Source organism: Ramlibacter sp. (assembly GCF_050250995.1).
GTDB lineage: Bacteria > Pseudomonadota > Gammaproteobacteria > Burkholderiales > Burkholderiaceae_C > Ramlibacter.
On the sequence record NZ_JBFWNP010000017.1, the window covers coordinates 1 to 55103 of the forward strand.

55 protein-coding genes and 1 tRNA gene (1 of these 56 running past the window's edge) are annotated in these 55103 nt (G+C 68.4%); 32 read left to right on the top strand and 24 right to left on the bottom strand.

The window, feature by feature from the left end:
• Positions 1–109 precede the first annotated feature (109 nt).
• Positions 110–880, top strand: coding sequence for a 7TM diverse intracellular signaling domain-containing protein (locus AB7E83_RS13115; protein WP_428570109.1), 771 nt, complete (start codon positions 110–112; stop codon positions 878–880).
• On the opposite strand, the gene serB is transcribed toward AB7E83_RS13115, so the two are convergent.
• Together serB and mfd are read right to left on the bottom strand one after the other, a co-directional pair.
• On the bottom strand, positions 825–1559 hold the full coding sequence (gene serB / locus AB7E83_RS13120; protein ID WP_428570111.1) for a phosphoserine phosphatase SerB: 735 nt from the start codon (positions 1557–1559) through the stop codon (positions 825–827). The two genes, AB7E83_RS13115 and serB, sit on opposite strands and share 56 nt — an antisense overlap.
• 113 nt (positions 1560–1672) lie before the next feature.
• Positions 1673–5110 (bottom strand): transcription-repair coupling factor, encoded by a 3438-nt coding sequence (gene mfd, locus AB7E83_RS13125; protein WP_428570113.1) that lies wholly within the window; start codon positions 5108–5110, stop codon positions 1673–1675.
• A 77-nt stretch (positions 5111–5187) separates the two neighbouring features.
• Here mfd and ispD point away from each other — a divergent pair, with 77 nt between their 5' ends.
• Both ispD and ispF read left to right on the top strand, forming a co-directional pair.
• A complete protein-coding gene (gene ispD, locus AB7E83_RS13130; protein ID WP_428570115.1) occupies positions 5188–5880 on the top strand; it encodes a 2-C-methyl-D-erythritol 4-phosphate cytidylyltransferase in 693 nt (230 codons plus the stop codon).
• A gap of 16 nt (positions 5881–5896) precedes the next feature.
• A complete protein-coding gene (gene ispF / locus AB7E83_RS13135) occupies positions 5897–6373 on the top strand; it encodes a 2-C-methyl-D-erythritol 2,4-cyclodiphosphate synthase (protein ID WP_428570117.1) in 477 nt (158 codons plus the stop codon).
• A 7-nt stretch (positions 6374–6380) separates the two neighbouring features.
• Here ispF and AB7E83_RS13140 read toward each other — a convergent pair whose 3' ends face one another.
• Both AB7E83_RS13140 and ompR read right to left on the bottom strand, forming a co-directional pair.
• Positions 6381–7850, bottom strand: coding sequence for an ATP-binding protein (locus AB7E83_RS13140; RefSeq protein WP_428570119.1), 1470 nt, complete (start codon positions 7848–7850; stop codon positions 6381–6383).
• A 58-nt stretch (positions 7851–7908) separates the two neighbouring features.
• Positions 7909–8640, bottom strand: coding sequence for a two-component system response regulator OmpR (gene ompR / locus AB7E83_RS13145; protein ID WP_428570121.1), 732 nt, complete (start codon positions 8638–8640; stop codon positions 7909–7911).
• 173 nt (positions 8641–8813) lie between these two features.
• Here ompR and AB7E83_RS13150 point away from each other — a divergent pair, with 173 nt between their 5' ends.
• From AB7E83_RS13150 to AB7E83_RS13160, 3 genes are all read left to right on the top strand, one after another.
• Positions 8814–9542: an SIMPL domain-containing protein gene (locus AB7E83_RS13150; protein WP_428570123.1), complete on the top strand. Its 729-nt coding sequence runs from the start codon at positions 8814–8816 to the stop codon at positions 9540–9542.
• 71 nt (positions 9543–9613) lie between these two features.
• Entirely contained in the window at positions 9614–10579 is a 966-nt protein-coding gene (locus tag AB7E83_RS13155) for a diacylglycerol/lipid kinase family protein (protein ID WP_428570125.1), read from the top strand.
• Entirely contained in the window at positions 10576–11391 is an 816-nt protein-coding gene (locus AB7E83_RS13160; RefSeq protein WP_428570127.1) for a metallophosphoesterase family protein, read from the top strand. Before AB7E83_RS13155 ends, AB7E83_RS13160 begins: the two co-directional genes overlap by 4 nt.
• 36 nt (positions 11392–11427) lie before the next feature.
• Here the strand turns inward: AB7E83_RS13160 and AB7E83_RS13165 are convergent, their stop codons facing one another.
• Positions 11428–12198: a 3-hydroxybutyrate dehydrogenase gene (locus AB7E83_RS13165; RefSeq protein ID WP_428570129.1), complete on the bottom strand. Its 771-nt coding sequence runs from the start codon at positions 12196–12198 to the stop codon at positions 11428–11430.
• 73 nt (positions 12199–12271) lie between these two features.
• On the opposite strand from AB7E83_RS13165, the gene AB7E83_RS13170 reads away from it, so the two are divergent.
• From AB7E83_RS13170 to AB7E83_RS13180, 3 genes are all read left to right on the top strand, one after another.
• Entirely contained in the window at positions 12272–13216 is a 945-nt protein-coding gene (locus tag AB7E83_RS13170) for an alpha/beta fold hydrolase (RefSeq protein WP_428570130.1), read from the top strand.
• A complete protein-coding gene (locus AB7E83_RS13175; protein WP_428570131.1) occupies positions 13188–15392 on the top strand; it encodes a RelA/SpoT family protein in 2205 nt (734 codons plus the stop codon). The genes AB7E83_RS13170 and AB7E83_RS13175 overlap by 29 nt, the downstream gene beginning before the upstream one ends.
• A 51-nt stretch (positions 15393–15443) precedes the next feature.
• Positions 15444–15520 (top strand) — tRNA-Val (locus tag AB7E83_RS13180).
• 63 nt (positions 15521–15583) lie between these two features.
• Here the strand turns inward: AB7E83_RS13180 and AB7E83_RS13185 are convergent.
• The gene (locus tag AB7E83_RS13185) at positions 15584–15760 is read right to left on the bottom strand and encodes a hypothetical protein (protein WP_428570133.1); all 177 of its coding nucleotides are present in this window, start codon (positions 15758–15760) and stop codon (positions 15584–15586) included.
• 100 nt (positions 15761–15860) lie between these two features.
• Between AB7E83_RS13185 and phaR the strand changes: the two genes are divergently transcribed.
• The 5 genes from phaR (at position 15861) to AB7E83_RS13210 (ending at position 20799) form a co-directional block, all read left to right on the top strand.
• Positions 15861–16394, top strand: a complete 534-nt coding sequence (phaR, locus tag AB7E83_RS13190; protein WP_428570134.1) for a polyhydroxyalkanoate synthesis repressor PhaR — start codon at positions 15861–15863, stop codon at positions 16392–16394.
• A gap of 141 nt (positions 16395–16535) precedes the next feature.
• Positions 16536–17699, top strand: coding sequence for an ATP phosphoribosyltransferase regulatory subunit (locus AB7E83_RS13195; protein WP_428570136.1), 1164 nt, complete (start codon positions 16536–16538; stop codon positions 17697–17699).
• 37 nt (positions 17700–17736) lie between these two features.
• Entirely contained in the window at positions 17737–19065 is a 1329-nt protein-coding gene (locus AB7E83_RS13200; RefSeq protein ID WP_428570138.1) for an adenylosuccinate synthase, read from the top strand.
• A gap of 11 nt (positions 19066–19076) precedes the next feature.
• Positions 19077–19601, top strand: a complete 525-nt coding sequence (locus AB7E83_RS13205) for a phosphoribosyltransferase (protein WP_428570140.1) — start codon at positions 19077–19079, stop codon at positions 19599–19601.
• A gap of 34 nt (positions 19602–19635) precedes the next feature.
• Entirely contained in the window at positions 19636–20799 is a 1164-nt protein-coding gene (locus AB7E83_RS13210) for a PLP-dependent transferase (RefSeq protein ID WP_428570142.1), read from the top strand.
• A gap of 34 nt (positions 20800–20833) precedes the next feature.
• Here the strand turns inward: AB7E83_RS13210 and mnmH are convergent, their stop codons facing one another.
• Positions 20834–21922, bottom strand: coding sequence for a tRNA 2-selenouridine(34) synthase MnmH (gene mnmH, locus AB7E83_RS13215; protein ID WP_428570143.1), 1089 nt, complete (start codon positions 21920–21922; stop codon positions 20834–20836).
• Positions 21919–22575 (bottom strand): arylesterase, encoded by a 657-nt coding sequence (locus AB7E83_RS13220; RefSeq protein ID WP_428570145.1) that lies wholly within the window; start codon positions 22573–22575, stop codon positions 21919–21921. Before AB7E83_RS13220 ends, mnmH begins: the two co-directional genes overlap by 4 nt.
• Between AB7E83_RS13220 and AB7E83_RS13225 the strand changes: the two genes are divergently transcribed.
• The gene (locus tag AB7E83_RS13225; protein WP_428570147.1) at positions 22562–23233 is read left to right on the top strand and encodes an ABC transporter ATP-binding protein; all 672 of its coding nucleotides are present in this window, start codon (positions 22562–22564) and stop codon (positions 23231–23233) included. The two genes, AB7E83_RS13220 and AB7E83_RS13225, sit on opposite strands and share 14 nt — an antisense overlap.
• A gap of 132 nt (positions 23234–23365) precedes the next feature.
• Here AB7E83_RS13225 and AB7E83_RS13230 read toward each other — a convergent pair whose 3' ends face one another.
• Together AB7E83_RS13230 and AB7E83_RS13235 are read right to left on the bottom strand one after the other, a co-directional pair.
• Positions 23366–25621 (bottom strand): protein kinase domain-containing protein, encoded by a 2256-nt coding sequence (locus AB7E83_RS13230; protein ID WP_428570149.1) that lies wholly within the window; start codon positions 25619–25621, stop codon positions 23366–23368.
• A 16-nt stretch (positions 25622–25637) separates the two neighbouring features.
• Positions 25638–26513, bottom strand: a complete 876-nt coding sequence (locus AB7E83_RS13235) for a c-type heme family protein (protein WP_428570150.1) — start codon at positions 26511–26513, stop codon at positions 25638–25640.
• Between the two features lie 71 nt (positions 26514–26584).
• Between AB7E83_RS13235 and rlmB the strand changes: the two genes are divergently transcribed.
• From rlmB to AB7E83_RS13250, 3 genes are read left to right on the top strand one after another with little or no spacing between them, the layout of a single operon-like run.
• Positions 26585–27319: a 23S rRNA (guanosine(2251)-2'-O)-methyltransferase RlmB gene (rlmB, locus tag AB7E83_RS13240; protein WP_428570152.1), complete on the top strand. Its 735-nt coding sequence runs from the start codon at positions 26585–26587 to the stop codon at positions 27317–27319.
• The gene (locus AB7E83_RS13245; protein WP_428570154.1) at positions 27316–28035 is read left to right on the top strand and encodes an SIR2 family NAD-dependent protein deacylase; all 720 of its coding nucleotides are present in this window, start codon (positions 27316–27318) and stop codon (positions 28033–28035) included. The genes rlmB and AB7E83_RS13245 overlap by 4 nt, the downstream gene beginning before the upstream one ends.
• A gap of 1 nt (position 28036) precedes the next feature.
• The gene (locus AB7E83_RS13250) at positions 28037–28378 is read left to right on the top strand and encodes a hypothetical protein (protein WP_428570156.1); all 342 of its coding nucleotides are present in this window, start codon (positions 28037–28039) and stop codon (positions 28376–28378) included.
• 7 nt (positions 28379–28385) lie between these two features.
• Here AB7E83_RS13250 and chrA read toward each other — a convergent pair whose 3' ends face one another.
• From chrA to AB7E83_RS13275, 5 genes are read right to left on the bottom strand one after another with little or no spacing between them, the layout of a single operon-like run.
• Positions 28386–29621 carry a chromate efflux transporter gene (gene chrA / locus AB7E83_RS13255; RefSeq protein ID WP_428570261.1) on the bottom strand — a complete coding sequence of 412 codons (1236 nt, stop codon included), beginning with the start codon at positions 29619–29621 and terminating at the stop codon, positions 28386–28388.
• Between the two features lie 10 nt (positions 29622–29631).
• Positions 29632–30216, bottom strand: coding sequence for a chromate transporter (locus AB7E83_RS13260; RefSeq protein WP_428570158.1), 585 nt, complete (start codon positions 30214–30216; stop codon positions 29632–29634).
• Complete coding sequence (locus AB7E83_RS13265; RefSeq protein WP_428570160.1) at positions 30213–30791, bottom strand: chromate transporter; 579 nt, start codon at positions 30789–30791, stop codon at positions 30213–30215. The genes AB7E83_RS13260 and AB7E83_RS13265 overlap by 4 nt, the downstream gene beginning before the upstream one ends.
• 8 nt (positions 30792–30799) lie before the next feature.
• Positions 30800–31723 carry a DMT family transporter gene (locus AB7E83_RS13270; protein WP_428570262.1) on the bottom strand — a complete coding sequence of 308 codons (924 nt, stop codon included), beginning with the start codon at positions 31721–31723 and terminating at the stop codon, positions 30800–30802.
• Positions 31705–32640 carry a bifunctional helix-turn-helix transcriptional regulator/GNAT family N-acetyltransferase gene (locus AB7E83_RS13275; protein WP_428570161.1) on the bottom strand — a complete coding sequence of 312 codons (936 nt, stop codon included), beginning with the start codon at positions 32638–32640 and terminating at the stop codon, positions 31705–31707. The genes AB7E83_RS13270 and AB7E83_RS13275 overlap by 19 nt, the downstream gene beginning before the upstream one ends.
• A gap of 142 nt (positions 32641–32782) precedes the next feature.
• Between AB7E83_RS13275 and AB7E83_RS13280 the strand changes: the two genes are divergently transcribed.
• Positions 32783–33244 (top strand): TerB family tellurite resistance protein, encoded by a 462-nt coding sequence (locus tag AB7E83_RS13280; RefSeq protein WP_428570163.1) that lies wholly within the window; start codon positions 32783–32785, stop codon positions 33242–33244.
• Between the two features lie 43 nt (positions 33245–33287).
• On the opposite strand, the gene AB7E83_RS13285 is transcribed toward AB7E83_RS13280, so the two are convergent.
• Together AB7E83_RS13285 and AB7E83_RS13290 are read right to left on the bottom strand one after the other, a co-directional pair.
• Entirely contained in the window at positions 33288–33743 is a 456-nt protein-coding gene (locus tag AB7E83_RS13285) for a J domain-containing protein (RefSeq protein ID WP_428570164.1), read from the bottom strand.
• 126 nt (positions 33744–33869) lie between these two features.
• Positions 33870–34211, bottom strand: coding sequence for a hypothetical protein (locus AB7E83_RS13290; RefSeq protein ID WP_428570166.1), 342 nt, complete (start codon positions 34209–34211; stop codon positions 33870–33872).
• A gap of 230 nt (positions 34212–34441) precedes the next feature.
• On the opposite strand from AB7E83_RS13290, the gene AB7E83_RS13295 reads away from it, so the two are divergent.
• Together AB7E83_RS13295 and AB7E83_RS13300 are read left to right on the top strand one after the other, a co-directional pair.
• Positions 34442–34858, top strand: coding sequence for a hypothetical protein (locus AB7E83_RS13295; RefSeq protein WP_428570167.1), 417 nt, complete (start codon positions 34442–34444; stop codon positions 34856–34858).
• Between the two features lie 278 nt (positions 34859–35136).
• The gene (locus AB7E83_RS13300; protein ID WP_428570168.1) at positions 35137–37278 is read left to right on the top strand and encodes an AAA family ATPase; all 2142 of its coding nucleotides are present in this window, start codon (positions 35137–35139) and stop codon (positions 37276–37278) included.
• 48 nt (positions 37279–37326) lie between these two features.
• Here the strand turns inward: AB7E83_RS13300 and AB7E83_RS13305 are convergent, their stop codons facing one another.
• Positions 37327–37908: a hypothetical protein gene (locus tag AB7E83_RS13305; protein WP_428570169.1), complete on the bottom strand. Its 582-nt coding sequence runs from the start codon at positions 37906–37908 to the stop codon at positions 37327–37329.
• A 151-nt stretch (positions 37909–38059) separates the two neighbouring features.
• Between AB7E83_RS13305 and AB7E83_RS13310 the strand changes: the two genes are divergently transcribed.
• The gene (locus tag AB7E83_RS13310) at positions 38060–38242 is read left to right on the top strand and encodes a DUF3606 domain-containing protein (protein ID WP_428570171.1); all 183 of its coding nucleotides are present in this window, start codon (positions 38060–38062) and stop codon (positions 38240–38242) included.
• Positions 38243–38336: 94 nt separating this feature from the next.
• Positions 38337–39818 carry a serine hydrolase domain-containing protein gene (locus tag AB7E83_RS13315; protein WP_428570173.1) on the top strand — a complete coding sequence of 494 codons (1482 nt, stop codon included), beginning with the start codon at positions 38337–38339 and terminating at the stop codon, positions 39816–39818.
• A 75-nt stretch (positions 39819–39893) separates the two neighbouring features.
• On the opposite strand, the gene AB7E83_RS13320 is transcribed toward AB7E83_RS13315, so the two are convergent.
• From AB7E83_RS13320 to AB7E83_RS13330, 3 genes are all read right to left on the bottom strand, one after another.
• Positions 39894–40205: a hypothetical protein gene (locus AB7E83_RS13320; protein WP_428570174.1), complete on the bottom strand. Its 312-nt coding sequence runs from the start codon at positions 40203–40205 to the stop codon at positions 39894–39896.
• A 120-nt stretch (positions 40206–40325) separates the two neighbouring features.
• Positions 40326–40982, bottom strand: coding sequence for a hypothetical protein (locus AB7E83_RS13325; protein ID WP_428570176.1), 657 nt, complete (start codon positions 40980–40982; stop codon positions 40326–40328).
• On the bottom strand, positions 40979–41980 hold the full coding sequence (locus AB7E83_RS13330) for a Ku protein (RefSeq protein WP_428570178.1): 1002 nt from the start codon (positions 41978–41980) through the stop codon (positions 40979–40981). The genes AB7E83_RS13325 and AB7E83_RS13330 overlap by 4 nt, the downstream gene beginning before the upstream one ends.
• Positions 41981–42161: 181 nt before the next feature.
• On the opposite strand from AB7E83_RS13330, the gene AB7E83_RS13335 reads away from it, so the two are divergent.
• Positions 42162–42545 carry a VOC family protein gene (locus AB7E83_RS13335; RefSeq protein WP_428570180.1) on the top strand — a complete coding sequence of 128 codons (384 nt, stop codon included), beginning with the start codon at positions 42162–42164 and terminating at the stop codon, positions 42543–42545.
• A 139-nt stretch (positions 42546–42684) separates the two neighbouring features.
• Here AB7E83_RS13335 and AB7E83_RS13340 read toward each other — a convergent pair whose 3' ends face one another.
• Positions 42685–42858 carry a hypothetical protein gene (locus AB7E83_RS13340; RefSeq protein WP_428570182.1) on the bottom strand — a complete coding sequence of 58 codons (174 nt, stop codon included), beginning with the start codon at positions 42856–42858 and terminating at the stop codon, positions 42685–42687.
• Positions 42859–43520: 662 nt separating this feature from the next.
• On the opposite strand from AB7E83_RS13340, the gene AB7E83_RS13345 reads away from it, so the two are divergent.
• Both AB7E83_RS13345 and xth read left to right on the top strand, forming a co-directional pair.
• Positions 43521–43796: a hypothetical protein gene (locus AB7E83_RS13345; RefSeq protein ID WP_428570183.1), complete on the top strand. Its 276-nt coding sequence runs from the start codon at positions 43521–43523 to the stop codon at positions 43794–43796.
• Positions 43777–44568 carry an exodeoxyribonuclease III gene (gene xth, locus AB7E83_RS13350; protein WP_428570184.1) on the top strand — a complete coding sequence of 264 codons (792 nt, stop codon included), beginning with the start codon at positions 43777–43779 and terminating at the stop codon, positions 44566–44568. The genes AB7E83_RS13345 and xth overlap by 20 nt, the downstream gene beginning before the upstream one ends.
• 14 nt (positions 44569–44582) lie before the next feature.
• Here the strand turns inward: xth and AB7E83_RS13355 are convergent, their stop codons facing one another.
• Positions 44583–45116, bottom strand: coding sequence for a DUF924 family protein (locus AB7E83_RS13355; protein ID WP_428570186.1), 534 nt, complete (start codon positions 45114–45116; stop codon positions 44583–44585).
• Between the two features lie 158 nt (positions 45117–45274).
• Here AB7E83_RS13355 and AB7E83_RS13360 point away from each other — a divergent pair, with 158 nt between their 5' ends.
• The 6 genes from AB7E83_RS13360 to AB7E83_RS13385 all read left to right on the top strand — a co-directional run bounded on the left by AB7E83_RS13360 (position 45275) and on the right by AB7E83_RS13385 (position 54674).
• A complete protein-coding gene (locus tag AB7E83_RS13360) occupies positions 45275–47464 on the top strand; it encodes a YgiQ family radical SAM protein (protein ID WP_428570188.1) in 2190 nt (729 codons plus the stop codon).
• Positions 47465–47779: 315 nt separating this feature from the next.
• Positions 47780–48589, top strand: a complete 810-nt coding sequence (locus tag AB7E83_RS13365; RefSeq protein ID WP_428570190.1) for a beta/gamma crystallin-related protein — start codon at positions 47780–47782, stop codon at positions 48587–48589.
• A 152-nt stretch (positions 48590–48741) separates the two neighbouring features.
• Positions 48742–49725, top strand: a complete 984-nt coding sequence (locus AB7E83_RS13370; RefSeq protein WP_428570192.1) for a tripartite tricarboxylate transporter substrate-binding protein — start codon at positions 48742–48744, stop codon at positions 49723–49725.
• A 336-nt stretch (positions 49726–50061) separates the two neighbouring features.
• Positions 50062–52245, top strand: coding sequence for an ATP-binding protein (locus AB7E83_RS13375; protein WP_428570193.1), 2184 nt, complete (start codon positions 50062–50064; stop codon positions 52243–52245).
• A gap of 16 nt (positions 52246–52261) precedes the next feature.
• Positions 52262–52720, top strand: a complete 459-nt coding sequence (locus AB7E83_RS13380) for a response regulator (protein ID WP_428570195.1) — start codon at positions 52262–52264, stop codon at positions 52718–52720.
• On the top strand, positions 52713–54674 hold the full coding sequence (locus AB7E83_RS13385) for a response regulator (protein WP_428570197.1): 1962 nt from the start codon (positions 52713–52715) through the stop codon (positions 54672–54674). The genes AB7E83_RS13380 and AB7E83_RS13385 overlap by 8 nt, the downstream gene beginning before the upstream one ends.
• 3 nt (positions 54675–54677) lie before the next feature.
• Here the strand turns inward: AB7E83_RS13385 and pobA are convergent, their stop codons facing one another.
• Positions 54678–55103: the end of a 4-hydroxybenzoate 3-monooxygenase gene (gene pobA / locus AB7E83_RS13390; RefSeq protein ID WP_428570199.1), read on the bottom strand. Its footprint extends 750 nt past the window's final position; 426 of the gene's 1176 nt are visible here — the last part of the coding sequence; its start codon lies off the right edge, out of view — the gene reads right to left on this strand; its stop codon occupies positions 54678–54680.

Here is a 55103-nt window from a genome sequence, read left to right on the forward strand (position 1 = left end):
CCAGCCGGAGAACCAAAGACCACCATCCCACTACACTTATCCACAGCCGGGCAGCAAAATCCCGGCCTTCGATCCCTGGTCAAAATTCAGTTGGCACAGGTGGTCAATTTTGAATTGGCGCCAACACTATGCCGGCTTCGTGCTGAGCATCGGCGTCGGGCAGGCCGCGCTCAACGGGTTCGGTCCGCAATTCGTGTGGCCGCATTCGGCGTGGTGGGCCGATGCGGCGACCCGCATCGCGCTTTCGGCCGCGGGCGTGATGGGGCTCATGTTCGCGCGCGACTTCCTCTCGAGCGCGGTGCGGATGCCGCGCTTCGACAGGTTGCTCCGCGCGCTGCTTGCCGGGTGGGTCGGGTCGTGCGCCATCGCGTTCGTGTGGCATCACATGGCGTACGAGATCTGGCTGCCGATCTTGGCCATCGTGAGCGTGGGCGCGATGATCGCCGCCGGCGTCATCAGCATCCGCCGCGACTTCGCGGGCGCGAAGTACTTCTTCGCGGCCTGGGCCTCGCTGCTCGCGGGCGTGCTGGTCATCGTCCTGCACAACACGGGATTCCTGCCCTCGAACGCGATCACCCGCAATGCCCTGATGGTGGGCTCAGCGCTCGAAATGGTGCTGCTGTCTTTCGCGCTTGCGAACCGCATCAACGTCGCGCGGCGTTTCAAGGAGCAGGCGACGTCGCGCATCGCGGCCGAGAAGGCGCTCGGTCAGGCGCTCGCCGCGTCGCAGGAGCGTGTGCGCGAAGTGCTGGAGGACAGGCTGCGCAAGGCGGAGTCGGAGCGCGACGCGCTGGCCGACATCGTGCGGACGCGGCGTGCGGAGATCAGCGAGCCGGCGGCTTCACCACTTCCAGCAGGCGGTCCAGCCCACCCGAATTGATCTGCACCATCGCCTGCTCGCGGACCTTCGGCTTCGCGTGGTAGGCGACCGAGAGGCCGGCCTCGCCCATCATCGGCAGGTCGTTCGCGCCGTCGCCCACGGCAATGGCCTGCTTCGGCGAGATGCCGAGCTCGGCGCAGGTCTTCACGAGCATCTTTCGTTTCTCTTCGCCGTCGCAGATGTCGCCCCAGTCCTGGTCGACCATGCGGCCCGTGAGCTCGCCGCAATTCGGACCCGAGCGAATCTCGAGGATGTTGGAGCGTGTGAAGTCGATGCCGAGCCGATCGCGGATGCGGTCGGTGAAGAAGGTGAAGCCGCCCGACACCAGCAGCGTCTTCAGTCCGGCATCCTGGCAGGCCTTCACCAGCGCCTCGGCACCGGGGTTGAGCCGCAGGCGCTCGACGTAGACCTGCTCCATGTCGGCGACCGTCACGCCTTCGAGCAGCGCGACGCGGCGGCGCAGGCTTTCCTTGTAGTCGGTGATCTCGCCGCGCATCGCGGCCTCGGTGATGGCCGCGACTTCTTCCTTGCGGCCAACGGCGTCGGCGATTTCGTCGACCGACTCGATGTTGATGAGTGTCGAGTCCATGTCGAACGCGACGAGCTTGAAGTCGGCGAGGTTCAGCGGTGGCGTGAAACGCTGGACGACGAGGCCGGGGGAGAATTCGCGGGGGGTCATGATGTGAGGGATTTTCGCATTGCACCCGCGCGACTCGCGCGCAGTGCGGTAAGCCGGGTTCGGAGCAACTGAAAAGTTTCTCTTTGCAGATAGTTCATCGAACCATCGAACCATCAAGCCGATTCAAGCACCTTCGGCGTCCCCAGCGACTTCAGCACGTCCCGCACCATCTGCGCCCGGTCCTTCGGCTCCTTCAACTCCCGCTCGATGCGCAGCTTGTCGTTGCCGGCCAGCTTGATGTGCTTGTTCTTCTGCACCAGCTGGATGATGGCCAGCGGCTCGATCGGCGGGTTCGGCTTGAAGGTGATGTGGATGACGGTCGGTGCGGCGTCCACCTTCACGACGCCGTAGAGCCGCGCGAGCACGCGCAGGCGGTGCACGTCGATGAGCGTCTGCGCCTGGGGCGGCAGCTTGCCGAAGCGGTCGACGATTTCCTCGAGCAGGCGGTCAATCTGGTCGACGTTCTTCGCCGTCGCGAGCTTCTTGTAGAACGACAGGCGCAGATGCACGTCGCCGCAGTAGCCGTTGGGCAGCAGCGCGGGCGCATGCAGGTTGATCTCGGTCGTCGCCGACAGCGGCGCGAGCAGATCGGGCTCCTTGCCGGCCTTCAGTGAGCGCACGGCCTCGGAAAGCATCTCGTTGTACAGCTGGAAGCCGACCTCCAGCATGTTGCCGCTCTGGTTCTCGCCGAGCACCTCGCCCGCGCCGCGAATCTCCAGGTCGTGCATCGCGAGGTAGAAGCCCGAGCCGAGCTCCTCCATCTGCTGGATGGCTTCGAGCCGCTGCGCCGCCTGTTTCGTGAGGCCCTCGATGTCGGGGACCATGAGATAGGCATACGCCTGGTGGTGCGAACGCCCCACGCGGCCGCGCAGCTGGTGCAATTGCGCGAGGCCGAACTTGTCGGCGCGCGCGATCACGATCGTGTTGGCCGTCGGCACGTCGATGCCGGTCTCGATGATCGTGGAGCACAGCAGCACGTTGAAGCGCTGCTGCACGAACTCGCGCATGACGCGTTCGAGCTCGCGCTCGGGCATCTGGCCGTGGGCCACGGCGATGCGCGCTTCGGGCAGCAGCCGCTCCAGCGCCTCGCGCCGGTTCTGGATCGTCTCGACCTCGTTGTGCAGGAAGTAGACCTGCCCGCCGCGCTTCAGCTCGCGCAGCACGGCCTCGCGGATGACACCCGTCCCTTCGTTGCGAACGAAGGTCTTGATGGCGAGACGCCGCTGCGGCGCGGTCGCGATCACCGAGAGGTCGCGCAAGCCTTCGAGCGCCATGCCCAGCGTGCGCGGAATCGGCGTGGCGGTGAGCGTGAGCACGTCGACCTCGGCGCGCATCGCCTTCACGGCCTCCTTGTGCCGAACGCCGAAGCGGTGCTCCTCGTCGATGATGAGCAGGCCGAGGTTCTTGAACTTGATCGTGTTCGACAGCAGCTTGTGCGTGCCCACGACGATGTCGACGCTGCCGTCCTCGAGCCCCTTCGCCGCCGCGTTGATCTCCTTCGTCGAGCGGAAGCGGCTCATCTCCGCCACCTTCACCGGCCACTTGCTGAACCGGTCCACCAGCGTCTGGTAGTGCTGCTCCGCGAGCAGCGTCGTCGGCGCGAGAAAGGCGACCTGCTTGCCGCCGGTGATTGCGATGAACGCGGCCCGCAGCGCGACCTCGGTCTTGCCGAAGCCGACATCGCCGCACACGAGCCGGTCCATCGGCTGCGGCGAAACCATGTCCTGAATGACGGCGTGGATCGCCGCGTTCTGGTCCGCCGTTTCCTCGAATCCGAAGTCGTTCGCGAAGGTCTCGTAGTCCTGCGGCGAGTAGCGGAAGGCATGACCTTGCCGCGCCGCGCGGCGCGCGTACAGGTTGAGCAACTCCGCGGCCGTGTCGCGCACCTGTTCGGCGGCGCGCCGCTTCGCCTTTTCCCACTGGCCCGAGCCGAGCTTGTGCAGCGGCGCCTCGTCCGCGCCCACGCCCGTGTAGCGGCTGATCAGGTGCAACTGGCTCACGGGGACGTAGAGCGTCGCCTTGTCCGCGTACTCGAGGTGCAGGAACTCGGTGTTGCCCTGGCCGAGGTCGAGGTGGATCAATCCCCTGTAGCGCCCGATGCCATGCGCGGCATGCACGACGGGGTCGCCGACGTTCAGCTCCGACAGGTCCTTGATCAGCGCCTCGACGTCGCTGACCTGTTCCTGCTTCTTGCGCCGGCGCGCGGTCGGCGTCGCCGCGAAAAGCTCCGTCTCGGTGACGAAGTCGATCGCTTCCTCGTTCCAGGCGAAGCCGGCCGCGAGCGCCGCCGTCGCGATGCCGATCTTCTCGTCGGTTGTCCGGAATTCCTCCAGCGAATCGAAAGCGGGCGGCGACACCTGGCTCGCGCGCAGGAAGTCGAGCAGGCTCTCGCGCCGGCCCGCGCTCTCGGCGAGCAGCAGCACGCGATGCGACGTCGTTGCCGCATGCGACTTGAATTTCGCGAGCGGATCGTCCGCGCCGCGGACCGCGGCGATGTCGGGCAGGGCCGCGAACTCCGGCAGGTCCGCCGGCACCGGCTTCAAGGCGAGTTGCGCGTGATCGTTCGCCCGGGTGAAGAACTGCTCGGCGGAGAGGAACAGGGCCTCGGGCGGCAGCACCGGCCGGTCGGGGTCGCCCTGCACGAGGCGATAGCGGTCCTTCGTGTCCTGCCAGAAGCGGTGGAACGCGGGCTCGAGCTCGCCGTGCAGCACCACGGTCGCCTCGGCGCCGAAGTAGTCGAAGACGGTGGCCGTGTCGTCGAAGAAGAGCGGCAGGTAGTACTCGATGCCCGCCGTCGCGACGCCGTTGCCGATGTCCTTGTAGAGGCGGCTTCGGGTCGGGTCGCCTTCGAGCAGTTCGCGCCAGCGGCTGCGGAATTTCGCGCGCGCCTCGTCGTCCATCGGGAACTCGCGGCCCGGGAGCAGCCGCACTTCGGGCACGGGATACAGGCTGCGCTGCGTGTCGGGGTCGAAGGTGCGGATCGAGTCGACCTCGTCGTCGAACAGGTCGACGCGATACGGCACCAGCGAGCCCATCGGAAAGAGATCGATGAGTCCGCCGCGCACCGCGTATTCGCCGGGGCTCACCACCTGCGTGACGTGGTTGTAGCCGGCGAGCGTGAGCTGCGCCTTGAGCCGCGCCTCGTCGAGCTTCTGCCCCTGCTGGAAATGGAAGGTGTAGCGCGCGAGGAAGCTCGGCGGCGCGACGCGGTAGAGCGCGGTCGTCGCGGGAACGATCACCACGTCGGCCTCGCCCTGCAGGATTCGCCACAGCGTCGCCAGGCGCTCGCTGATCAGGTCCTGGTGCGGCGAGAACTGGTCGTAGGGCAGCGTCTCCCAGTCGGGAAAGAGCGCGCAGCGCACGTCGGGCGCGAAGAACGCGATTTCTTCCAGCAGGCGCTGTGCATCGTTGGCGTCCGACGTGACGATGGCGGTGAGCTTGCGCTGCGCCTTCTCGCGCTCCGCCAGGCGGGCGAGCAGCAGCGCATCGGCGGACCCGACGGGGCGGGGCAGGGTGAAGCGTTTGCCGGGGGAGAGCTTGGGAAGATCCATTGAAAAAGAAGGAATGCAAAACACCCCGGCCGGTTGAAGACAGGGGTGTGGCACGATTCTAGAATGAAGCGCTTGCCATGAACGCCTCCCCATCCCCTCGATTTTTCGCCCTTATCCCCTGCGCCGGTCTCGGCAGTCGCGCCGGCACGCAGGGACCCAAGCAGTACGAGCGGGTCGCAGGCCAGCCGCTGGTCTGGCACACGCTCTCGGCGTTCGCGGGCGTCAAGCGCATCTCGCGCACGCTGGTGGTGGTGGCGCCGGGCGACGGGTTCTTCGAACGCAACCCCACGACTTCGGCGCTCGTGGTGCCGGTCGGCGGGACCACGCGCGCGGCCACCGTCTCCAACGGTTTGCGCGAATTGCGGCGCGTGGGCGCCGTGGACAGCGACTGGGTGCTCGTGCATGACGCGGCGCGCTGCCTCATCACGCCGGAGCTGATCGACCGGCTGATCGATGCGTGCGTCGATGACGAGGTGGGCGGGCTGCTTGCCTACCCGTTGCCTGACACGCTCAAGGTCGAGCAGAGCGGTCGCGTGGCCGAGACCCTGACCCGCCAGGACAAGTGGCTCGCGCAGACACCGCAGATGTTCCGCCTGGGCATGCTGCGCCAGGCGATGGAGCATGCCGGCGACCGGATGACGGACGAGTCGAGCGCGATCGAATCGATGGGCCTGAAGCCCTTGCTGGTGCCCGCGGGCGCGCACAACTTCAAGGTCACCTACCCCGACGATTTCGCGATGGCCGAGGCCGTGCTGCGGAGTCGGCGGTGAACAAGGTCTCAACGCTGTGATCCGCATCGGCGAAGGCTGGGACATCCACGCCCTGGTGCCCGGGCGGAAGCTGATCCTCGGCGGCATCGAGATCCCGTTCGATCGCGGCTTGCTCGGCCATTCGGATGCCGATGCCCTGCTGCATGCGATCACCGATGCGCTGCTCGGCGCCGCGGCGATGGGCGATATCGGCCGGCACTTCCCGGATACCGACGAGCGCTTTCGCGGCGCGGATTCGATGGCGCTGCTCGTCGAGGCCGCGCGCCGGGTGCGCGAAAAGGGCTACGAGATCGGCAACGTCGACAGCACCGTCATCGCGCAGGCGCCGAAGCTCGCGCCCCATATCGACGCCATGCGCACGCGGATCGCGCAGGGGCTGGGCGTGGCGGTGGATGCCGTGAACGTGAAGGCGAAGACGGCGGAAAAGATGGGGCCGGTGGGCGAGGGGAAGGCCATCGAGGCGCGGGCGGTCGTGCTGCTCGCCCGGGAATGACGGCTCGTCACACCACCGGCTCTTCCGCCTCCGGGCGCATCCGCGGCCACCGCTCGCTCTCGCTGCCTGCCGCATCCACCGGTTTCGGCTTCTGCAGCTTGATGTGGGCGGCCAGGCCGCCCGAGGTCGTGTTCGCGAGCGCGAAGATGCCGCCCATGCGCTGGACCGTCTTGTCGACGATGGCGAGGCCGAGGCCTGCGCCCGTAGCCGCGGTGCGCGCCGCGTCACCGCGGAAGAAGGGCTTCACCAGATTGGGCAGGGCTTCCGGCGCGACGCCCATGCCGTGGTCCCGCACCTTCAGCAGCACCCACTCGTTGCGCGATTTCGCCGCGATGTCCACCACCGCCACGCCGGTCTCGGGCGTCTTGCCGTAGCGCCGCGCGTTCTCCAGCAGGTTGGAGATCACGCGCGCCAGTTCGACCTCGTCGGCCAGCACGTAGACGTCCTTGTTGATCTCGAGGTTGACGCGGATGTCGGTCTGCTCCTCGACGGCGTACATGCACGCATCGATCACGTCGTTCAGGCACACCGGCTTCAGGTCCACGTGGTCGGGCCGCGCATAGTCGAGGAACTTGTCGATGATGGCGTCGAGCTGGTCGATGTCTGCCGCCATGTGATCCCGGGCGTCGGCGTCGGCCACGCTCATCTCGGTTTCCAGGCGCAGGCGCGCCAGCGGCGTGCGCAGGTCGTGGGAGATGCCCGCGAGCATCACCGCGCGGTCCTGCTCGATCTTGGCGAGCTGCTGCGCCATGCGATTGAAGCCGATGTTGACCTCGCGGATCTCGCTGGTCACCGCCTTCTCGTCGAGCCGGCTCGCGTCGAAATCGCCGTCGCGCACGCGGCTCGCGGCGAAGGAGAGTTGCTTCAGCGGCCTGTTGATGAGCCGGGCGATCACCGCCGCGCCCGCGAGCGAGAGGCCCGCCGCCGTGATGAGCCACACCAGCCAGGTGCGTCCGCCGACGTTCGAGAACCGCGTGCGGTCGAGCAGCATCCAGAAGTTGTCCTGCTCGATGCGGAATCCGATCCACAGGCCTTCCTCGTTGTTCACGCGGCTCGACATGATCGTGCCCGAACCGAGCTTGGCGACCAGCTCGTCGACGATGCGGCGGTCGAGCGCCGTGCCCTGCAGCGGCTCGTACTTGTCTTTCGGTTCGCGCGGCTGGATGCGCACGCCTTCCTGGTCGGCCAGCGTCTTGATGAGCGACACGCGCTGGATCGCATCCGCATGCACCAGCGCGGCGCGGCTGAGGTTCACGAGCGACGCGATCTGCTGCGCGGTCTGCATCGCGCGCGGCTCGAATTCGAGCGCGCGAAAGGTCTGCAGCCACGCGATGATGGAGCCGACGAGCAGCAGCGACAGCAGGAAGAAGGTGCGCCAGAAGAGCGAAAGGCCGACGCGCGGCCGCATCTCCAGCGGCGCGGGGGTCGTCTCGAGCGGCGCGGGCCCGGTGATTTCGACGCTTGCGCTGCCGCGCATCAGGTACTGCCCCTCATCGGTCCGATTCTAGGGCCGGGCTCGCGCCCCGCCAACCGGGTCAACCCGCGCCGTCCGGAACGAACACGTAGCCCACGCCCCAGACCGTCTGGATGTAGCGCGGCGATGCGGGGTCGGCCTCGATGAGCTTGCGCAGCCGGGACACCTGCACGTCGAGGCTTCGGTCGAAGGGCTCGAACTCGCGGCCGCGCGCGAGCTGCGCCAGCTTCTCGCGCGACAGCAGCTGGCGCGGGTGGCGCACCAGCGCCTTGAGCATGGCGAATTCGCCGGTGGTCAGCGGCAGCTCGTCGCCGTTCTTGCGCAGCGTGCGCGCGCCCAGGTCGAACTGGAACGGGCCGAACGCCACGATCTCGTTGTCGGAGGAGGGCGCGCCCGGCGCTTCCTGGGCGGGGCGGCGGCGCAGCACCGCATGCACGCGCGCGAGCAGCTCGCGCGGATTGAACGGCTTGCCCAGGTAGTCGTCCGCGCCGACCTCCAGCCCGACGATGCGGTCGACGTCCTCGCCCTTGGCGGTGAGCATGATGATGGGGGTGCGGTCGTTGGCCGCGCGCAGCCGGCGGCAGATCGAGAGGCCGTCCTCGCCGGGCATCATGAGGTCGAGCACGATCAGGTCGGCCGTCTCGCGAAGCATGAGGCGGTTCAAGGCCTTGCCGTCCTCCGCCAGAATGACTTCGAAGCCCTCCTGGGTCAGGTAGCGGCGCAGCAGGTCGCGAATCCGCGCGTCGTCGTCGACGACCAGGATCTTGTCGGTGCGGGCTGCGGCTTGCGTCATGGGGCTCCCAATCGAATTTGTAACAGAGCCAATTCTGAAGGTCTTGTCAAAGGTCGTGCGGGTTTTCCCCGGTGGACTCACACAATGTTACAAAAGTTGCGGCGCGTCCGAACCCGATGAGCAAGGGCTTGCCGTTGAACATGCGTCACTTCTCTTGAATGGAACCGAAACCCATGTCGACACGATCGATGCTCGCCGCTACGGCCTTTGCCGCACTCGCCGCACTCGCCGCACTTGGCGCCACCGCGCAGTCCGCCGCCGCCCAGACCCTGCCCGCGCCGCAGAACGTGCTGCAACTCTCCGCCACGGGGAGCGTGGAAGTGCTGCAGGACCTGCTGACCCTGACGCTGACGACGGCGAAGGAGGGCCCCGACGCGGGCACCGTGCAGACGCAGTTGAAGGCCGCGGTCGAAGCCGCGCTGGCGGAGGCGAAGAAATCCGCGCAGCCGGGGCAGCTCGACGTGCGCACCGGCAATTTTTCCCTGTACCCGCGCCATTCGCGCGAGGGACGCATCACGGGCTGGACCGGCAATGCCGAACTCGTGCTCGAGGGCCGCGACTTTCCGCGCATTACGCAGACCGCGGGCCGTATCCAGACCATGACCATGGGCGGCGTGCAGTTCGGCCTGAGCCGCGAGCAGCGTGCGCGGGTCGAGGGCGATGCGCAGACGCAGGCCATCGAGCGCTTCAAGTCGAAGGCGGCGGAACTCGCCCGGGGTTTCGGCTTCTCGGGGTACACGCTGCGCGAAGTGGCGGTGAATTCGAACGACCAGGGCTTCGTGCCGCGTCCGCGAATGATGGCGATGGAGGCGAAGGCGGCGTCCGCCGATTCGCCCGTGCCGGTGGAGCCGGGCAAGAGCTCGGTGATCGTGACCGTGACGGGGTCCGTGCAACTGCGTTGAAGATCGGGCGACGGCAAGTCATCGTCGCTGTCCGACAGGGTGGGGTGCGCGGCTCATCTAAGCTCTGCTCGATGTTCGCCGTCCCCGAAAGTCCCGCCACCGCCCCCGAACCCGAGCTATTCATCGTGATGAATCGCTCCTCGGGCGCGCACGCCAAGGACGACGTGCGCGATGCGATCGAGTCCGAACTGAAGTCCGCGGGGCGCAGGTACCGCTTCGTGCCTGTCGAGCCCGGCCAGATCGTCCGTAGCTGCCAGGAAGCGGCACGCGAGGCGGCCGGGTGCGGCGGCGCGATCGTCGCCGTGGGCGGCGACGGCACGCTCAATGCCGCCGCGCGCGCCGCGCTCCTGCACAATTGCGCGATCGGCGTCATCGCGCAGGGCACCTTCAATCTCTTTGCGCGCGAGCATGGCCTGCCGCTCGAGGCCGCTGCGGCCGCCCGCGCGCTGCTGGATGCCGCGCCGGAAGACGTGCAGGTCGGCCTGGTCAACCAGCATGCCTTCCTCGTCAACGCCTCGGTGGGCCTCTATCCCAAGCTGCTGGCGGACCGCGAGGCCGTCAAGCAGAAGCTGGGGCGCCGGCGCTGGATCGCGATGGGCGCCGCGCTCATGAGCGTGTTCGAGTGGCGCCTGCGGCTCGACCTCGAGGCCGAGGTCGACGGCGTGCAGCGGCGCTTTCGCACGCCCAGCATCTTCGTGTGCAACAACCGGCTGCAGGTCGAGCGCGTGGGGCTCGATGCGCCGGTGCAGGAGCGCACGGGGCGGGGCTGGCTCGCCGCGGTGGTGGTGCGCTCCATCGGCGTCGTCGGCAAGATCAAGCTGATGTTCCGCACGGCCGTCGGCACGCTGGGCGATGCGCGCGAGGTCGACGACTTCGCCATGAAGTCCCTCACCGTCACCGCGCGTCATGCGCGCAAACTGCGCGTGGCGACCGATGGCGAGGTGCAGTGGATGGCGCTGCCGCTTCGCTTCACGGTCTCGCCGAAGCCGCTGCGCGTCCTGCTGCCGCCGGTCGACCGGCGCGAGCCGAGGCAATGAGCGTTCTTCTCCACATCTCCGACACGCATTTCGGCACCGAGCAGCCGCCGGTGACGAAAGCGCTGCGCGCGCTGGCGCACTCGCTCGTGCCCGACGTGCTGGTGCTGAGCGGCGACATCACGCAGCGCGCGCGTGCCGCGCAGTTCGAGGCCGCGCGCGCGTTCTGCGACTCGCTGGGCATCGCGCGCGTGCTCACGCTGCCGGGCAACCACGATATTCCGCTCTACAACGTGTTCGCGCGCGGGTTCTCCCCGTATGCCGGCTACATGGCGCACTTCGGCCGCGACCTGGAGCCGCAGCTGGAGATGGACGACCTGCTCGTGGTCTGCGTGAACACCACGCGGCCTTCGCGCCACAAGGACGGCGAGGTCTCGCGCGGGCAGATCGAGCGCGTGTCCGGGCGCCTGTCGGGCGCGAGGCGCGAGCAGCTGCGCGTCGTCGTCACGCACCAGCCCTCGTGCGTGATGCGCGAGGAAGACGAGAAGGACCGCCTGCACGGCGGGCACGATGCGGTGCGGGCGTGGTCGGCGGCGGGCGCCGACCTCGTGCTGGGCGGCCACATTCACCTGCCGTACGTGAGCGACATCCGCACGCACGTGAAGGATGCCGAACGCGCGCTGTACTGCGTCCAGGCCGGCACGGCGACGTCGCATCGCGTGCGGCACGGCACGCCGAACTCGGTCAACGTCGTGCGGTGGCAGCCACCCGCGGCGGGCGAGGCGCGCACCTGCGCCGTCGAGCGCTGGGACTACGACCTGGCCGACGACCGTTTCGAGCTCACGCACCCGCACGAACTGACGCTCGGGGCGTGAGCGGATCGCGGCCTGTCGCGCGGCTTACTGCGCGGCTTATTGCGCCGCCCAGCCCCCGTCCATGTTCCACGCCACGCCGCGCACGTTGTTCCCGGCCTCGGAACAGAAGAACACGGCGAGCTCGCCCAGTTCCTCGGGCGTCGTGAACTGAAGCGAGGGCTCCTTCTCCGCGAGGAGCTGGTTCTTGGCTTCCTCGTTGGAAATGCGGGCCTCGGCCGCCCGCGCATCCACCTGCTTCTGCACCAGCGGCGTCAGCACCCAGCCGGGGCAGATCGCGTTGCAGGTCACGCCGGTGGTCGCGAGTTCGAGCGCCGTCACCTTCGTGAGGCCGATGAGCCCGTGCTTGGCCGCGACGTACGCCGACTTCTGCGGCGAGGCCACGAGCCCGTGGACGGAGGAGATGTTGATGATGCGCCCCCAGCCCGCGGCCTTCATCGCGGGTATCGCGAGGCGCGAGGTGTGGAAGGAACTCGACAGGTTGATGGCGATGATCGCGTCCCAGCGCTCGGGCGGGAAGTCTTCCACCGCCGCGACGTGCTGGATGCCCGCGTTGTTCACGACGATGTCCACGCGGCCGAACTCGCCGGCCGCGTATTTCATCATCGCCTCGATGTCCGCCACCTTGCTCATGTCCGCCCCGTGGTAGCCGGCCTTCACGCCGAGCGCGGCGATCTCGGCGCGGGGGGCTTCGCTGTCGCCGAATCCGTTGAGGACGATGTTGGCGCCATTGCGCGCAAGGGCCTTGGCGATGCCGAGGCCGATGCCGCTGGTGGACCCTGTGACGAGGGCGGTCTTGCCTTTGAGCATGGTGGGAGACTCCGTGGGGATTGGTAGGATGCGCTGAAAAGTATCGGGCAAAACCCATCGGGTCCACCGCGCCATGTCTTCACCTACGCTGAATTACGTACCTTGCGCCGACGCGTCGGGCGGCACCCGCCGCATGGCGTACTGGCTGTGGGGCGACGCGCAGTCGCCCCACACGGTCGTCTGCGTCCACGGACTCACGCGCCAGGGCCGCGACTTCGACGTGCTCGCGCGCGCGCTCGCGGCGCGCTCGACGCAGCCGCTGCGCGTGGTCTGCCCCGACGTCGTGGGCCGCGGCCGGAGCGATGCGCTGGCCGACCCCATGGCCTACCAGATCACGACCTATGCGGCCGACATGCTGCAACTGCTCGGGCACCTGCATGCGCAATCGCCCATCGCAACGCTCGACTGGGTGGGCACGAGCATGGGCGGGCTGATCGGCATGGCCATCGCGGGCGCCAACGTCCCCCTGCCGGTGACCGTGCGGCGTCTCGTGCTCAACGACGTCGGCCCGGTGATCCAGTGGCAGGCGCTGCAGCGCATCGGCGCCTATCTCGGCGCGCCGGCCCGCTTCGAGTCGGTGCAGCAGGCGGCCGATGCGATGTGGGCGGTCTCGCGCGGGTTCGGCCCGCACACGCCGCAGCAGTGGCTGGCGCTGTCCGAGGCCATGGTCAAGCCCTTGCCCGAGGGGGGGTATGCGCTTCATTACGACCCCGCGATCGCGGTGCCCTTCCGCGCCATGAAAGAGGAAGAGGCATTGGAGGGCCAGGCGGCCCTCTGGGCGCTCTTCGACAACATCCGCGCGCGCACCTTGCTGCTGCGCGGCGCCGACTCCGATCTCCTCTCGCGCGAGACCGCGGACGAGATGACGCGGCGCGGCCCCCGGGCCACGCTGGTCGAATTCGCAGGCGTCGGCCACGCGCCCACGCTCGTCGCCGACGACCAGGTCGACGCCGTCGCGTCGTTCCTGCTCGAACCGTCCTCGTCCCCCGATGAAAAGCCAGGCCGCGGAACAGACTGAGCCGGCCGCCGTCCCCGAACTGGTCGCGGCGGCGGAGCAGGCCCTGCCGCGGCAGGCGCATGCGCTCGCGCGCGCCCGCGCGTTCGCCGAGCCCTTCATCGCGGGCGAGACGCTCGACACCGGCGAGAACACGCTCGCGCACGCCGACGCCGTGGCCGCGATCCTCAAGTCGATGGGCGGCTCCGAGGCGATGCAGGCCGCGAGTTATCTCGTGTACGCCTGTCCGCACCTCGCCAAGCCCGAGGAAGTGATCGCCAAGGCATTCGGCGACACCTACGCCGCGCTCGCGCTCGAGACCACGAAGCTCGTGCGCGTGCAGCAGCAGGCGCGCGATGCGGAGGAGACGGCGCACCTGGCGGTCGATCCGCGCGTGCAGACCGAGAACGTGCGCAAGATGCTGCTCGCGTTCTCGCGCGACCTGCGCGTGGTCATGCTGCGGCTGGCCTCGCGGCTGCAGACGCTGCGCTACTACGCCGCGACCCGCCGCGCGTGCCCGCCGAGCGTGGCGCGCGAGGCGCTCGGCGTGTTCGCGCCGCTGTCGAACCGCCTGGGCATCTGGCAGCTGAAGTGGGAGATGGAGGATCTCGCCTTCCGGTTCCTGGAGCCCGATACGTACAAGCAGGTCGCGAAGCTGCTCGACGAGAAGCGCATCGAGCGCGAAGCCTACGTCGAGCACCTGCGGGCGCAGCTCGAGGCCGACCTGCGCCGGCAGGGCATCCGCGCCGAGGTGCATGGACGGCCGAAACACATCTACAGCATCGTGAAGAAAATGCGCGGCAAGTCGCTCGACTTCGACCGCGTGTTCGACATCCGGGCGCTGCGCGTGATCGTGCCGGAGGTGAAGGACTGCTACGCGGCGCTGTCGTGGGTGCATTCGCGCTTCGCGCCGATGGTGGAGGAGTTCGACGACTACATCGCGAAGCCCAAGGCCAACGGCTACCAGTCGCTGCACACCATCGTGCGCGACGAGGCCGACCGCCCCATCGAGATCCAGATCCGCACGCAGCGCATGCACGAGCATGCCGAGCACGGCGTGGCCGCGCACTGGGCGTACAAGGAGGCGGGCCAGAAGGGCTATTCGGGCGTTTCCGCCAGCGGCGAGTACGACACCAAGATCGCGGTGCTGCGGCAGCTGCTGGCCTGGGAGCGCGACCTGGTCGGCGCCTCGCACGGCCTGTTCGAGGACCGCATCTACGTGCTGACGCCGCAGGCCTCGATCGTCGAGCTGCCGCAGGGCGCGACGCCGGTCGACTTCGCGTACACGCTGCACACGAACCTGGGCCACCGCTGCCGCGGCGCGCGCGTCGACGGCGCGATGGTGCCCCTGAACACGCCGCTCGCCAATGGCCAGACGGTGGAGATCGTCGCCGCGAAGGAGGGCGGCCCGTCGCGCGACTGGCTCAACGCGGAGCTCGGTTTCCTCGCGAGCCACCGCGCCAAGGCGAAGGTGCGCGCCTGGTTCAACGAGCAGCAGCGCCACGAGACCGTGGCGCGCGGCCGCGACGCGGTCGAGCGGCTGCTGCAGCGCGAGGGCAAGACCTCGGTCAAGCTCGAGGACCTGGCGATGAAGCTGGGCTTCAAGGCGGCCGAGGACCTGTTCGCGGTGGTCGGCAAGGACGAATATTCGCTGCGCAACATCGAGGCCGTGCTGCACCCGCCGGTGGAGGCGCCGCCGCAGGACGAGTATCCGCAGCTGAAGAAGCCACGCGCGAACGAGAAAAACGCCAAGGGCGGCGTGCTCGTGGTCGGCGTCGACTCGCTCCTCACGCAACTCGCGAAGTGCTGCAAGCCCGCGCCGGGCGATGCCATCGGCGGCTTCGTCACGCGCGGCAAGGGTGTGAGCATCCATCGCCGCGACTGCTCGAATTTCCGCGAGATGGTCGCGCGCGCCGAGGAGCGCGTGATCGAGGTCGAGTGGGCCCGGGCGTCGCCGCAAGGCGGCGCGGTGTACCCGGTGGACGTCGCCGTCGAAGCGGCCGACCGGCAAGGGCTGCTGCGCGACATCTCCGACGTGTTCGCCAAGGAGAAGACCAACGTGATCGGCGTGCAGACGCAGTCGGTCAAGGGCACGGCCTGGATGACCTTCACCGTGGAGGTGAGCGACTCGGCGCGCCTGGCGAAGGTGCTGGGGATGGTGCGCGACGTGAAGGGAGTGCGGTCGGCGCGGCGGCGGTGAGCGAGGAGAGTGCCCTCCGGGCCTCTGCTACAATCTCCCCTCTCAACACCCAGGCGCGTAGCTCAGCTGGTTAGAGCACCACCTTGACATGGTGGGGGTCGTTGGTTCGAGTCCAATCGCGCCTACCAAATTCTTGAAAAAGCAAAAACGGCACCCTCGGGTGCCGTTTTTTTCGTTGGGCCGATGCCGGTTCAGGCCGGTGGCGGCGCGGGCGGAGGCGCATCCTGCGGCTGCGCCTCCTGGTCGGCACCCGACTCCGGCGTGCCCGGCGCGCTGCCTTCCGACTTGCGGCGCTCCTTGTCCTGCTTCTTCTGTTTCTTCGCCAGCTCGCGCTGCCGCTTCTCGTAGGAGTAGTTTGGTTTTGCCATTGGCCCGCAGTCTAGTCCATCGCGCGGTCAGGGTAAACCTTGGCATTGCAGGCGGGGCCGCTCCCTAGAATCTTGTGCAGTGCAAGATGGAGTGACGGCGGTGAGCAGCAAGAAGACGAACGGCGCCACCCGGCCCGCGCAGCGCGTGATCAAGAAGTACCCCAACCGGCGGCTCTACGACACCGACACGTCCACGTACATCACGCTTGCCGAAGTCAAGCAGCTCGTGCTCGACGCCGAACCCTTCGTGGTGCGGGACGCCAAGAGCAACGAGGACCTCACCCGCAGCATCCTGCTGCAGATCATCCTGGAAGAGGAAGCCGGCGGCGCGCCGATGTTCACCGAAGCCGCGCTCGCCAACATCATCCGCTTCTACGGCCATGCCATGCAGGGCTTCATGGGCAGCTACATCGAGAAGAACGTCCAGGCGTTCACCGACGTGCAGGCCAAGCTCGCCGAACAGTCGAAGACGATGACGCCCGAGATGTGGGCGCAGTTCGCGAGCCTGCCCAACCCCATGCTGCAGGGCATGGGCAGCTACGTCGAGCAATCCAAGGAAATGATCGACAAGATGCAGGAGCAGCTGAAGAAGAACGCCGAGCAGATGTTCGGCGTGTTCGGCGGGAAGCGGTAAGACCTCGAGTCCGTCATTCCCGCGAAGGCGGGAATCCAGGGCTCCCGTACCCGCGTCCGCGAACTCCCGGACGCCCTCCTGCGCGGGGACGAGGAACGCCGACCAGTACAATGCCGGTTTTAACAGCACGGCTTTTCCACAATGTCCGCCTGGGTCCTGCCGGATCACATCGCCGATGTGCTGCCTTCCGAGGCCCGCCGCATCGAGGAACTCCGCCGCGAACTGCTGGATACGGCCCGCGGTTACGGCTGCGAACTCGTGATGCCGCCGCTGCTCGAGCACCTCGAGTCGCTCCTCACGGGCACCGGCGAAGCACTCGACCTGCGCACCTTCAAGCTCGTCGACCAGTTGTCCGGCCGCATGATGGGCCTGCGCGCCGACACCACGCCGCAGGTCGCCCGCATCGATGCGCACCTGCTCAACCGCCGCGGCGTCACGCGCCTTTGCTATTGCGGCCCCGTGCTGCACACGCGCCCCGACCGCCCGCATGCCACGCGCGAGCCGCTGCAGTTCGGCGCCGAAATCTACGGCCACGCCGGCCTCGAGGCCGACCTCGAGGCGCTGCTGATCGCACTCGACTGCCTGAAGGCGACGCAGGTCGCGCCGCTCACCGTCGACCTCGCCGACGCACGCATTCCGGCCGCGCTGCTCGAAGGCGTGAAGCTCGATGCGCCCGGCCTCGCGCGGCTGCACGCGGCCCTGGCCACGAAGGACGCGACCGAGCTCGCGGCGCTGACGAAGGATCTTCCGTCGGCGTCGCGCCAGGGCCTGCACGCGCTCATCGGCCTGTATGGCGATCGCAAGGTGCTGGCCGAAGCCGCGAAGGCGCTGCCCGACACGCCCGCGATCCGCCAGGCCCTCGAGCAGCTCGAATGGCTCGCGGCCCATGTCGAGGGCGCGACGACGAGCTTCGATCTCGCCGACCTGCGCGGCTACGCCTACTACAGCGGCATGCGCTTCGGCATCTACACCCCCGGCGCGAGCGATGCGCTCGTGCGCGGCGGCCGCTACGACGAGGTCGGCGCGGTGTTCGGACGCAATCGTCCCGCCGTCGGTTTCAGCCTCGACGTGAAGGAGCTCGTCGGCGTGGCCGCGAAGCGCTCGCTGCGCGCCGCGATCCGCGCGCCGTGGCTCGATGGCGGCGCCGACGCCGCCGAGCTGCGTGCGACGGTGGCCGCGCTGCGCCGCGACGGCGAGACGGTCGTGTGCGTGCTGCCCGGCCACGAGAGCGAGCTCGACGAATTCGATTGCGACCGCGAGCTCGCGCGCGACGGCGGCCGCTGGGTCGTGCGCGCGACCGCCTGATCACCTTTTCAAGTTTTTTCCGAAGAGCGAAGTTGTCATGACGAAGACGAGTGGCCGCAACGTGGTCGTGGTCGGCACCCAGTGGGGTGACGAAGGCAAGGGCAAGCTGGTCGACTGGCTGACCGAGATGGCGCAGGGCGTGGTCCGCTTCCAGGGCGGCCACAACGCGGGCCACACGCTCGTGATCAACGGCGTGAAGACGGCGCTGCACCTCATCCCGAGCGGCATCATGCGCCCCGGCGTGAAGTGCTACATCGGCAACGGCGTCGTGCTGTCGGCGGCGAAGCTGTTCGAGGAGATCGAGGGGCTCGAGAAGGCCGGCGTCGAAGTGCGTTCGCGGCTGCGCATCAGCGAGGCCTGCCCGCTAATCCTGCCGTTCCACGCCGCGCTCGACATCGCGCGCGAGACGCGGCGCGAAGAGGGCGGCACCGAGAAGATCGGCACCACCGGGCGCGGCATCGGCCCGGCCTACGAGGACAAGATCGGCCGCCGCGCGCTGCGCGTGCAGGACCTGAAGCACCCGGAGCGATTCGCGGCGAAGCTGAAGGAACTGCTCGAGGTGCACAACTTCACCCTGACGAAGTTCCTGAACGCGCAGCCGATCGACTTCCAGGCGGTGTTCGACGAGTCGATGAAGCACGCCGAGCTGCTGCGTCCCATGATGGCGGACGTGTCCCGCGAGCTGAACGAAGCGCACATCCACGGCGACAACCTGCTGTTCGAGGGCGCGCAGGGCACGCTGCTCGACGTGGACCACGGCACCTATCCCTACGTGACCTCGAGCAACTGCGTCGCGGGCAATGCGGCGGCGGGCGCGGGCGTCGGGCCGGGCATGCTGCACTACATCCTGGGCATCACCAAGGCGTACTGCACGCGCGTGGGCGGCGGGCCGTTCCCGACCGAACTCGACTGGCAGACCCCGGGCACGGTGGGCCACCACCTCTCGACGGTCGGCGCCGAGAAGGGCGTGACCACGGGCCGCTCGCGCCGCTGCGGCTGGTTCGACGCCGCGCTGCTCAAGCGCAGCGCGCAGGTCAACGGCCTCACCGGGCTTTGCATCACGAAGCTCGACGTGCTCGACGGCATCAAGGAGCTGAAGCTGTGTACCGGCTACATGCTCGATGGCGAGTACACCGACATCCTGCCGATGGGCGCCGACGAGATCGCCGCGTGCGAGCCGGTGTACGAAACCATGGAAGGCTGGACCGACAGCACGGTGGGGGTCACCGACTACGATCGGCTGCCTGTCAATGCGCGGCTGTACCTGCAGCGCATCGAGCAGGTGACGGGCGTGCCGGTCGATATCATCTCGACCAGCCCGGACCGCGACCACACGATCATGAAGCGCCACCCTTACCTCGCCTAGGAGTGCAACGGATGTTGACCGAAGACGGCAAGCACCTGTACGTGAGTTACGACGAGTACCACAACCTGATCGAGAAACTCGCGATCAAGGTGCATCAGTCGGGCTGGCACTTCGACACCATCCTGTGCCTCGCGCGGGGCGGCATGCGCCCCGGCGACATCCTCTCGCGCATCTTCGACAAGCCGCTCGCGATCATGTCCACGAGCTCGTACCGCGCCGAGGCGGGCACGATCCAGGGGCACCTCGACATCGCGCGCTTCATCACCACGCCCAAGGGCGAGATCGCGGGCAAGGTGCTGCTGGTCGACGACCTCGCCGATTCGGGCCACACGCTGCACAAGGTGGTGGACCTGCTGCGCAGCAAGTACACGCCGATCACCGAGCTGCGCAGCGCGGTGATCTGGACCAAGGGGCTGTCGACGTTCACGCCCGACTATTCGGTGGAATACCTGCCGTCCAACCCGTGGATCCACCAGCCCTTCGAGGGTTACGACGCGATGCGGCCCGAGAAGCTGCTGGAGAAGTGGAAGATCTGAAGGGACGCCCGCGGCCCTGGGCTACGATGGGCGCATGAAGCGCTCCACCGAGTTGATCCACCCGGCCTACGAGCCCCCCGGCGGCTTCGCGTCGCCGCAGCCGGGCGTCTACAAGGCCTCCACGGTCATCTTCCCCAACGTCGCGGCGCTGCGTTCCCGCGACTGGCGCAACAAGGCCGGCTACACCTACGGCCTGCATGGCACGCCGACGACCTTCATCCTCGAAGAGCGCATCGCCGCGCTCGAAGGCGGGACGCAGTGCGTCCTCGTGCCGAGCGGCCTCGCCGCCATCGCGAACGTGTCCCTGTCGCTGCTCGCCGCGGGCGACGAAGTCCTGCTGCCCGACAACGTCTACGGGCCGAGCAAGGCGCTCGCCGAAAACGAGCTGCGGCAGTGGGGCATCTCCCACGCCCTGTACGACCCGATGGTTCCCGACGACCTGCGCTCGCGGATCGGGCCGAAGACGAAGCTCGTGTGGCTGGAAGCGCCCGGCTCGGTGACGATGGAGTTCCCGCCGCTGCGCGAGCTGGCGCAGGCCTGCCGCGACAAGGGCGTGCTCAGTGCCCTCGACAACACCTGGAGCGCGGGCATCGCATTCAACGGTTTCGATGCCGGCGCGGACATCGTCGCGCAGGCGCTCACGAAGTACCCGAGCGGCGGCGGCGACGTGCTGATGGGAAGCAACGTCACGCGCGACGCCAACCTGCACGAGCGGCTGCGGCTGACCCACATGCGCCTCGGCTGGGGGGTGGGCGGCAACGATGCCGAGGCCGTGCTGCGCGGGTTGTCGAGCATCGATCTGCGCTACCGGGCGCAGGACCGTGCGGCGCGGCAGCTCGCGGCGTGGATGCGGCAGCGCGAGGAGATCGCGCACGTGCTGCATCCGGCCTTCGAAGGATCGCCGGGTCATCGGAACTGGAAGACGCTCTGCGGGGAAGACGGACTCGCCGCCGGCCTCTTCTCGGTGGTTTTCGACGAGCGCTACGGCACGCAGCAGGTCGACGCCTTCTGCGACGCGCTGAAGCTGTTCAAGCTCGGCTATTCGTGGGCCGGGCCGATCAGCCTGGTGGTTCCCTACGACCTGCCGTCGATGCGGTCGGTGTGTCCCTACAAGGGGACGCTCGTGCGGTTCTCGCTGGGGCTGGAGGCGGTGGAGGACTTGATCGCCGACATCGACCAGGCGCTCGACGCGCTCTGACCGTCGTCCCCGCGAAGACGGGGGCCAAGGGATTTCAAAGCGGCTTTTGGAAGCCCTGGATTCCCGCCTTCGCGGGAATGACGGCCTGGGCGACCTCGGTCATCGCTTCGTGCGAATGGCTGCGCGGCGACCACACCTCGGCCGCGGCGTGCCGCGAGAAATTGCGCTCGATCGACGCCTGGTAGCCGGGGTCGTAGTGCTTCTCCAGCAGCTCCCTCACCACGACTTCGAGATCGCCCGCGCGCACCGACGCCTGCCACGCCTGCACCTGCGCCTTGCCGCGCAGCTGCACGAGCGCATCGAGCCGGCGGCAGAAGAACTCCGGGTCCTTCACGAAGAAGTCGTAGTCCTCCAGCAGCAGCTTCACGCGCTCCTCGATCGGGAGCTCCACGCGGATGCATTCGCTCGCGCGCATCGCGTCGATCAGCGCGCCCGGCACCGCGAGGTTGCCGACCTTGCGGCTTTCGCTTTCGACGAACACGGGGCGCGAAGGGTCGAAGCTGCGCAGGCGCTCCCACACCCGCGTGTCGAAATTCTTCTGCGAGGGCTGCGGCTGCCCCGGCACCACGCCGAGCACGGAGCTGCGATGGCTCGCCAGCCCTTCGAGGTCGAGCACCTGCGCGCCCGCGGCCTCGAGCGCATGCAGCAGGCGCGTCTTGCCCGAACCCGTGGGGCCGCAGACGACGCGATACGTCAGCGAGCCGGCAAGCGCGGGCAGGGCGGCGAGAACCGCGGTGCGAAACGCCTTGTACCCGCCCTCGACCACGTGAACGCGAAATCCGATCTGCCCCAGCACCAGCGCGAGCGCGCCGCTGCGCTGCCCGCCGCGCCAGCAGTAGGCGAGCGGCTTCCACGACTTGGGCTTGTCCATGATCTCGCGGCCGATGTGGCGCGAGATGTTGGCCGACACGAGCATCGCGCCGCGCTTGCGCGCCTCGAAGGGGCTCACCTGCTTGTAGATCGTCCCGACTTCGATACGCTCTTCGTTGTTGAGCGAAGGCCAGTTGACGGCCCCGGGCAGGCGGTCCTCGGCGAATTCGGCTTCGGTGCGCGCATCGATCACCGCGTCGAACTCCGCGAGCCGCGCGATCGCGTCGGCCGCGTTGATGACCTGCACACTCACTTCAACAGCTTCCTCAGCTCCGCCCAGACGTTCTCGAGCATGCGCGGCTGCGCCTCCTCGCGCGGATGGATGCGGTCGTTCTGGAACAGCTTCGTGGGGTCGGCGGCGTCGGCCACGCCCTTGAGCAGGAAAGGCACGTGCGCGGCCTTGTTGCGCTTCGCCACCTTCTCGAAGAGGTCCGCGAACTGCTTCGCGTAGGCGGTCCCGTAATTCGGCGGCACCTGCATGCCCACCAGCAGCACCTGCGCGCCCGCCTTCTGCGCGGCCTGCGTCATGGCCGACAGGTTTTCCTCGGTTCCCGCCAGCGGCAGACCGCGCAAGGCGTCGTTGGCGCCGAGCTCCAGCACCATGATCGTCGGCTTGTGCTGCGCGAGCAGGGCCGGCAGGCGCGAGCGGCCGCCCGAGGTCGTGTCGCCGCTGATGCTCGCGTTCACCACGCGGGCCTTCGACTTTTCGGCCGCGAGCCGCTGTTCGAGCAGGGCGACCCAGCCGCTGCCGCGCTTCAGGCCATACTCCGCACTGAGCGAGTCGCCCACGACCAGGATCACGGGTTCGCCCGCCGCCCAGGAATGCGTGGCGAAAGCGGCCAGCCCCAGCCCCGCGATAAAGTCACGCCGCGTCCACGACACAGCACCCCGAATGTCCGAATCCATCATTTCCGTCGAGCACGTTTATAAATCGGTCACCGATTCGACCGGCACCCTCGACATTCTGCGCGATATCGATTTCTCCCTGGCCCCGCGGGAGACCGCGGCCATCGTCGGCGCCTCCGGCTCGGGAAAAAGCACGCTGCTGTCGATCATCGCCGGCCTCGACACGCCAACGAAGGGCACGGTGCGGCTGGCGGGACAGGACCTCTTCGCCATCGACGAGGACGACCGCGCGGCGTGGCGCGCCCAGCAGGTGGGCTTCGTGTTCCAGAGCTTCCAGCTCATGGGCAACCTGAGCGCGCTCGAGAACGTGATGCTGCCGCTGGAGCTGGCCGGCCGCAAGGATGCGCGCAAGGCGGCCACCGAGATGCTGGGCCGCGTCGGACTCGGCGAGCGGCTCGGCCACTATCCGAAGGTTCTGTCGGGCGGCGAGCAGCAGCGCGTGGCGCTGGCCCGCGCCTTCGTCGTGCAGCCCGCCGTGCTGCTGGCCGACGAGCCGACCGGCAGCCTCGACTTCGCGACCGGCGAGACGGTGATGCAGCTGATGTTCGACCTGAACCGCGAACTGGGCACGACCCTGGTGCTGGTGACGCACGACCGCGCCATTGCGCAGCGCTGCGAGCGCAGGATCACGATCGAGGCGGGGCGGATCGCGGCCTGATTCCGGTCATGGCGCTTGCCCTGGCAAGACGCCCGTATGAATCGGATTCGACGCGGTAGCTGCGACGCCATGTCCTCGCCTGCCGCACTTCACGACCTCGTCTGCGACACATTATCGGCCCGGCAATCGCGGCTAGAAGCTCCGCCTGCCGAGCGCCCGTTTCGCCGCGGCCGTGAAGGCGTCGCGCTGCTCCAGGCTGTCGAAGTTCTCGCAGAGCGCCTGCACCAGTTCCTTCACGCTGCCCGCGCGGCCCAGCTCCTTGCGCACGAGCATCTTGGCCATCGGCCCGATGCCCTTGCTGAGCGCGAGTTCGAGGCCTGCCACCTCCTCGGGCGACAGGTCGAGCACCTTCGCCGTGGGCGCGCCGGGCCGGCTCATGGGTTGGCTCAGAGGCTGGCTCATGGGCTGGCTCATGGGCTGCGTTCGCGGCATCGGCGCCGTCTTCGCAAGCACCGTGGGCGGATGCGCCACCGGCGGCGGCGCGCTCGCGCCGCCGCGCGGCTGGGAGAACGGCATCGTGAACGGCCGGCTCGGCACCGGATGGCTCGGCGGCTGGCTCACGATGGGCGAGCCGAGCAGGAACAGCGTGCGCGCCTTCTGATCGGGAATCGACGGCGCGAGCGACTCGCGCAGCTGCTCCGCCGACGCCGCGAGCGGACGGGCCTTCTTCACCAGTACCTTCGCGAGCGGCCCGATGTGGCGCGCGAGTTCGGCTTCGACCTCCAGCACCGCACCGTCGTCGATGTCGCGGGCGACCGACGTGGGCATCGTCCTCGTCACCCGGGTCGTCGCATCCGGATCGAGGCGCGTCGGGTCCGCGGCCACGTTCCGCTGCGAAGCCACCACCGCATACACCTCGTGCAGCCGCTCGTGCTTGTCCGGGTACTGGCCGAGGTACTGGAACATGTCGGCGGTGTCGTCGGTCAGGCGCGAGATCACGTCGTAATACGAGCGCGAGACCAGCACCTGGTTGGGCTGCGCGAAGTCCATCACGCGCTGCGCGACGTTGATGCCGTCGCCGATGACGTTCACGCGGTTGTTGATGTCCTGGATCACGCGCACCGGCCCCAGGTGCAGGCCGATGCGCGCATGGATCGCGGTGCCGTATTTCTGCCCGAGCAGGTCGCGCAGGAGCAGGGCGCTGTGCAGCGCCTCCTCGGGATCGTCCAGGAAGCAGATGGCCGCGCCGTCGCCGGTGTCGATGGCGATGCGCGTGTCTTCCGGCACGCCGCGCAGGGCCTTGGCGATCAGCTCGTTGAACAGCTTCTTGAGCTGCACCTGGTTGTCGACGGACTTGATGGAGTAGCCGACCAGGTCGAGGAAGAGGATGGTGCCGAGCCGGTTGCGGTTCTGCGCGGAGGGGCCGGTGGGGGCGCTCGGCGCGGTCGGTGCGCTCGCCGCGCCCTCTGTCACGGACATCGGCCGGGCCCCGGCGTTCGCCGAAGCGGCCAGACTCTGCGGCCCGGCCGCGCCGAGTTCCGCGCCGCGCAGCGCCGCGCGGAACTCCGCCACCGTCTGCGGCCGGCGGCTCTCGTCCGGGTGCATCGCCCACTCGATGACGCGCAGGAGTTCGGCGCCGAACACGGGCACGGCCGCGAGCCTCGACGCCGGCTCCATGCCGTCCTTCTGCACGCGGGAGGCGGACTCGAGCGGCTTCTTGCCCGTCACCATCCAGTACATCACCGCGCCCAGCGAATAGATGTCGCTCCACGCCCCCTGCTTGCCGTGGGAGTGGTATTGCTCGAAGGGGGCGAAACCGGGACTCACGATGTTCGTGAGGTCGCGGCCGGACTGCACGCGGCGGGCGGAGCCGAAATCGAGCAGCACGGGCGAATTGTCCGCGCGCACGTAGATGTTGTCGGGCTTGATGTCGCGGTGCAGGAAGCCGCCCTTGTGGACCTGCTCCAGGCCGTCGAGCAGCGGATACACGATGTCCAGCACCGTGCGCTGCGACAGCGGCGCCACGGTGGGCAGCCAGCGCTTGAGCGGCTGGCCGGATTCGTACTCCATGACGATGTACGCCGTGCCGTTCTCGCGGAAGTAGCGCAGCACGCGCACGATGTTGGGGTGCCGGAAGGTCGCGAGCGCACGCGCCTCGTCGAGGAAGCGCTCGAGCCCCCACTCGTAGGTGCCCTTCGCCTCCGGGTCGCCCGAGCGCACGCGCACCGCGTGCCCCGCGCTGCGCGTGGCGAGGTCGTTGGGGAAATACTCCTTCACCGCGACCGGCAGGTCGAGGTTGCCGTCGCGCGCGAGGTAGGTGATGCCGAAGCCGCCGCCGCCGAGCGTGCGCTCGATCTCGTATTCGTTGATGCGGTAGCCCGCCGGCAGCGTGGCCTCGTCGCCGTCGGCCGCGGGCGGGGGCGCGGGCGGCGCGGGTCGTTCGCTCATTCGGCGGGCCGCCCGGTCACTGGTCGCCGATCATCTGCATGGCCTTCTCGAGGCTGCGGCGCATGCGGTTGAACGAGCTGCCGAGGACGGACATCTCGTCCTTGCCCTTTTCCTTGAACTCCGGCACGCCGAAGTCGCCGGTGCTGATCCTGTCGGCATCCTCGGACATGCGGCGGATCGGCCGCACGATCAGCCAGCTGAGCATGACGTTGAGCACGACGAACACCACGGCGAACACGGCCGCGAGCGACGCCATGAAGGTCGTGAAGGCGCGGTTGGCGTTGCGCAGGGGCACGTCCATCGGCACGCTCACCACCTGCGCGCCCACCACCTCGTTGTGCTTCCAGCCAAAGCCGTTGGCCTCGCCATAGAGCTTGATCATGGTCGGCGGCGCGGCCGACGGCGTGCTGTGGCACTGCAGGCAGGCGGGGTTGGAGATCTGGATCGGGTGGGCGATGAAGAGGCTGCGGCCGGTGGAGGACTGCCGCTCGTTCACGATCTCCTTCACGTCCGGGCTCTGGCGGAACTGGTTGACGAGGTCGGCTTCCCAGTCGGCCGTGCGATTGCGCGGGTTCGTGGGGTTGAGCGTGGCCTCCTTGTAGCTGTATTCCTTGTATTTCTTGCGCAGGTGGGCCACGGCTTCGGTCGCAGCGAAGGCGGGCACGGTCTGGGGCAGGAAGACTTCGTCGAGCTGCTTGATCAGGTGCGGGCGGATCTGTTCGACGGTGTAGGTGCGCACCGAAACGGCCGCCTCCATCATGAGGCGCGCGTCGCGGATCACCTCCTCGCGCGCGTTGTCGAGGAGGAGCGAGCGCGAAACGGCGCCCGCGGCGGCGATGCCGGCGAGGAACACCACGATGAGAACCAGATTGAACTTGAGCCGAAGTCCCATGACCGTCTCCTCCTGAGAGCCTATCGTTTTATACAGCGGGACGGCGGCCAGAGCCACCGGATAATCGCAGCATGTCTGCTCCCAAGGTGTTGTTCGGCTTCCATGCCGTCGGGGTGCGCCTGCGTACCGCGTCGGCGTCCATCATCGAAATCTTCGTCGACCCCACGCGGCGCGACGCGCGCATGCGCCAGTTCGTGCAGCGGGCGGGCGAGGCCGGCGTGCGCATCGTCGAGGCCGACGGCCTGCGGCTGTCGCGCATGGCCGGCAGCGCCGGGCACCAGGGCGTGGTGGCGCGGGTCAACGCGATCGAGCAGGTGAAGTCGCTCGACGACCTGCTCGACGCGCTGGTCGAACCGCCGCTGCTGCTGGTGCTGGATGGCATCACCGATCCGCACAACCTCGGTGCATGCCTGCGCGTGGCCGACGGCGCGGGGGCGCATGCGGTCATCGCGCCGAAGGATCATGCGGTGGGGGTGAACGCCACGGTCGCCAAGGTCGCGAGCGGCGCGGCGGAGACCATCCCGTACTTCATGGTCACGAACCTGGCGCGCACGATGGGCGAGCTGAAGGAGCGCAACATCTGGTGCATCGGCCTGGCGGACGATGCGCCGGCCACGATTTACGGCACCGACCTGAAAGGCGCCGTCGCCCTGGTGATGGGCGCCGAGGGACCGGGCATGCGGCAACTCACGCGCAAGACCTGCGACGCGCTAGCGAGCATTCCCATGCGCGGCGCGGTGGAGAGCCTCAACGTGTCGGTGGCGAGCGGGGTGTGTCTGTACGAGGCGGTGAGGCAGCGGCTGTGAGCGAGAGGGAGCGGGTGCGCGAACTCGTGCGGGGCGCGCGCCGCATCGTCGTGTTCAGCGGCGCCGGCATGAGCGCGGAGTCGGGGGTGCCGACGTTCCGCGATGCACAGACGGGGCTCTGGGCGAAATTCCGACCCGAGGAACTCGCGACCGAGCCCGCGTTCCGCGCAAATCCGTCGATGGTGTGGGACTGGTACGTGTCGCGGCGCGAAGCCGTGGCCAGGGTGGCGCCGAATGCCGGGCATCTCGCGATTGCCGACTTCCAGCGGCGGCACCCGGGGCGGCTTACCGTGGCTACGCAGAACGTCGACGGACTGCACCAGCGCGCGGGCAGCCCGGGGGTGCTGGCCTTGCACGGCAACCTCGCCGACGACAAGTGGCTGGACGTGCCCTGTGAAAGGTGCGATCTGGCGGTGGAGGCAGGGCGTCCCCCGCGTTGCGCTCACTGCGGAAATCTTCTTCGGCCCGCGGTCGTGTGGTTCGGTGAAGCGCTTCCTGCTCGCGTGCTCGCCGAGGCCGAATCCGCCGCGCGCGCCTGCGACCTGATGCTGGTCGTGGGCACGTCGGGCGCCGTCTATCCGGCGGCCGGTCTCGCGCGCATGGCGCGCGGCCAGGTGGTCGTCGTCAACCCGCAGGCGAGCGATCTCGACGATGCGGCCGACGTGGTGCTGCGCGACACGGCGGCGCGGTCGCTGCCTTATCTTCTGGAGGATTGAGATGACGAGACGAACGTGGAGCGTGCTCGCCTGCGTGGCGGTGCTTGGCCTGGCGGCCTGCACGCAGGAGCAGCAGAACAAATTGAGCCGCGACATCCAGAACTGGACGGGCACGAACGGCGTGCTGGAGGTCTATTCCGGCGACAAGGTGGTCAAGCGCTGGCTGCGCATCGACAAGCTCAGCACGGCGCTCGGCACGGCGGACGGCGAGGCGCGCGCCTACCGGTACGGGTGGGGCGTGCTCGACGAGAATCTGAACGGCGCGGTCGACGCGACGGAGAAGAAGGTGTATTTCGAGATCGGGGGGTTCACGTCGTACGTGTTTTACGAGAATCCGCGGTGAGGGGCATCTAGGCCAGTATCCAGCCCGCCAAAGCCGCCAGCCCCACCACCACCACCGGCGACCATCGCGCGAACACCAGCAAGCCGAACGCCGCCAGCGCCAGCGCGACGTCGGCGAGCGAATGAATGGCGCTCGTCCACACGGGGTCGTACAGCGCCGCGCCGAGCACGCCCACCACGGCGGCATTGATGCCGCCCATCGCACGCTGGACGTCGTCGCGCTGGCGCATCGATTCCCAGAACGGCAGCGCGCCGGCCACGAGCAGGAACGCGGGTACGAAGATGGCGGCGAGCATCGACAGGCCGCCGATCCAGCCGCCCAGCGGCGAGGGCATCAGCGCGCCCAGATAAGCCGCGAACGTGAACAACGGCCCCGGCACCGCCTGCGCCGCGCCGTAGCCGGCGAGGAACGCATCGTTGCTCACCCAGCCGCCGGGCACCACGCCCGCCTGCAGCAGCGGCAGCACCACGTGGCCGCCGCCGAAGACCAGCGCGCCGGCCTTGTAGAAGACCGCCGCGGCCTGGATGGAGGGCGAAGCGCTCAGCGTCGCGAGCAAGGGAACGAGCAGCAGCAGGGCCGCGAAGATCGCGAGCAGCACCGCGCCCGTCCGCCGGGACACGGGGTACGAGCGATGCGCAGCCGGCGGCAGATGCCCGAGTCGCAACAGGAAGCGGGCCGCCAGCCCGCCCAGCACGATCGCGGCCAGCTGGCCCATGGCGCCCGGCACGGCGAGGACGAGCAAGGCGGCAAGGAGCGCGATCCCCGCCCGCAACCGATCCGGGCACAGCGACTTCGCCATGCCCCACACGGCTTGCGCGACGATGGCGACCGCGACGACCTTCAGTCCATGCACGGCGCCCGAAGCTGCAACGCCTGCCCATCCGGCGACGCCGAAGGCGAAGAGGATGAGCGCGATGGCCGATGGCATCGTGAAGCCGACCCACGCGGCCAACGCGCCCCACCAGCCCGCGCGGCCCAGGCCGAGCGCCATGCCGACCTGGCTGCTCGCCGGGCCGGGCAGGAACTGGCAGAGCGCGACGAGGTCGGAATAGGCCTTGTCGTCGAGCCATCCGCGCCGCTCGACGAACTCGGTGCGGAAGTAGCCGAGATGCGCGACGGGGCCGCCGAAGGAGGTGAAGCCCAGCTTGAGGAACACCAGGAAAACCTCCCATGCCGAACCACGGGGCGAGCCCTGGGCGTCCGGGGAAGCGTCGCTGTCGGGAGTGCGTTCGGAGGACTGCATCATCGTGCCTTCAGACAATCCCGAGCGCCCCCGCGAGCGCCCCCGCCGCGAGCAGCCACAGCAGGTGGATCTTCGTGCGCCATACGAGCAGCAGCGCCGCCGCCGTCAGCGCCCACAGCGGCCAGTGTTTTGCCTCGGGCGACTGGCCGGTGGCGAGCAGCCAGCCGGTGGCGACGAGAAGTGCGATGACAATGGGCGCCATGCCCTGCTTGAAGGCGCGCACCGCGCGCATGTCGCGGTTGCGGTGGCTCCAGTGCGCCGTGAGGAAGGTCAGCACGCTCGAGGGCAGCATGATCCCCGTCATGCACAGCACCATGCCGAGCGCGGCGCTCGCGTAGCCGCCCGCGTTGAGGCCGACGTTCCATCCCATCAGCGCGATGAAGAGCACGTTCGGCCCGGGCGCGGACTGCGCGATGGCGATGGATGAAGTGAACTGCGCATCGTTGAGCCAGTGCTTCTCCTCGACCAGGAAGCGATGCATGTCGGGCGCGGTGGAAATCGCCCCGCCCACCGTCAGCAGCGAGAGGCCCAGGTAATGCGCGAACAGGTGGAGCCAGTCGATGGCCGTCATGCTGATGACCGCAGTGGTGCTCATCGGAGCCTCCGCCAGGCGATGACGCACGCAAGCCCGCCGATGCCCAGCAGGACCCACGCGAGCGGCACGCGCAGCAGCGCGATGGCAACGAAGGCCGCGATGGCGAACGCGCCCGCGAGCGCGGGGCGCAGCACGTTCTTCTTCAAGGCCGGAATGAGGCGCACGCCGGTGGCCATGAACATGCCGGCGGCAATGGCGCCCATGCCGCGCAGCGCGCCGGACACGTGCGGATCGCTCTGGTACCGGGTGTAGACGAGTGCAAGCAGCACGACGATGAGGGCCGGCAGGCCGAGCAGGCCCGCGACGGCGGCGAACGAGCCGCGCCAGCCGAAATGCCGGGCACCGTACATGATGCCGAGGTTCACCACGTTGGGGCCGGGCATGATCTGCGCGACGGCCCATTCCTCCACGAACTCCTCGCGCGTGAACCACTTCTTGCGGTCCACCAGCTCGCGCTGGACGACGACGAGCACGCCGCCGAAGCCCTGCAGGGCCATCCAGTTAAAGGCAAGGAACAGTTCGGTAAGGGATCGCGGCTTCGCGCGGGGCTCGGCATCCGCCGGGGGGCTGGTCATGCGTGGAATTATCCCGTGCGAGGCTGTCGTTTGCCCGGCGACCCGCGCGCCGAGAGCCACAGCCCCGCCGCGATGAGCGCGAGCGCGACGAGCAGGGCGGGATGAAGGCGCTCGCCGAGCAGCACCGCGCCGAGCACTGCGGCCGTGACCGGGTTGAGCGCGAGGAACACCGTCACGCGGGTGGGCGACTCGTGCTTGAGCGCGTAGAGCCAGAGGTAGTAGCCCACGGCGCTCGCGACGCCGATGAAGACGATGGCGGCCCAGGCAGGGGCCGCGATGGCCGCGATGCGCGACGGCCACTGCTCGCCGGCCGCGGCGACCACGAGGAAGACGACCGAAGCGGCCATGGCGTAGGTCGACACCGGCATCGTGGGATACCGCCGCAGGTAAGGCCGGTACAGCACGCTGCAGATCGCGCCGACGAGGGCGGCCGCGAAGATGGCGAGTTCGCCCCACCAGCCGCCCGCATGCGCCGAACCGCCGCTCGCCGCGATCTTCGGCGCGAGGGACAAGGCCACGCCTGCGATCGAGACGAGCACGCCGGCCAGCAAGCGCGCCGTCATCTCCTCGCGCCCCAGCGCGGCGCCGAGCATGAGCGTGAGAAGAGGGAACAGGCTGAAGATCAGCGCGCCCTGCGCCGCGCCGATGTGCTGCAGGCCCCAGTTCATGAAAGCGATGAGGACCGCGAACTGACCGATGCCCAGCGCGGCCATCGCGGCGAGGTCGCGCAGCGTCGCCGTCATTCGGGCCGCGCGCCAGGATGCGACGCCGAAGGGCAGCAGGCACACCACGCCGATGGCGTACCGCAGGAGCGCGAGCGTGAGCGGCGGCACTTCCGCCACCACGTGCCGCGTGGCGACGATGCCGGCCCCCACGAGCATGCTCGAGCCCGCCGCCGCGACCAGGGCGAGGTTCAGAGCTTCAGCTCCCAGGTTTCGGCGCGCATGTCCTTCTGGCCGAAATCGAAATTGGGCTCGCTTTGCGTGAGGACGAAGCCGCGCGACTTGTAGATGGCGCGCGCGGCGACCAGGATGTCCTGCGTCCACAGCACCATCTTCCGATAGCCCGTGGCGCGTGCGAAGTCGATGGCTTCGTCGACGAGCCGCTGGCCCAGGCCGAGCCCGCGCGCCTCCGGGCGCAGGATCAGCAGGCGAAGCTTGGCGACGGTGGCCGACTTGCGAACGACGAAAACGGACCCGGCGCGCTCGCCGTCGACTTCGGCGATCCAGCCTTTTTCGTGGACGGGGTCGAACTTGTCGATGAACTCCGCGGCGATTCGCGCGACCAGCGCTTCGAAGTCCGCGGTGAAGCCGTACTCGCGCGCATACAGCTCGCCGTGCTGCTGCACGACCCAGCCCATGTCGCCGGGGCGGGGGTCGTGCATGACGATGGCGGGTTGCGCGTCCGCGCCCGCCTCGAGCAGGCGCTGCAACGTGTCCATCGCGCCGATGAGGCGGGGCCGCGCGCGCGGCGACAGCGCGGCAAGCAGGGCCGCGGCTTCGTCGCGCGACTTCTGCTGCAGCGGCGCGAAGGCGGCGTGCCCCTTCGGGGTGAGTTGCAGGAGGGTCTGCCGCGCGTCATGCGCCGCGCCTTCGCGCACGATCCAGCCCTGCGCGTCGAACTTGCGCAGGATGCGGCTCAGATACCCCGGATCGAGTCCCAGTTCGCGCACCAGCGCGCTCGCGGTGAGCTGCTTGCGGTGTGCAAGCTCGTACAGCACGCGCACTTCGGTCAGCGTGAAGTCGCTGCCCAGGTAGCGGTCGAGCACGCCGATGCGCTGCGTGTAGAAGCGGTTGAAGGCGCGGACCGCCTTGACCTGCGCGGCGGGAATGGGCGAGGGCCCGGACATCGGGCGAGTGTGAGGGAGATGTTTGCCGGAGTCAACTAAATTTCCATACGAACGCGATGCCGCATGCATGACCGCGGGCCCCTGCGGCCGAACAGCGCCTCCACTCAACTCTGCGAACCGCGCAACGCGCCACAATGAGGCCATGCTCAAAGTCCTGAAGGATCTTTTCGACGCCGTCACCGGCAACGACGCCGCCGTCGCACCCCGTGACGACCACGCGCTGCAACTCGCTGCGGCCGTCCTCCTCGTCGAGGTGATGCGTGCCGATCCCGCGCTGGGGGAGAAGGAGCGTGCCGCGGTGGTCGAAGCGCTGCGCCGCAGCTTCACGCTGGCCGACGACGAAATTGACCGCCTCGTCGATCTCGCCCACGAACGCTCGCGGGGCGCCGGCGATTTCTTCGCATTCACTTCGACCCTCAACGATCGCTACACGCACGAGCAGAAGGTGCGGATGGTCGAGCAGATGTGGCGGGTCGCGTTCGCCGACGGGCACCTCGACGCGCACGAGAACCACCTGATCTCGAAAGTCGCGGGCCTGCTGCATGTGACGCACGGCGAGTACATCGCCGCGAAGCTGCACGCGAAGGGCGCGGGGCACGCCTGAGGTCCGGCCGGGCAATGCCCGGCGTGCAGGGCGACGGGTCTCTCTACGAAACCGAGAGGAAACGGCTGTCGTGGCGGCAGCCGACGGCCGTAGCCTGAGCTTCGACGCAGTCCGCCGCGGCCATGCGCCGCGGATGGATCGTGCCGGCCAGCATCACCGTGAGGATCGCGGCGAGCGCGAACGCCATCGTGAGGAAAAGCAGATACCACGGCCACACGGTCGACCATTTGCTTTGCAGCGGCCTGACTCGTACGGGTCGTGAGCCGGCGCCCGATGCGCTGCGAATCCAGCGGTCGTGCTCCGCGCGGCGATGCGAGTCGGACAGGACGTCGTAGGCCGCGTTGATCGCGGCCATGGCGCGGCCCGCGTTCGCGTTGTCGGGCATGCGGTCGGGGTGGTATTGCTGGGCGAGCTTGCGATAGGCGCGGCGAATGCCATCCTGCGTGGCGCAGCGGTCCACGCTCAGCACGTCGTAGTAGGTGGCGATCGGCGCGGCCATCGCTGCGAATTCTAGGGGGCACCCCAACGAAAGCGAAGCGTTCCGGCGGCGGCCTGTCGTGCGAGAGCTACACGGAAGCCCTGGATGCCCGCCTTCGCGGGGATGACGATCCCTCGATTGCCCCGATCAGGCGGCGGCGCGTTGCTGCTGCACGCGGCGGATCTGCTGATGCAACGGGAAGATGACGTCCTTCGCCTCGTCGAACACCGCGAACCCGAGCGAGCTGCGGTCACGCGAGGGAATGCGCTCGATCTGGGCCTGCGCGGCGAGCCGCGCGAAGGCCAGCGCGCCGATCTCGCTGTCGTGGTCCTCGCCGCCGAACAGCTTGAAGAGGCAGAGGGCGTCCCAGTAGGTGCCGGGCGGCTCGGCGCACACCTTGGCGTAGCTGCAGAAGCGCTGTCCGTCCGCGATGGGCACCGCGTAGGCAGCGATGTAGAAGCCGTTGATCGGGCCCCAGACCTTTTCCATGACAGCCTCCCTGTGACTGCTGCTTTTATAGGGACCCAGTGTGGAGCGGAACCGGCGTCGGCGGGGGCGGCTGCGCTGGGACGGACAGGCGCATTTGGCCTTGTCCTACAAACTTCCTGCCCGACGCTTTCGCGTCGGCGGGAATCCGGCGCTTTCCGAGGTTTCCCTGCATGCGGTCGAGGTTTCGTCCGACGTATTCGCTTACCCGCCATGGGCATCTTGCCCGCAGCATGAACCTCATCGTCACCACCCGCGTCGAGGAAAGGCACTTGCGCATCAACGCACAGGGCTCCTGGCGGTACAACGATGCGCTGAACCTGGCCTACCAGCTCAAGGCGGCGGGTCTGCGGGAGAACCGCGACAAGGTGCTCCTGGATCTTCGCGAGGTTCATGCGGCGCAAGGCGTCCCCGGCAAGTTCTTCGTCATGGATCGCCTGCGCCGTGTGCTGCCGCCCGACATGAAGGTCGCGCTGCTCGGTCCGGTGGAGATGGTCGACCTGGAGGCCCGCAGCGACCCGACGGTCGCCACCGTCGTGCTGTTCGCATCCGAACGCTCCGCGCTGCTGTGGATCGATGGAATCCACGCGGCCATAAAAAATCCCTCGGTCTTGCGGGCCGAGGGACAAGCAGCCGGGAAAGAAACTTGAAAAGAACCCGGCCAATGGGTTGGAGCGCTTTCTTGTCCGCAGGTTCCCGACGCGCGTAGATTTTGAAAGCACGGATTCCCGCCTTCGCGGGAATGACGGCGGGGGGAGTTCGCCGACGCAAACGACTGCCGAGCTGTCAATCCAGTGAATTTTTCACGTCAGCTTCACGAGCGGCTTCATCCCCCGCGTGAGGAACTCGCACTTTCCTTTTCTACTCTGTAGGATGTATCCGACAAGGCAGCCGCCTTGCGTGGATACTGAATCACCACAGGAAAGCCATGTCAGATCTTTCGGCCGCGAAGGACACCGTCGAGAACGGCGCGACCGGCGCCAGCCCGCCCCGCGGGTGGCTGGCCGCGCGCAAGCTCGCCAGCCGCTTCGCGGACTGGTTCTCGCTGCAGTCGTTCTTCGTCAAATTCGTGCTCGTCGCCGTCGCCGCGATGATCCCCTTGTCGGGCGCCTATTCGTACCGCGTCTATCAGAAGCAGGCGCAGCTGGCCGAGCAGGTGGCGAAGATGGCCGCCAGCGAGCCGGGCGCCGAGGCGCTCTGGACGCTCAACGACAAGTTGCCCGTCGTGTTCGGCACCGGTTCGGTGCTCGGCTTCCTCGAAAACCGACCGGTTGAGCGCATCACGGTGATCTACAAGCCGTTGATGTGGAACATCTCCGAGCGCATCCTCCTCATCGAGTCGCAAGGCCGGCAGTACGCCTACTACCCGAGCGACATGGAGACGAAGATCTTCGCCGACCGGGCCGTCGCCGCGCCCTGGGGCAGCAAGCTCGTGTTCGTGCCACGCTCCGAACTCAGCAAGGCGAGCGTCGCGATGCTCGAGCGGCTGGACGAGCGCTTCGGCAGCGCCCGTCCGCAGTCGGAAAAAGACGGCTGGAAGGCCGGCGTCTCCGGTGTGCTGTCCGCCGCGCTCACGGTGGGCCTGCTGGGCTTCCTCGCCTTCCAGCTCAAGGGCCAGTTCAAGTCGCTCAAGTTCATCGAACCGTCGCAGGTGCAGGGCTCCATCGACGACCTCGTCGGCATGGACGACATCAAGACCGAGGTCGCGCAGATCAAGGACCAGTACGAGCGGCGCGCCGAATACGCGGAATACGGCATCAAGAAGCCGTTCAACGTGATGTTCAGCGGCCCGGCCGGCACCGGCAAGACCAAGCTGGCGAGCTATCTCGCGAAAGAGCTGAACCTGCCGATCCTGTTCCATTCGGCGGCCAATCTCGAGACGGGTTTCGTCGCCGGCGGCTCCAACACGCTCGCCCGCATCGCGTCGCTCGCCAAGCGCCGCAAGCGCTGCATCGTCTTTCTCGACGAGGCGCAAGACCTCTTCATGAAGCGCGGCGGCCACCGCAAGTTCGACGACGACACGCAGAACTCGCTGCTCGCCATCCTCGACGGCGTGCGCACGCGCGCGGACGGCGAGATCATCTGGATCGTGGCGTCCAACTTCAACAGCGAGTCGATGCAGATGGACGAAGCCATGCTGCGCCGCTTCCAGATGAAGGTGGATTTCCGCCTGCCCAACAAGGAAGAGCGCCTTGCCATCGCCGAGCACTACCTGTCGCAGCGCGCGGGCAAGGTGGCGGGCGACCTGGACCTGCGGCACTTCGTCGAGATCACCGAGGGCCGCAGCCCCGCGGACCTCGAGACCATCGTCAACCAGGCGGGCATCACCGCGGTGCAGGCGGGCGACATGATCGATGCCGACACGCTGATGCAGGCCGCCGAGCGGGTGATGGTCGGCAACGTCAACGGCAACACCACGAAGGAGCGCGAGCGCGACCGGCGCATCATCGCGATCCACGAGTGGGGGCACTTCCTGGTCGACTTCGATCTGGAAAGAAAGCGCGCCGAGGGCGACTGGGAGCTGATCCAGTCGGACATGAAGACCATCAAGATCTCGCTGAAGGCGAATCCTCGCAACAACGCGCTCGGCTTCGTCTTCCACAAGCAGGGCGCGAACCTGCTGAAGACCAAGTCGGACATCGAGCACGACGTGCGCGTGCTGCTGGGCGGCATGGCGAACGAGGAGCTGTTCTTCGGCGAAGAGGGCACCACGAACGGCGCGCACAACGACATCACCCGCGTGACCAAGCTCCTGCACCACGCCGTGGCCGAGATGGGCATGTACCGCAAGACGCGCCTGAATTTCGGCGCGCTGCATTCGGACGGCGGCGGCTCGCGCAACGTCGACGAGGAGACCCGCACGATCATGGAGTTGCAGAGCGAGCGGCTCTACGGCGAGACCAAGGCGTTGCTCATGCGCCTGAAGCCCCTGACGGAGCATCTGGCGGGCAAGCTGATGGAAGCGGGGGAGATGAGCCTGAAGGAAGCGCTGGCGGAAATCCGCAGCTTCGAGGCGGCCTGTTTCAGCTTCAACACCAAGGTGGGGTTGAACGGCGCGGCGACGGCCTGAGAGTGCCGGGCATCATTCCCGCCTTCGCGGGAATGACGGCGAGCTGGCTCAGCGGCTGGCCGGAGCCGCCGGTGAGCCGCCTTGCGGCTGCACGCCCAGCCGGCGTGCGATCGTCATCTCGAGCGCGCGGACCTTCGGCGAAATCTGCGCCTTGGTGTCGTTGACCAGCGTGTCGGCCAGCGTCTTCTGCATCTCCGGGCCGAGCGTCTGGAACTTCACATAGACCGGGTTCTCGATGATCTGCGCGATCTGGCGCAGCTCCGCCTCGGTGAACTTCTCGTCGAGCAGCTTGCCCACGGTCGTGGGAGCGATCTTCAGGGCTTGCGCGCGTGCGATGGGCACCGCCTCGTCGGCGTACTTCTTCAGGTCGTTCTGGATTTCCTTGGCCACCGCTTCCTGCTTCTCCGGCGCCACGCGCTGGGGCAGGGCGGCCGCGGCGCGGGCCATGAGTTCCTCGGCAGGTTCCTCGGCGAGCGAGCGCGCCATCTGTTCGATGCCGGGTTGCTGAAGCTTCAGGATCCTGGCGATGAGTTCCTTCTTGGCGGGGGACGAAGCGGTCTGGGCATGAGCCGGTGCGACAGCGAGAAAGGCAGCCGCGAGAGTGGCGGCGAGCATGGTTTTTTGGAGCATCCCGCATTATCCGTCCCGGTGGCGCACAGCGCAGGATGCCGCCTCCTACAAGTGCGACACGGCGTTTCGCACGCGCGCCGGTTGTGGCGTCCTGCGGTGCCTGCGCCGCGCGCGGCCTACTCTGGGTTCATGGCATAGGAGGAAACGAGTCATGAGCGACGAGATCACCACCATCGGCTACGACGAAGCGACCCTGATCCACCTGGAGCCCGCCTGGGAGCGGCGCAACTGGTGCAACTGGCTCGGCTGCAACGAGCAGGAACTCGAGCACGCCGTGACCTATGTCGGTCACGACCCGGACAACGTACGCCGTTTCCTGCGGCAGTCGCGCTGAGGCGTTGACTGTGCAATAAACGGGGCGAACGAGGAGCGGGTACCCAATTGGGGTCTGACCCCAATTGGGTACCCGATTTGATACGCTGCGAGCCATGCGGCTCGTCCTTGCCTCGCTCCTGCTTTGCTGCGCTTCGGTTTCCGCTCAGGCTGCGGAGTGGGTGACCGTCACGCCCGAAGAGGCAGGCATGGATTCGGGGGCGCTGGCGGCGCTCGTCGAGTTCGGCGCCCGGGAGGACATGGACAGCCTCGTCGTCGCTCGACACGGGCGCATCGTCGCGGAGGCGTACTACGCGCCGTTCCGCGCGACGATGAAGCATCGCATCAACTCCGCGACGAAGTCGGTCGTGGGCATGCTCGCCGGCATCGCGGTCTCGCGCGGCGTGCTGCCGCCGGCCGATACGCCCGTGCTGCCGCTGCTCGCGCCGACCGACGTGAAGCTCGATACGCGCAAGTCCTCGATCACGCTGCAGCATCTCCTCGACATGACCTCCGGGCTCGAATGGACGGAGCCGCTCATCGACGGCGCGCCGCGCTCGCTCATCGACATGCAGCGCAGCGGCGACTGGCTCCGGTTCATCCTCGAGCGGCCCGCCGTGCGCCCGCCCGGCCAGACCTTCAACTACAGCAGCGGCAACTCGCACCTCGTCTCCACGTTGATCGCGCGGCGCGCCGGCATGAGTACGCAGGACTTCGCGCGACGGCACCTGTTCGATCCGCTCGGCATCGGCGCCGTGACCTGGCGCGCGGACCCGCAAGGCGTGGCCATCGGCGGCTGGGGGCTCTACATGACGACGCGCGACATGGCGCGACTCGGACAGCTGTACCTGCAGCGCGGCGAGTGGGAGGGCCGCCAGGTCGTTCCGCGCGATTGGGCGCAGAAGGTGTTCCGGCCCACGGTGGTGATGCAGCCGCAGGCCACGCGGCTTTACGCCGATTCATGGTGGGTCATTCCGGAGCTGGGCGCGTACATGATGGTCGGCTTCCAGCGCCAGATGGTGGTGGTGCTGCCTGCCGAGGGCATCGTGGCGGCCGTCACCGGGCGCAGCGCGTATCCGCATGAGGCGCTGGTGCGCCACCTCCTGCGCGCGGTCAAGGCGCCGGAGGCGATCGCCCCCGATGCGGCGGCGCTCGCCGAACTGAGGCGCCGCGTCGAGCTCGCGTCGAGCGACCGCGCCGACGCCTTGCCCGCGCCCGGTCCGCTCGCGACGCAGGTGTCGGGGCGGACTTATCGCATCGCGCCCAATGCGCGCAGTCCGCTCGACCTCCAGGAACTCGTGCTGCACTTGGAAGGCGAAGGCCGCTACGAGCTCACCGTGCGCGGGCGCGACGGCACGGCGCGCAAGGTGGCGCGAACGCTGGGGCTGCAAGGGTGGGTGGAAGCGCCCGACGGCAGCGGCGAGCTGTCGTACAGCCGCGCCGCGTGGGTGCGGCCGGATGCGCTGCTGCTCGTGGCACGCTGGCCGGAAGAGGCGAGGGCGGCGAGCTATCTGCTGACGTTCGAAGGACGCCGGGTCGACATCGCGTACACGCCGCCGTTCGGCCCCGAAGTGCGATTCTCCGGCGAGAGCGACTGAGCGAACGGGCAACCGGGCGGCCCACAAAGGAAAAACCGGCCCGCGGGCCGGTTGCACATCGGACGTGAGGCCCGATTACTTGTTCGAGGCGACCTTGCCTTCTTCGGCCTTCTTCTCGTCGGCCGTCTTCACGTCGATGGACGGGACCTTGACGGTCTCTTCCTGCAGGCCGACCTTCGGAACCAGCACTTCGGCTTCCTTGGTCTTCACCTCCACGCTGGGGGCGGTGACGTCGTACTTCGGAAGCGTGACGTCGCCTTCCTTCGTCTTGCTGACTTCGTACTTCGGCACGGACACGTTGCCCTCTTGCGTCTTCTGAACGTCACAGCCCACGAGGGCCACGGAGGCAGCGGCAACCAGGCCGGCGATGACAGTGATCTTGCGCATTCGTTAACTCCCTTAGATGAAGATTAGGTGAATGAATTGTGGGGTGCGTCCAGCGAGCGGCCTGTCGGACTTCAACCCCATCGGTTGTACGCGGCAGCCGTCCTGCCGCGTACGCGGGGCTCAGCGGCGGGCCACGTCGGCCGGGCGCGACCAGCCTGTTCCGACGAGGAACTCGGCCTGCTGCGCCTCGCCGAACGCGCTCGGCCAGCGCAGGACCGCATTGCCGTTCGCATCCACGTCCAGGCGCGCCGTCGCGGGCGCCGCCTGCGAGGCGCTCACGGCAGGCAGGATGCCGGCCACGACGTCCGGCGCGCTCCAGCCGCTCGCCGCCTCGTACCGGGCATAGCGCAGGCTGTCCACCCGGCCCACGCGATGACGCCATACCGCCATCGCCGTGCCCGCGCCGTCGCCCGCGAGCAGCAGCCCGGAGGCGTCGCCGAACAGATCCTCCAGCACCACGGTGTCGCTCCAGCCCGTGCCACGTGCGTAGCGCGTGGCACGGGGGCGGCCCTCGTGCGTCCAGGCGGCCAGGGCCTCGTCGTCGCCCGCGGGAATCACCACGGCGGCGGCGCCGCGCGGCACGGGAGGCGCCGGAATGTGCGGGCGGTTCGCGTCCGCTCCACGCCCCGCGGATCCCAGCACGGAGGTCTGCGAGGCGGTGTCCGAGCCCGGGCGCGCCGGCGGATTCGCACCGTCCCAATGACGCCATGCGAGGGTCGCGCATGCCACCGCGATGGCCGCGGACGCGACCGCGAGCGTCGCGCGGTGGCCGGTCATGCCTTCTTGCGCGACAGCGTCCTGACGCTCGCGCGCGCGGTGGTGGGCGCCTTGCGAGCGGCGGCCTTTTTCGCGGGGGTTTCGTCGTTGGCGGCGGTTCTTGCCGCACCCGCGGTCCCCGCGGAGCGCCGGGCGGGGGCCTTTTTTGCGGACGGACGTGCATCTTCACGCGCCGGACCCGCGGAAGACGCCGAGCCTTTGCCGCGCAAGCTGCGCTTGAGCAGTTCGGTGAGGTCGATCACTTCGGCGCTGGCCGCGCCCGTCTCCTCGCCCGGCAGCGGCTGCACGGCCTGCAGACCGCCTTCGCGCGACTTGCGCTCCACGAGCGCCATCAGCTTCTCGCGGAACTCGTCGTGGAATAGATCGGGCTGCCAGTCGCCGGCCATCGCATCGACCAGTTGCCCGGCCATCTTGAGTTCCGCCGCGCTCACCTTCACGTCCTCGCCGGGCCAGGGCAGGCCCGCGGTATCACGTACCTCGTCCTCCCAGCGCAGCAGGTTCAGCACCATCCCGTTGCCCTGCGGCACCAGCGCCGCGAGATGCTGCTTGGTGGAGACCACCACCTTGGCGATGCCGGCCTTGCCGGTCTGCCGCAGCGTCTCGCGCAGCAGGGCGAAGGGCTTCTGGCCGCCCCGGCCGGCCGGCGCCACGTAGTACGCCTTGTGCATGTAGAGGGCGGGCACCTGTTCGAGCTCGACGAAGGCCTCGATGTCGATGGTCTGCGTCGACTTCGGCAGCGCCTGTTTGATTTCGTCTGGGGTGAGCACGACGTACTGGTCCTTCTCGACTTCGAAGCCCTTGACGATTTCCTCCTTCGCCATCGACTCGCCGGTGCCCTTGTCGACCTGCTTGTTGCCGACGCGGGTCATCGTCTCCTTGTTGAGGAGGTTGAATTTCATGCGGCTCTCCGCGGTGGCGGAGTGCAGCGTCACGGGGATGTGGACGAGGCCGAAACTGATCGCGCCTTTCCACAGCGTGCGGGTGCTCGACGGTGCCATGGCTTGTGTTCCTTCGGGTGTTGAAGCCAACGGTAGGCACCCTGGCCATGCCCGCGTGTAGGAATGCCGAGACAGCCCATGCAAGTCCATGCGCAGGCCGAGGCGTCATGCGTCTTCCGCGTTTGTCCTACGCCGGTGTCGAATCCGCTTGGCGATAGTCCGCTGCGACAGGGAGAAACAAATGTTGAAAAGCGCAGCCTTCTATGCCTCGGTTCCCGTGCGCGACATCGCGCGCGCCCGCAAGTTCTACGAGGAGACCCTCGAACTCGGGCCGGGGCAGGAGGTCGGTCCGGGCGTGAGTCTGACGTGCGGCAAGGGAACGACCTGCCTCATGTATCCGTCCGCGACGGCCGGCGAGCAACGCGGCAGTTGCGCGTTCTGGCAGGTCGACGATATCGAAGCTGTCGTCGGCTGGCTGCGTACCCGCGATGTGCAGTTCGAGGAATACGACACGCCCGAGATGAAGACGGTGAATGGCGTCTTCAGCGCGGCGGGCAGCCGCACGGCGTGGTTCCGGGACAGCGAGGGGAATCTGATGACGGTGATCCAGGGCCTGGCGCACTGAGCGTTCTCGCGCAGGCCGTCATCCCCGCGAAAGCGGGGATCCAGAGCGCGTGCGAAGTCTCGCGCAGCCTCGCGGCCTGCACGAGCAGGAACAGGCGCGAGCGAATCCGCATCGCGCCGACGCCCTCAGCGGGTTGCGGTCAGTGACCGCCCTTGTGCGGGCGCTTGCCGGGGTTCTTCTTGTTGTTGGTCGCCGTGCCGCGCGCGCGGCTGACCTTCTGGCCCGTGCCTTCGCGGCGGATGCTGTAGCCCTCGGCGATCTGGGGGGCGGGGCTGCGGCGGCGGTCGGCCTCGGTGACGATCTTGTTGCCCATCTGGACGATTTCCTGATACGTGATTGCAATGCTGCCGCGGGTGCTGGTGCTGGGTTCGCGGACGCGAACATGCGGCAGTGTCGAGTCACCGAGCATAACCGGACATGGGGACGGTTTCAGGGACAGCCGGGCAATCCTGACTGAATGCCGCAAAGTCCGCTGGCGCTGGCGGCGGCAGGTGGCACGTGCCTCAGCTGCACGCCATCGTTGAGCCAGCACCCGCCCCCGTCACAGGCGGACACGGTGGGCGGGCGATGGATCGCGATTGGCGGGGGCAGGGTGCGAGGGGGTGCGGCGATGGTGGGCGGAAGGGGCGGAGGGCCTGTCGTGGGCGGCGCAACGACGCTGGGAGCTTGGGACATGCGCCCCGGTCGAGCAGCGGGGGCGGCCGTTCCAAAGCAGGCCAGCGCCGCGCGGCTGCGCATCGTTTCGATCTCGCGGGCGCGTGTTTCGGGCGCGGCGCGGGCGGCGTCAAGCTCATCGATGGCGCGGCCGCAGTCGGGCGATTTGAGCGGATCGGCGGTCTGACCGAAGGCGGACGGGAGGGCCACGAGGGCGAGGATCGCGAGAAGGCGCATGGATCGATTGGAGTCGAAACCGGCCGCGTGGTTCGGCGGCGGCGTCCGACATGGATTGCGGCCCCTTCCGATTAACTTCCATTCATGAGCCGCAACGACACGAGTCCCACGCGCGCGAAGCTCGGAGATTTCCAGACGACGTCCGTGCCCGCGCAACCCGATCACGGCGAAAACAGCGCCAGCGCGATCATCGAGGCGCCGCTGAAGCCGAAGCGCGGCCGCCTGGACGCGCACGATTTCCCCGACGGCGGCGGCAGCGGCGGCGCGGCGGCTTTCAGCCGCAAGCGGCTGAAGAAGCGGCTGCTCGGCGGCGGGGCTCCCGAATCCGGAGCTCGCCGCCATGAAAATCGCCACCTATAACGTCAACGGCATCAAGTCCCGCCTGCCCCACCTCCTGGAGTGGCTGGAGCGCGAGCAGCCCGACGTCGCGTGCCTGCAGGAGCTGAAGGCGCTCGACGAAGGCTTTCCGCGCGCCGCGATCCGCGAGGCCGGCTACGAATCGATCTGGAAGGGCCAGCGCTCCTGGAACGGCGTGGCCATCCTCGCCCGCGGCATGGAGCCGCTCGAGATCCGGCGCGAGCTGCCCGGCGACCCCGACGACGACCAGAGTCGCTACATCGAAGCGGCGGTGGGCGGCATCGTCGTCGCCTGCCTCTACCTGCCCAACGGCAACCCGCAGCCCGGCCCGAAGTTCGATTACAAGCTGAAGTGGTTCGAGCGCCTGAACGCGTATGCGGCCACGCTCTACGGCTGCGGCCACCCCGTCGTCATCGCGGGCGACTACAACGTCGTGCCGACCGACTTCGACATCTACAACCCGCGCTCGTGGAAAAAAGACGCGCTGCTGCAGCCCGAGACGCGCGAGTGCTACGCGCGCCTGCTCGAGCAGGGCTGGGTCGATTCGCTAAGGCACCTGCATCCCGACGAAGCGATCTACACGTTCTGGGATTACTTCCGCCAGCACTGGGACAAGAACTCGGGCCTGCGCATCGACCACCTGCTGCTCAACAAGACGCTGGCGCCCTGCCTGAAATCTGCAGGCGTGGACCGATGGGTGCGCGGGCGGGAGAAGGCGAGCGACCATGCGCCCACATGGATCGAGCTGGACCTGAAGAAGCTGAAGGCAGCCTGACGGATCCGGGCGAGTCAGCCCGCGAATCCACCTTCCGCAAGAAACGCCAGCTCCTCCGCCGTGCTCTCCCGCCCCAGAACCGCATTGCGATGCGGAAACCGCCCGAAGCGCCGCACGATGTCGCGGTGGTGCTGCGCGTAGCGATGCGACTCGCCGCCGAGTGGTTCGGTCAGCTGAACGCATCGGTCCTGGTCGGTCGGCGACTCCGAATGCATGAACGGCAGGTAGAAGAAGTTGCGAAGCTTCTCTTCGGCCTGCATGTCGAAGCCCGCGCGGACGGCGGCATCGGCGATCGCTCGCGCCTTGCGATCCGTCGAGAACATCCGCGGCGTGCCGCGAAAGCAGTTGCGCGGGAACTGATCGAGCAGCAGGCAGAGCGCCAGCGCGCCTTCCGCGGTGGCATTCCAACTGTCGAGCTCGCCGGCCGCGGCGGCCTCGTGCTCGGGAAGAAAACGCGACCGGAACGCATCGTCGAACTCCGCGTCCTTGCGGAACCAGCGTTCGGGTCCGGCATCCCGCCAGAAGGTGACGACGTCGGTGGGGCTCATGCGCGATTCTCGCCTACGTTCCCGATGGTCGGCGACGACGGCGTGGCCGACATGACGGCGTCATCCGCGCAAGGCCGGCCACCGGAGCGACCCGCCAGGAAATAGGACAACGGTGAAACTTTAGAATTGCGGCCGGGTCTCATGAGGCCCGCCCCGCAATGAACGCACCCGTCGACGTCTCCTTCTTCACTCGCGCCGCCAAGCCGCTGACCAGCTACCGCAAGTACTGGGCGCAGCGCTTCGGCCGTGCGCCTTTCCTGCCGATGAGCCGCGCCGAGATGGACGCGCTCGGCTGGGACAGCTGCGACATCGTGCTCGTCACGGGCGATGCCTACGTCGACCACCCCAGCTTCGGCATGGCCGTGATCGGCCGCGTGCTGGAAGCGCAGGGTTTCCGCGTCGGCATCATCGCGCAGCCCGACTGGCACAGCGCCGAGCCGTTCAAGGCACTGGGCAAGCCCAACCTCTTCTGGGGCGTGACCGCGGGGAACATGGATTCCATGATCAACCGCTACACGGCCGACCGCAAGATCCGCAGCGACGACGCCTACACCCCCGGCGACGTCGGCGGCAAGCGCCCCGACCGGGCCGCCATCGTGTACAGCCAGCGCTGCCGCGAGGCGTACAAGGACGTGCCCATCGTGCTGGGCGGCATCGAAGGGTCGTTGCGGCGCATCGCGCACTACGACTACTGGTCGGACAAGGTTCGCCATTCCATCGTGCTCGATGCGAAATGCGACCTGCTGCTCTACGGCAACGCCGAACGCGCCATCGTCGAGATCGCGCACCGGCTCGCCGCGAAAGAGCCGGTGGCGCAGATCACCGACGTGCGCGGCACGGCCTTCGTGCGACGCGACACGCCCGAGGGCTGGACGCAGATCGATTCGACGCAGGTCGATCAGCCGGGGCGCGTGGACGAGATCACCAGTCCGTACATGACGACGAGCGAACAGGCGAAGGCGCAAGGCGCGTCGTGCGCGGCCGAAGAGGGCGGCGAGCCGCCGCAATCCTCGACGCACACGCTCGCCTTCGCGCCCAATCCGCGCCTCAAGCTCAAGCGCGACACGACCGTGATCCGCCTGCCGTCGTACGAGCAGGTGAAGTCGGACCCCGTGCTCTATGCGCATGCCAACCGCGTCCTGCACCTTGAGACCAATCCCGGCAACGCGCGCGCGCTCGTGCAGGCGCATGGCGACCGCGACGTGTGGCTGACGCCGCCGCCCATCCCGCTCACGACGGCGGAGATGGACCACGTGTTCGACCTGCAATACGCCCGCGCGCCGCATCCGTCCTACGGCGACGCGAAGATCCCCGCGTGGGAGATGATCCGCTTCAGCGTGAACATCATGCGCGGCTGCTTCGGCGGCTGTACCTTCTGCTCGATCACCGAGCACGAGGGCCGGATCATCCAGAGCCGCAGCGAAGACTCCATCATCCGCGAGATCGAGGAGATGCGCGACAAGGTCCCCGGCTTCACCGGCATCGTGTCCGACCTCGGCGGCCCTACGGCCAACATGTACCGCATCGGCTGCAGGACGCCGGAGATCGAGGCCGCGTGCCGCAAGCCGAGCTGCGTGTATCCCGGCATCTGCAGCAACCTCAACACCGACCACGGCCCGCTCGTGAAGATCTACCGCCGCGCGCGCGCGCTCAAGGGCGTGAAGAAGATCCTCATCGGTTCGGGCCTGCGCTATGACCTCGCCGTGCAGTCGCCGGAGTACGTGAAGGAGCTCGTGCAGCATCACGTCGGCGGCTATCTCAAGATCGCGCCGGAGCACACGGAGAACGGCCCGCTCACGAAGATGATGAAGCCGGGCATCGGCAGCTACGACAAGTTCAAGGCGATGTTCGAGAAGTTCTCGAAGGAAGCCGGCAAGGAGCAGTACCTCATCCCGTACTTCATCGCCGCGCACCCGGGCACGAGCGACGAGGACATGATGAACCTGGCGCTCTGGCTGAAGCGCAACGGCTTTCGCGCCGACCAGGTGCAGACTTTCTATCCGAGCCCCATGGCCACCGCCACGGCGATGTACCACTCGGGCAAGAATCCGCTGCGCAAGATCGGCCGCGCAAGCGAGCCGGTGGACATCGTCCGCGGTGACCGCCGACGCCGGCTGCACAAGGGCTTCCTGCGCTACCACGACCCCAACAACTGGCCGATGCTGCGCGATGCGCTCAAGGCCATGGGCCGCGCCGACCTGATCGGCAACGGCAAGCACCACCTGGTGCCCACGTTCCAGCCGGTCACCGACGGCAGCTATGCCAGCCCGCGGCGCAAGAATTCGACGCCGAAGAAGGGGACGGTGCTGACGCAGCACACGGGCTTGCCGCCGCGCAAGGGGCGCTAGGGGACCCGGTCGAGAGACATCCGGCCGCCGCCGCCGCGCGCCTTGCCTCCTGCGTCAGAGCGAGCGCTTCAGTCCTCCCTGTGAATGCGAAAGCAACTTCAGCAGCGCATCGCTGTCCATGTCCTGCGGAATTCAGGCGACGCGCGATCTGCCGATGGCGCTCGTCGTCGCGAGCAACGCTGTACCGCCAAAGCACTCCGACGTAACAGCGGCGCATGCGCCTACACATTGCGCGACAGTGATTTACCTAAGCTACGTCCACTGCCTGAACAGTGCTTGCGTTGCAGCACTGGAAGCAATGAAAAGGAGAATCCCATGCTGAACACCACCCTGAAAACCGCCGTCGCGGCGGCGACCGTCCTGCTTGCCACGCAAGCGATGGCCACCATCACCTTCTACGAGCGCGAGAACTTCCGCGGCCGCGCGGTCACGGTGGACAAGCCGATCCGCAACATGGACCGCCAGGGCCTGGGCGACAGCGCCGGCTCGGTCGTCGTGGATCGCGGCCGCTGGGAAGTCTGCGAAATGCCCCGCTTCGAAGGCCGCTGCGCGGTGCTGCGCCGCGGCAGCTACGACAACCTGCGCGGCAGCGGCCTCGCATGGAACATCTCGTCGGTGCGCCCGGCCTCCGAAGGCCGCCGCTATGACCTCGAGCCGCAGGCCATGACCTCGCAGCCCTACGAATATCGCCGCCGCGCCAACGAGCGCACCTACGAGGTGCCGGTCAACTGGTCGCGCGCCGTCGTCACGCAGGGCAACCAGCAACGTTGCTGGGTCGAGCGCCAGGCCGTGGCTGCACCGCAGCAGCAGACCAACCCGGGCGCGGCCATTGCCGGCGCGGTGATCGGCGGCATCCTGGGCCACCAGATCGGCGGCGGCAGCGGCAAGGACGTGGCCACGGCGGCCGGCGTGATCGGCGGCGCGGTCGTCGGCAACAACATGGGCGGCGGCGGCTCGGGCGTCGCGACGCGCGACGTGCAGCGCTGCGCCACCGTGCCGACCAGCGCCACGCCGGCGTACTACGAGGTCAGCTACAACTACCGCGGGCAGGAGCACCGCGTCCAGATGCAGAACGCGCCCGGCGCCACGATTGTCGTGAACGCGCGCGGCGAACCCCGGATGTAATCCGCCGGGGAGGGGGCGGAGCGGCAGGTTCCGCTCCGCACGCGCCATGCGCGCGCGGCCGCGTTTCCAAGGGCATATCCGGGGAACGCGGCGCGCGCGTCTGCGCTACGCTCGCGGGTCGCGAATATCCATCCCCGCAGGAGAAAGACCCCATGAAGTACCCCCGCATCCTCGCCGCGCTCGCGGCCGTCGCCGGCCTCGCATCCGCCGCGGCCGTTCACGCGCAGGCCGCCTGGCCCACCAAGCCCATCGCCCTCGTGGTGCCTTTTGCCGCGGGCGGCCCCACCGATGTCGTCGCACGCACGCTGGGCGCGTCCATGACGAAGTCGCTCGGCCAGACGGTCGTGATCGAGAACAAGCTCGGCGCCGGCGGCACGGTGGCCGCATCGCAGGTCGCGAAGGCCAATCCCGACGGCTACACCTTCTTCATCCATCACAACGGCATGGCGACGTCCACCGCCCTGTACCGCAAGCTGCAGTACAACCCGCTCACCGACTTCGAGTTCGTGAGCCAGGCCGTGGACGTGCCGATGACGCTGCTCGCGCGCAAGGACTTCCCCGCGAAGGACTTCAAGGAATTCCAGGCCTACGTCAAGGCCAACGCCTCGAAGATCAACCTCGCCAACGCCGGCCTGGGCGCGGTGTCGCAGCTGTGCGGCCTGATGCTCGAGCGCGCGCTCGGCGTGAAGCTCACGGCGGTGCCGTTCCAGGGCACGGCGCCCGCCATGAACGCGCTGCTCGGCGGCCAGGTCGACATCCTGTGCGACCAGACCACGCAGACCATTCCGCACATCAAGTCGGGCAACGTGAAGTTCTACGGCGTCACGACGAAGAACCGCATCAAGGCGCTGCCCGATGCCCCCACGCTGCACGAGCAGGGCCTGAAGGACTTCGAGGTTGTCGTGTGGCACGGCATCTATGCGCCCAAGGGCACGCCGAGGCCGATCCTCGACAAGATGAACGCTGCCGTGCGCACGGCGCTGAAGGACCCGGACGTCACGAAGCGCATGGCCGACCTTGGCGCCGAGATCGTGCCCGACAGCAAGCTGACGTCCGAAGGCCTGCAGACCTGGCTGAAGTCGGAGATCGACAAGTGGGGACCGGTCATTCGCGCGGCTGGCGCGTTCGCGGACTGATTCCTTCCTCCTGGACGGCCTTGCAACCGCGCCGGAGAGGGTGCGGTTGCAAGGGTGGTGTCAGCGCCACCCGAGAATTAATTGGCGTCGGAAACACCTGCATAAAAGTGCCGCCGGCCGCCAAGGCCGGTGTCGGCTTTGTCCTACGTCAAGAGGCCTCCCGCTCTGGGATGCTCGACCGGGACCAATCCACCGATCGATGAATCCAGAGTCCGGCTCACCGACGCCACCCGCGTCCATTTCACCTGCGCTTTCCCGCCTTCGCGAAGCGACCTCCCTGCGGCGTCCCCCATCAGACGTTCGATGCGCTCGGCGCCGTTTACGAAGGAGCCCTGCGTGAGCGTGCCGCAGGCTGACCTCGCGCAGTGCGCCGACGAGCCCATTCGTGTCCCGGGCGCGATCCAGCCCCACGGCTGGCTGGTGGTGCTGTCCGCGGACGGCACGCGGCTGCTCGCCTACAGCACGAACTGGAAGAGTGTCGAGGCCGCGCGCGCCGCCGTGAAGGCGGCCGCCATCGACCCCGCATCGCTGCGCGACGGCGAGGCGCCCGCCGGGCTGGGCCGCCTGCAGCTGGAGGGCCGGCGTGTCCATGCATCGGCCCACCGCCTGGGCGAAAAGCTGTTCGTGGAGTTCGAGCCCGACGAGAGCGACACCGGGACGCAGTCGCCCCTGTATTCGCTCGCGCGAAGCTTTCCCCCGGCGATGCAGCGCGTCTCGGGCATCGCGGAGCTGGCGCAGGTCGCCGCGGACGAGATGAAGCGCCTCACCGGCTTCGGCCGCTGCCTCGTCTACCGCTTCGGCGACGAGGGCCACGGCGAGGTGCTCGCCGAGCGCATCGACCCCGGCTACGAGTCGTACGCCGGCCACCACTTTCCGGGGGCCGACGTGCCCGCGCAGGCGCGCGCGCTCTACCGGCTCAATCACATCCGCCTGATCCCCGACGCGAACTACGTGCCGGTGGACCTCGCCTGCTTCGACCCCGGTCTGCGTCCGCGCGACATCGACCTGTCGATGGTGGCGCTGCGCAGCGTGTCGCCCGTCCACCTCGAATACATGCGCAACATGGGCACGCTCGCGTCGATGTCCGTGTCGATCGTGGTGCGGGGCGAGCTGTGGGGACTGATCTCGTGCCACCATCACGAGCCGCGCCACCTCGCGTTCGCCGAGCGCGCGGCGTGCGAGCATCTGGGCCGCCTGCTGTCGATGCAGGTCGGCGCCCTCGAGGACACGGCGGACGTCGCGCGTCGGCTCGAGCTGCGCCGGCTCACGCTGGAGATCGTGTCCCATCTCTCCGACAGCGACGCCTCGCTCAAGCAGATGGTGCGCGAGCCCGCGCCGCTGCTGCGCATCGCCGACGCGACCGGGGCCGCCGTCATGCTGAACGACGAGGTGTGGACCGTCGGGGAGGTGCCGCCCGCCGAACAGTTGCAGGCCATCGCGAACTGGGTCGTGAAACAGGGCGGGCCGGTCGTCCACACGGACCAGCTGCAGAAGGATTGCCCCGGCTGCGATGCCGGGGCCGGCGCCACAGGCGTGCTGGCGCTGTCCATTTCCCAGTTCCACCGCCACCTCGTGATCTGGTTCCGGCCCGAGTTCGTGCGCACCGTGCGCTGGGCCGGCGATCCCACGAAGCAACCGCGCGCGAGCGACGGCCGCATCCATCCGCGGCGCAGCTTCGACAGCTGGATGCAGCGCGTGCGGGGCCGCTCGGCGCCGTGGCAGGCGGCGCAGCTGGCCGCGGCGACCGACCTGCGCCAGGCGCTCATCGGCGTGGTGCTGCGGCGCGCGGAGGAACTCGCCGAAGTCGCCACCGAACTCGGCCGCGTCAACAAGGAACTCGAAGCCTTCTCGTACACGGTCTCGCACGACCTGCGCGCGCCGATGCGCCACATCGCGGGCTATGTCGACCTCGTGATGGACGCCGAGGGCAAGGCGATGGGCGAGCGATCGCAGCGCTACCTGGCGCACGTGAAGGAGGCTGCCGCATTCGCCGGCCATCTCGTCGACGCGCTGCTCGACTTCTCGCGCATGGGACGCGCATCGCTGAAGCGCTCGAAGATCGACACCGAGGGGCTCGTCGACGAACTCGTCGCCGAATGCGCCCGGCAGGAGTCCGGCCGCACGATTGCCTGGACGATCGACAAGCCGCTGCCCGCGCTGTGGGGCGACCCGTTCCTGCTGCAGATCGTGTTGCGCAACCTGCTCGCGAACGCGTGCAAGTACACGCGGCAGCAATCGTCGCCCGCGATCCGCATCTCTTCCGTGCGCCGGCCCGAGGGCGTGGGCGTCGAGATCGCGGACAACGGCGTCGGCTTCCAGATGAAGTACGTCCACAAGCTCTTCGGCGTGTTCCAGCGCCTGCACCAGGCCGACGAGTACGAGGGCACGGGCATCGGCCTGGCCAGCGTGCGCCGCATCGTGGAGCGCCACGGCGGCTCGGTGTGGGCGCAGGGAGAGCCGGGGCAGGGCGCAACGTTCGGATTCGTCCTGCCGGAAGCGCCCGTCGGGAAAGAGGATTGAAGAAGGAAAGCCAGGAATGCTCAAACCGATCCTGCTTGTGGAAGACGATACGCGCGACCTGGAGCTGACGCTCGTCGCGCTCGAACGCAGCCAGCTCGCCAACGAGGTGATCGTCGTGCGCGACGGCGCGCAGGCGCTGGAATATCTGCAGCGCGAGGGCATGTTCGCGGGGCGCGCGCCGGGCAATCCGGCGGTGGTGCTGCTCGACCTCAAGCTGCCGAAGGTCAACGGCCTGGAGGTGCTGCAGTTCGTGCGCGCCGACCCGCTGCTGCGCAGCTTGCCGATCGTCATGCTCACCTCGTCGCAGGAAGAGTCGGACGTGGTGCGCAGCTACGAGCTCGGCGTCAACGCGTACGTGGTGAAGCCGGTCGAGTTCAACCAGTTCGTGCGCGCGATCTCGGACCTCGGCGTGTTCTGGGCCGTTCTCAACGAACCGCCGCCCGGCTCGATGAAGGCGGCGCGCCGCCATGACTGAAGGCGCCATCGAGCGCGAAGTCGAAGAGGCGGCGCTCGAGGTGCTGCTGCTCGAGGATTCGCGCTTCGACGCGGAGCTCCTGCGCGAGAGCCTGCTGGCCGTGTGGCCGAACGCGCGGCTGACGGTGGTGCGTGACGAGACCGGCTTCGCGACGGCGCTTCCCTCGCGGCCGTGGTCGGTCATCCTCTCCGACTACGAGATCCCCGGCTACAGCGGGGAGCAGGCGCTGGCGCACGCGCGCGCGACGCGGCCGGAGATTCCCTTCATCTTCGTCTCGGGCGTCATCGGCGAGGACAACGCGGTGGAGATGCTCAAGCGCGGCGCGACCGACTACGTGAGCAAGGGCCGCCTCGCGCGCCTGCCCGTGGTGCTGCGGCGCGCGCTGCGCGAGGCGCGGGAACGCGCGGCCCTCGGCCGCACGCAAAGCGAGCTGACGACGGCGAACGACGTGTACGACCGCGTGGTCAATGCGCTGCGCAACTATGCGGTGATCCTGCTCGACCCTTCAGGCGCGGTGACCTCCTGGAACCGCGCCGCGCACGACATCTTCGGCTACACACGCGAACAGATGCTGGGCCGCACCGCGCAGGCGATCTTCACGCCCGAGGACCGCGATGCCCGCGTTCTCCAGACCGAGATGCGACTGGCCCTGGAGACCGGCGCCGCCGACGACAACCGCTGGATGATGCGCAGCGACGGCCTCGCGCTGTGGGCCGAGGGCGTGATGGTTCCGCTGTTCGACGCGCAGCATGCGCACAGCGGCTTCTGCAAGGTGTTGCGCGATGCGACCGCGGACTACCGCGACGCGGAAGCGCTGCGTGCGGCGAAGGCGCAGGCCGAGCGGGCCAACGAGGCGAAGGACCGCTTCCTCGCGATCCTCTCGCACGAATTGCGCACGCCGCTCAGCCCGATCTCCACGGCGTCGGTCCTGCTGGAGCGCGTGGTGACGGTGCCCGAGAAGTTCCGGGACCTGCTGCCCATGATCCGGCGAAACGTCGCGCTCGAGGCGCGGCTGATCGACGATCTGCTGGACCTCACCGCCATTTCCGCGGGCAAGGTGTCGCTGAAGCTCGAGCCGGTGGACATGCACAAGCTCGTGGCCGCGGTCGTCGAGATGCTCGAGGAGCCGCTGCGCGACGGCGAACTCCAGCTCGTGCTCGAACTCGACGCCGCCTCGTGCCGCGTCAACGCCGATTCGGCGCGCATGCAGCAGGTGCTGTGGAACCTCGTGCGCAACGCCGTCAAGTTCACGACGGCGGGCGGCACGATCCGCATCCGCACAACGTCGACGCGGCGCGAATTCACGCTGATGGTGCAGGACACGGGCATCGGCATCGACCCCGACGCGATCGGCAGCATCTTCGTCGCCTTCGAGCAGGCGGACCGCGAGGTGACGCGCCGCTTCGGCGGCCTCGGCCTCGGCCTGGCGATCGCGCGCGGACTGGTGGGGCAGCATCAGGGCGAACTCACGGCCCACAGCGAGGGGCGGAACCAGGGCTCGACCTTCACGCTGCAACTGCCGCTGGCGCCCGAGGCGGTGGCCGGAGCGCCGGGAGAAGCGGGGCCGGCCCAGGACGACGAGGACGGCCATGCGCTGCATGTGCTGCTGGTCGAAGACAGCGTGGACGCGGCCGAGACGATGAAGATGCTGCTCGAGGCCTACGGCTGGCGCGTGACGCATGCGGCGACGTGCAGGTCGGCGCTCGAACTGGGCCGCGACGGCGGGTTCGACGTCGTGCTCACCGACCTGGGCCTGCCGGACGGCAGCGGCATCGACGTCGGCCGCGAGCTGAGCGCGCGCTACCCCGTGGTGGCGCTCAGCGGCTATGGCGCCGCGCCGGACCTGCGCAGCTCGGCGATGGCGGGCTTCGCGGATCACCTCGTGAAGCCCGCGGAGCCGCAGGCGGTCCACAAGGCGCTGGAACGCGCGATCGCGCGGCGGACGGCGACGTAGACGCTACAGCGGCAGGCCCACGTAGTTCTCCGCCAGCACCGTCGACGCCGCCTTCGAGTTCACCAGGTATTCCAGCTCGGCCTCCTGCAGCCGCTGCCCGATCTCGCCGCTGTCGGGCAAGCGGTGCATCAGCTGCGTGAACCACCACGAGAAGCGCTCGGCCTTCCACACCCGCGCCAGCGTCTTCGCGGAGTAGTGGTCGATGCCCGCCTCGCTCTTCTCCTCGTAGAACTCGGCGAAGGCGCGCGAGAGGTACTTCACGTCGGACGCCGCGAGGTTGAGTCCCTTCGCGCCCGTGGGCGGCACAATGTGCGCGGCATCGCCGGCGAGGAAGAGGCGGCCGAAGCGCATCGGCTCCGCGACGAAGCTGCGCAGCGGCGCGATGCTCTTCTCGATGGACGGCCCGGTGACCAGGCGTTCGCGCGCCTC

Bases quoted from the DNA above. Each gene is read 5' to 3' on its own strand.
- serB (WP_428570111.1), bottom strand. From the start codon at position 1,559: ATGACCCCCCGCGAATTCTCCCCCGGCCTCGTCGTCCAGCGTTTCACG.
- mfd (WP_428570113.1), bottom strand. From the start codon at position 5,110: ATGGATCTTCCCAAGCTCTCCCCCGGCAAACGCTTCACCCTGCCCCGC.
- ispD (WP_428570115.1), top strand. From the start codon at position 5,188: ATGAACGCCTCCCCATCCCCTCGATTTTTCGCCCTTATCCCCTGCGCC.
- AB7E83_RS13140 (WP_428570119.1), bottom strand. From the start codon at position 7,850: ATGCGCGGCAGCGCAAGCGTCGAAATCACCGGGCCCGCGCCGCTCGAG.
- ompR (WP_428570121.1), bottom strand. From the start codon at position 8,640: ATGACGCAAGCCGCAGCCCGCACCGACAAGATCCTGGTCGTCGACGAC.
- AB7E83_RS13150 (WP_428570123.1), top strand. From the start codon at position 8,814: ATGTCGACACGATCGATGCTCGCCGCTACGGCCTTTGCCGCACTCGCC.
- AB7E83_RS13155 (WP_428570125.1), top strand. From the start codon at position 9,614: ATGTTCGCCGTCCCCGAAAGTCCCGCCACCGCCCCCGAACCCGAGCTA.
- AB7E83_RS13160 (WP_428570127.1), top strand. From the start codon at position 10,576: ATGAGCGTTCTTCTCCACATCTCCGACACGCATTTCGGCACCGAGCAG.
- AB7E83_RS13165 (WP_428570129.1), bottom strand. From the start codon at position 12,198: ATGCTCAAAGGCAAGACCGCCCTCGTCACAGGGTCCACCAGCGGCATC.
- AB7E83_RS13170 (WP_428570130.1), top strand. From the start codon at position 12,272: ATGTCTTCACCTACGCTGAATTACGTACCTTGCGCCGACGCGTCGGGC.
- AB7E83_RS13175 (WP_428570131.1), top strand. From the start codon at position 13,188: ATGAAAAGCCAGGCCGCGGAACAGACTGAGCCGGCCGCCGTCCCCGAA.
- AB7E83_RS13185 (WP_428570133.1), bottom strand. From the start codon at position 15,760: ATGGCAAAACCAAACTACTCCTACGAGAAGCGGCAGCGCGAGCTGGCG.
- AB7E83_RS13195 (WP_428570136.1), top strand. From the start codon at position 16,536: ATGTCCGCCTGGGTCCTGCCGGATCACATCGCCGATGTGCTGCCTTCC.
- AB7E83_RS13200 (WP_428570138.1), top strand. From the start codon at position 17,737: ATGACGAAGACGAGTGGCCGCAACGTGGTCGTGGTCGGCACCCAGTGG.
- AB7E83_RS13205 (WP_428570140.1), top strand. From the start codon at position 19,077: ATGTTGACCGAAGACGGCAAGCACCTGTACGTGAGTTACGACGAGTAC.
- AB7E83_RS13210 (WP_428570142.1), top strand. From the start codon at position 19,636: ATGAAGCGCTCCACCGAGTTGATCCACCCGGCCTACGAGCCCCCCGGC.
- AB7E83_RS13225 (WP_428570147.1), top strand. From the start codon at position 22,562: ATGTCCGAATCCATCATTTCCGTCGAGCACGTTTATAAATCGGTCACC.
- AB7E83_RS13220 (WP_428570145.1), bottom strand. From the start codon at position 22,575: ATGGATTCGGACATTCGGGGTGCTGTGTCGTGGACGCGGCGTGACTTT.
- AB7E83_RS13230 (WP_428570149.1), bottom strand. From the start codon at position 25,621: ATGAGCGAACGACCCGCGCCGCCCGCGCCCCCGCCCGCGGCCGACGGC.
- AB7E83_RS13235 (WP_428570150.1), bottom strand. From the start codon at position 26,513: ATGGGACTTCGGCTCAAGTTCAATCTGGTTCTCATCGTGGTGTTCCTC.
- rlmB (WP_428570152.1), top strand. From the start codon at position 26,585: ATGTCTGCTCCCAAGGTGTTGTTCGGCTTCCATGCCGTCGGGGTGCGC.
- AB7E83_RS13250 (WP_428570156.1), top strand. From the start codon at position 28,037: ATGACGAGACGAACGTGGAGCGTGCTCGCCTGCGTGGCGGTGCTTGGC.
- chrA (WP_428570261.1), bottom strand. From the start codon at position 29,621: ATGCAGTCCTCCGAACGCACTCCCGACAGCGACGCTTCCCCGGACGCC.
- AB7E83_RS13260 (WP_428570158.1), bottom strand. From the start codon at position 30,216: ATGAGCACCACTGCGGTCATCAGCATGACGGCCATCGACTGGCTCCAC.
- AB7E83_RS13265 (WP_428570160.1), bottom strand. From the start codon at position 30,791: ATGACCAGCCCCCCGGCGGATGCCGAGCCCCGCGCGAAGCCGCGATCC.
- AB7E83_RS13275 (WP_428570161.1), bottom strand. From the start codon at position 32,640: ATGTCCGGGCCCTCGCCCATTCCCGCCGCGCAGGTCAAGGCGGTCCGC.
- AB7E83_RS13280 (WP_428570163.1), top strand. From the start codon at position 32,783: ATGCTCAAAGTCCTGAAGGATCTTTTCGACGCCGTCACCGGCAACGAC.
- AB7E83_RS13285 (WP_428570164.1), bottom strand. From the start codon at position 33,743: ATGGCCGCGCCGATCGCCACCTACTACGACGTGCTGAGCGTGGACCGC.
- AB7E83_RS13290 (WP_428570166.1), bottom strand. From the start codon at position 34,211: ATGGAAAAGGTCTGGGGCCCGATCAACGGCTTCTACATCGCTGCCTAC.
- AB7E83_RS13295 (WP_428570167.1), top strand. From the start codon at position 34,442: ATGAACCTCATCGTCACCACCCGCGTCGAGGAAAGGCACTTGCGCATC.
- AB7E83_RS13300 (WP_428570168.1), top strand. From the start codon at position 35,137: ATGTCAGATCTTTCGGCCGCGAAGGACACCGTCGAGAACGGCGCGACC.
- AB7E83_RS13305 (WP_428570169.1), bottom strand. From the start codon at position 37,908: ATGCTCCAAAAAACCATGCTCGCCGCCACTCTCGCGGCTGCCTTTCTC.
- AB7E83_RS13310 (WP_428570171.1), top strand. From the start codon at position 38,060: ATGAGCGACGAGATCACCACCATCGGCTACGACGAAGCGACCCTGATC.
- AB7E83_RS13315 (WP_428570173.1), top strand. From the start codon at position 38,337: ATGCGGCTCGTCCTTGCCTCGCTCCTGCTTTGCTGCGCTTCGGTTTCC.
- AB7E83_RS13320 (WP_428570174.1), bottom strand. From the start codon at position 40,205: ATGCGCAAGATCACTGTCATCGCCGGCCTGGTTGCCGCTGCCTCCGTG.
- AB7E83_RS13325 (WP_428570176.1), bottom strand. From the start codon at position 40,982: ATGACCGGCCACCGCGCGACGCTCGCGGTCGCGTCCGCGGCCATCGCG.
- AB7E83_RS13330 (WP_428570178.1), bottom strand. From the start codon at position 41,980: ATGGCACCGTCGAGCACCCGCACGCTGTGGAAAGGCGCGATCAGTTTC.
- AB7E83_RS13335 (WP_428570180.1), top strand. From the start codon at position 42,162: ATGTTGAAAAGCGCAGCCTTCTATGCCTCGGTTCCCGTGCGCGACATC.
- AB7E83_RS13340 (WP_428570182.1), bottom strand. From the start codon at position 42,858: ATGGGCAACAAGATCGTCACCGAGGCCGACCGCCGCCGCAGCCCCGCC.
- AB7E83_RS13345 (WP_428570183.1), top strand. From the start codon at position 43,521: ATGAGCCGCAACGACACGAGTCCCACGCGCGCGAAGCTCGGAGATTTC.
- xth (WP_428570184.1), top strand. From the start codon at position 43,777: ATGAAAATCGCCACCTATAACGTCAACGGCATCAAGTCCCGCCTGCCC.
- AB7E83_RS13355 (WP_428570186.1), bottom strand. From the start codon at position 45,116: ATGAGCCCCACCGACGTCGTCACCTTCTGGCGGGATGCCGGACCCGAA.
- AB7E83_RS13360 (WP_428570188.1), top strand. From the start codon at position 45,275: ATGAACGCACCCGTCGACGTCTCCTTCTTCACTCGCGCCGCCAAGCCG.
- AB7E83_RS13365 (WP_428570190.1), top strand. From the start codon at position 47,780: ATGCTGAACACCACCCTGAAAACCGCCGTCGCGGCGGCGACCGTCCTG.
- AB7E83_RS13370 (WP_428570192.1), top strand. From the start codon at position 48,742: ATGAAGTACCCCCGCATCCTCGCCGCGCTCGCGGCCGTCGCCGGCCTC.
- AB7E83_RS13380 (WP_428570195.1), top strand. From the start codon at position 52,262: ATGCTCAAACCGATCCTGCTTGTGGAAGACGATACGCGCGACCTGGAG.
- AB7E83_RS13385 (WP_428570197.1), top strand. From the start codon at position 52,713: ATGACTGAAGGCGCCATCGAGCGCGAAGTCGAAGAGGCGGCGCTCGAG.